Source organism: Nonomuraea sp. NPDC049725 (genome assembly GCF_040674795.1).
Taxonomy (GTDB): domain Bacteria; phylum Actinomycetota; class Actinomycetes; order Streptosporangiales; family Streptosporangiaceae; genus Nonomuraea; species Nonomuraea ceibae.
Map to the genome: position 1 here is coordinate 449,982 of NZ_JBFANJ010000005.1, position 55,416 is coordinate 505,397.

The 55,416-nt window shown below is 73.9% G+C and carries 53 protein-coding genes (2 of these 53 running past the window's edge); 23 read left to right on the top strand and 30 right to left on the bottom strand.

Features of this window, described 5'->3' with window-relative positions; translation table 11 throughout:
• On the bottom strand, positions 1–146 hold the 5' end (the start) of the coding sequence (locus AB0J53_RS16355) for a glutamine synthetase family protein (protein ID WP_219510805.1). 1,216 nt of this gene lie to the left of the window's left edge; 146 of the gene's 1,362 nt are visible here — the first part of the coding sequence; the start codon lies at positions 144–146; its stop codon lies beyond the left edge, outside the window.
• A 152-nt stretch (positions 147–298) separates the two neighbouring features.
• Here AB0J53_RS16355 and AB0J53_RS16360 point away from each other — a divergent pair, with 152 nt between their 5' ends.
• Together AB0J53_RS16360 and AB0J53_RS16365 are read left to right on the top strand one after the other, a co-directional pair.
• On the top strand, positions 299–844 hold the full coding sequence (locus AB0J53_RS16360) for a hypothetical protein (protein ID WP_219510807.1): 546 nt from the start codon (positions 299–301) through the stop codon (positions 842–844).
• Entirely contained in the window at positions 841–1,857 is a 1,017-nt protein-coding gene (locus AB0J53_RS16365) for a terpene synthase family protein (protein WP_364172643.1), read from the top strand. The genes AB0J53_RS16360 and AB0J53_RS16365 overlap by 4 nt, the downstream gene beginning before the upstream one ends.
• On the opposite strand, the gene AB0J53_RS16370 is transcribed toward AB0J53_RS16365, so the two are convergent.
• Positions 1,848–2,819, bottom strand: a complete 972-nt coding sequence (locus tag AB0J53_RS16370) for a DUF5937 family protein (protein ID WP_364172646.1) — start codon at positions 2,817–2,819, stop codon at positions 1,848–1,850. The genes AB0J53_RS16365 and AB0J53_RS16370 overlap by 10 nt on opposite strands.
• Before the next feature lie 59 nt (positions 2,820–2,878).
• Here AB0J53_RS16370 and AB0J53_RS16375 point away from each other — a divergent pair, with 59 nt between their 5' ends.
• From AB0J53_RS16375 to AB0J53_RS16385, 3 genes are read left to right on the top strand one after another with little or no spacing between them, the layout of a single operon-like run.
• Complete coding sequence (locus tag AB0J53_RS16375; protein ID WP_364172649.1) at positions 2,879–4,075, top strand: MFS transporter; 1,197 nt, start codon at positions 2,879–2,881, stop codon at positions 4,073–4,075.
• Between the two features lie 43 nt (positions 4,076–4,118).
• Positions 4,119–5,591, top strand: a complete 1,473-nt coding sequence (locus AB0J53_RS16380) for a BTAD domain-containing putative transcriptional regulator (RefSeq protein WP_219510817.1) — start codon at positions 4,119–4,121, stop codon at positions 5,589–5,591.
• 53 nt (positions 5,592–5,644) lie between these two features.
• Positions 5,645–7,417 carry an NAD+ synthase gene (locus AB0J53_RS16385; protein WP_364172653.1) on the top strand — a complete coding sequence of 591 codons (1,773 nt, stop codon included), beginning with the start codon at positions 5,645–5,647 and terminating at the stop codon, positions 7,415–7,417.
• A 27-nt stretch (positions 7,418–7,444) separates the two neighbouring features.
• Here the strand turns inward: AB0J53_RS16385 and AB0J53_RS16390 are convergent, their stop codons facing one another.
• The 3 genes from AB0J53_RS16390 to AB0J53_RS16400 all read right to left on the bottom strand — a co-directional run bounded on the left by AB0J53_RS16390 (position 7,445) and on the right by AB0J53_RS16400 (position 10,947).
• Positions 7,445–8,056, bottom strand: a complete 612-nt coding sequence (locus AB0J53_RS16390; RefSeq protein WP_357586423.1) for a TetR/AcrR family transcriptional regulator — start codon at positions 8,054–8,056, stop codon at positions 7,445–7,447.
• A 7-nt stretch (positions 8,057–8,063) separates the two neighbouring features.
• A complete protein-coding gene (locus tag AB0J53_RS16395) occupies positions 8,064–9,614 on the bottom strand; it encodes an MFS transporter (RefSeq protein ID WP_219510825.1) in 1,551 nt (516 codons plus the stop codon).
• 91 nt (positions 9,615–9,705) lie between these two features.
• On the bottom strand, positions 9,706–10,947 hold the full coding sequence (locus AB0J53_RS16400; protein ID WP_364172657.1) for an MFS transporter: 1,242 nt from the start codon (positions 10,945–10,947) through the stop codon (positions 9,706–9,708).
• A gap of 135 nt (positions 10,948–11,082) precedes the next feature.
• Between AB0J53_RS16400 and panB the strand changes: the two genes are divergently transcribed.
• The gene (panB, locus tag AB0J53_RS16405; RefSeq protein WP_219510829.1) at positions 11,083–11,910 is read left to right on the top strand and encodes a 3-methyl-2-oxobutanoate hydroxymethyltransferase; all 828 of its coding nucleotides are present in this window, start codon (positions 11,083–11,085) and stop codon (positions 11,908–11,910) included.
• An 84-nt stretch (positions 11,911–11,994) separates the two neighbouring features.
• On the opposite strand, the gene AB0J53_RS16410 is transcribed toward panB, so the two are convergent.
• From AB0J53_RS16410 to AB0J53_RS16420, 3 genes are read right to left on the bottom strand one after another with little or no spacing between them, the layout of a single operon-like run.
• The gene (locus tag AB0J53_RS16410; RefSeq protein ID WP_364172660.1) at positions 11,995–12,915 is read right to left on the bottom strand and encodes a threonine/serine dehydratase; all 921 of its coding nucleotides are present in this window, start codon (positions 12,913–12,915) and stop codon (positions 11,995–11,997) included.
• Entirely contained in the window at positions 12,915–13,211 is a 297-nt protein-coding gene (locus AB0J53_RS16415) for a metalloregulator ArsR/SmtB family transcription factor (RefSeq protein WP_308126043.1), read from the bottom strand. The genes AB0J53_RS16410 and AB0J53_RS16415 overlap by 1 nt, the downstream gene beginning before the upstream one ends.
• A 27-nt stretch (positions 13,212–13,238) precedes the next feature.
• Positions 13,239–14,411: an aminotransferase class I/II-fold pyridoxal phosphate-dependent enzyme gene (locus tag AB0J53_RS16420; RefSeq protein ID WP_364172663.1), complete on the bottom strand. Its 1,173-nt coding sequence runs from the start codon at positions 14,409–14,411 to the stop codon at positions 13,239–13,241.
• 60 nt (positions 14,412–14,471) lie between these two features.
• On the opposite strand from AB0J53_RS16420, the gene AB0J53_RS16425 reads away from it, so the two are divergent.
• The 6 genes from AB0J53_RS16425 to AB0J53_RS16450 are packed head-to-tail and all read left to right on the top strand — an operon-like array spanning position 14,472 to position 20,211.
• On the top strand, positions 14,472–15,980 hold the full coding sequence (locus AB0J53_RS16425) for a PLP-dependent aminotransferase family protein (RefSeq protein WP_364172666.1): 1,509 nt from the start codon (positions 14,472–14,474) through the stop codon (positions 15,978–15,980).
• 55 nt (positions 15,981–16,035) lie between these two features.
• On the top strand, positions 16,036–16,734 hold the full coding sequence (locus tag AB0J53_RS16430) for an alpha/beta hydrolase (RefSeq protein ID WP_364172669.1): 699 nt from the start codon (positions 16,036–16,038) through the stop codon (positions 16,732–16,734).
• Between the two features lie 45 nt (positions 16,735–16,779).
• Positions 16,780–17,667: an ABC transporter ATP-binding protein gene (locus tag AB0J53_RS16435; protein WP_364172672.1), complete on the top strand. Its 888-nt coding sequence runs from the start codon at positions 16,780–16,782 to the stop codon at positions 17,665–17,667.
• On the top strand, positions 17,664–18,374 hold the full coding sequence (locus AB0J53_RS16440) for an ABC transporter permease (RefSeq protein WP_364172675.1): 711 nt from the start codon (positions 17,664–17,666) through the stop codon (positions 18,372–18,374). Before AB0J53_RS16435 ends, AB0J53_RS16440 begins: the two co-directional genes overlap by 4 nt.
• Before the next feature lie 8 nt (positions 18,375–18,382).
• The gene (locus tag AB0J53_RS16445) at positions 18,383–19,609 is read left to right on the top strand and encodes a histidine kinase (protein ID WP_364172678.1); all 1,227 of its coding nucleotides are present in this window, start codon (positions 18,383–18,385) and stop codon (positions 19,607–19,609) included.
• Positions 19,606–20,211, top strand: a complete 606-nt coding sequence (locus AB0J53_RS16450) for a response regulator transcription factor (protein ID WP_219510847.1) — start codon at positions 19,606–19,608, stop codon at positions 20,209–20,211. The genes AB0J53_RS16445 and AB0J53_RS16450 overlap by 4 nt, the downstream gene beginning before the upstream one ends.
• A 6-nt stretch (positions 20,212–20,217) precedes the next feature.
• Here the strand turns inward: AB0J53_RS16450 and npdG are convergent, their stop codons facing one another.
• Together npdG and AB0J53_RS16460 are read right to left on the bottom strand one after the other, a co-directional pair.
• Positions 20,218–20,871, bottom strand: coding sequence for an NADPH-dependent F420 reductase (gene npdG, locus AB0J53_RS16455; protein ID WP_364172681.1), 654 nt, complete (start codon positions 20,869–20,871; stop codon positions 20,218–20,220).
• A gap of 96 nt (positions 20,872–20,967) precedes the next feature.
• On the bottom strand, positions 20,968–22,110 hold the full coding sequence (locus AB0J53_RS16460; protein ID WP_219510851.1) for a lipase family protein: 1,143 nt from the start codon (positions 22,108–22,110) through the stop codon (positions 20,968–20,970).
• 182 nt (positions 22,111–22,292) lie between these two features.
• On the opposite strand from AB0J53_RS16460, the gene AB0J53_RS16465 reads away from it, so the two are divergent.
• On the top strand, positions 22,293–22,871 hold the full coding sequence (locus AB0J53_RS16465) for a hypothetical protein (protein ID WP_364172685.1): 579 nt from the start codon (positions 22,293–22,295) through the stop codon (positions 22,869–22,871).
• 715 nt (positions 22,872–23,586) lie between these two features.
• On the opposite strand, the gene AB0J53_RS16470 is transcribed toward AB0J53_RS16465, so the two are convergent.
• The gene (locus AB0J53_RS16470; protein ID WP_219510854.1) at positions 23,587–24,537 is read right to left on the bottom strand and encodes a LysR family transcriptional regulator; all 951 of its coding nucleotides are present in this window, start codon (positions 24,535–24,537) and stop codon (positions 23,587–23,589) included.
• Between the two features lie 73 nt (positions 24,538–24,610).
• On the opposite strand from AB0J53_RS16470, the gene AB0J53_RS16475 reads away from it, so the two are divergent.
• Complete coding sequence (locus tag AB0J53_RS16475) at positions 24,611–24,889, top strand: hypothetical protein (protein WP_219510856.1); 279 nt, start codon at positions 24,611–24,613, stop codon at positions 24,887–24,889.
• Complete coding sequence (locus tag AB0J53_RS16480; protein ID WP_219510858.1) at positions 24,886–25,527, top strand: cyclase family protein; 642 nt, start codon at positions 24,886–24,888, stop codon at positions 25,525–25,527. Before AB0J53_RS16475 ends, AB0J53_RS16480 begins: the two co-directional genes overlap by 4 nt.
• On the opposite strand, the gene AB0J53_RS16485 is transcribed toward AB0J53_RS16480, so the two are convergent.
• A complete protein-coding gene (locus AB0J53_RS16485; RefSeq protein WP_219510860.1) occupies positions 25,524–25,700 on the bottom strand; it encodes a hypothetical protein in 177 nt (58 codons plus the stop codon). The two genes, AB0J53_RS16480 and AB0J53_RS16485, sit on opposite strands and share 4 nt — an antisense overlap.
• Before the next feature lie 32 nt (positions 25,701–25,732).
• Between AB0J53_RS16485 and map the strand changes: the two genes are divergently transcribed.
• The gene (gene map / locus AB0J53_RS16490; protein ID WP_219510862.1) at positions 25,733–26,581 is read left to right on the top strand and encodes a type I methionyl aminopeptidase; all 849 of its coding nucleotides are present in this window, start codon (positions 25,733–25,735) and stop codon (positions 26,579–26,581) included.
• On the opposite strand, the gene AB0J53_RS16495 is transcribed toward map, so the two are convergent.
• The 4 genes from AB0J53_RS16495 to AB0J53_RS16510 form a co-directional block, all read right to left on the bottom strand.
• Positions 26,568–26,957 carry an ATP-binding protein gene (locus AB0J53_RS16495; RefSeq protein ID WP_357586411.1) on the bottom strand — a complete coding sequence of 130 codons (390 nt, stop codon included), beginning with the start codon at positions 26,955–26,957 and terminating at the stop codon, positions 26,568–26,570. The two genes, map and AB0J53_RS16495, sit on opposite strands and share 14 nt — an antisense overlap.
• 152 nt (positions 26,958–27,109) lie before the next feature.
• Positions 27,110–29,095: a bifunctional copper resistance protein CopD/cytochrome c oxidase assembly protein gene (locus tag AB0J53_RS16500; RefSeq protein ID WP_364172691.1), complete on the bottom strand. Its 1,986-nt coding sequence runs from the start codon at positions 29,093–29,095 to the stop codon at positions 27,110–27,112.
• Positions 29,092–29,697: a copper resistance CopC family protein gene (locus tag AB0J53_RS16505; protein WP_364172694.1), complete on the bottom strand. Its 606-nt coding sequence runs from the start codon at positions 29,695–29,697 to the stop codon at positions 29,092–29,094. The genes AB0J53_RS16500 and AB0J53_RS16505 overlap by 4 nt, the downstream gene beginning before the upstream one ends.
• A gap of 47 nt (positions 29,698–29,744) precedes the next feature.
• Positions 29,745–31,070 carry a helix-turn-helix domain-containing protein gene (locus tag AB0J53_RS16510; protein WP_364172697.1) on the bottom strand — a complete coding sequence of 442 codons (1,326 nt, stop codon included), beginning with the start codon at positions 31,068–31,070 and terminating at the stop codon, positions 29,745–29,747.
• A 20-nt stretch (positions 31,071–31,090) separates the two neighbouring features.
• Between AB0J53_RS16510 and AB0J53_RS16515 the strand changes: the two genes are divergently transcribed.
• Positions 31,091–31,225 (top strand): hypothetical protein, encoded by a 135-nt coding sequence (locus AB0J53_RS16515; protein WP_281427312.1) that lies wholly within the window; start codon positions 31,091–31,093, stop codon positions 31,223–31,225.
• Positions 31,226–31,468: 243 nt separating this feature from the next.
• Entirely contained in the window at positions 31,469–34,411 is a 2,943-nt protein-coding gene (locus AB0J53_RS16520; protein ID WP_364172700.1) for a BTAD domain-containing putative transcriptional regulator, read from the top strand.
• Here AB0J53_RS16520 and AB0J53_RS16525 read toward each other — a convergent pair.
• Positions 34,398–36,191 (bottom strand): helix-turn-helix domain-containing protein, encoded by a 1,794-nt coding sequence (locus AB0J53_RS16525; RefSeq protein WP_364172703.1) that lies wholly within the window; start codon positions 36,189–36,191, stop codon positions 34,398–34,400. The genes AB0J53_RS16520 and AB0J53_RS16525 overlap by 14 nt on opposite strands.
• Before the next feature lie 110 nt (positions 36,192–36,301).
• Between AB0J53_RS16525 and AB0J53_RS16530 the strand changes: the two genes are divergently transcribed.
• From AB0J53_RS16530 to AB0J53_RS16540, 3 genes are read left to right on the top strand one after another with little or no spacing between them, the layout of a single operon-like run.
• Positions 36,302–38,476 carry a molybdopterin cofactor-binding domain-containing protein gene (locus tag AB0J53_RS16530; RefSeq protein ID WP_364172706.1) on the top strand — a complete coding sequence of 725 codons (2,175 nt, stop codon included), beginning with the start codon at positions 36,302–36,304 and terminating at the stop codon, positions 38,474–38,476.
• Positions 38,476–38,709, top strand: a complete 234-nt coding sequence (locus AB0J53_RS16535) for an EF-hand domain-containing protein (protein WP_219518917.1) — start codon at positions 38,476–38,478, stop codon at positions 38,707–38,709. Before AB0J53_RS16530 ends, AB0J53_RS16535 begins: the two co-directional genes overlap by 1 nt.
• A gap of 60 nt (positions 38,710–38,769) precedes the next feature.
• Entirely contained in the window at positions 38,770–40,149 is a 1,380-nt protein-coding gene (locus tag AB0J53_RS16540) for an NCS2 family permease (RefSeq protein WP_364172710.1), read from the top strand.
• Here AB0J53_RS16540 and AB0J53_RS16545 read toward each other — a convergent pair.
• From AB0J53_RS16545 to AB0J53_RS16575, 7 genes are all read right to left on the bottom strand, one after another.
• Positions 40,146–41,036 (bottom strand): excalibur calcium-binding domain-containing protein, encoded by an 891-nt coding sequence (locus tag AB0J53_RS16545; RefSeq protein WP_364172713.1) that lies wholly within the window; start codon positions 41,034–41,036, stop codon positions 40,146–40,148. The two genes, AB0J53_RS16540 and AB0J53_RS16545, sit on opposite strands and share 4 nt — an antisense overlap.
• 138 nt (positions 41,037–41,174) lie before the next feature.
• On the bottom strand, positions 41,175–42,524 hold the full coding sequence (locus AB0J53_RS16550) for a hypothetical protein (protein WP_364172716.1): 1,350 nt from the start codon (positions 42,522–42,524) through the stop codon (positions 41,175–41,177).
• On the bottom strand, positions 42,521–43,330 hold the full coding sequence (locus tag AB0J53_RS16555; protein ID WP_364172719.1) for an ABC transporter ATP-binding protein: 810 nt from the start codon (positions 43,328–43,330) through the stop codon (positions 42,521–42,523). The genes AB0J53_RS16550 and AB0J53_RS16555 overlap by 4 nt, the downstream gene beginning before the upstream one ends.
• Positions 43,331–43,350: 20 nt before the next feature.
• The gene (locus tag AB0J53_RS16560) at positions 43,351–44,157 is read right to left on the bottom strand and encodes a zf-HC2 domain-containing protein (RefSeq protein WP_364172722.1); all 807 of its coding nucleotides are present in this window, start codon (positions 44,155–44,157) and stop codon (positions 43,351–43,353) included.
• Complete coding sequence (locus tag AB0J53_RS16565) at positions 44,154–44,726, bottom strand: RNA polymerase sigma factor (protein ID WP_364172725.1); 573 nt, start codon at positions 44,724–44,726, stop codon at positions 44,154–44,156. Before AB0J53_RS16565 ends, AB0J53_RS16560 begins: the two co-directional genes overlap by 4 nt.
• Before the next feature lie 54 nt (positions 44,727–44,780).
• Positions 44,781–45,236 (bottom strand): SRPBCC family protein, encoded by a 456-nt coding sequence (locus AB0J53_RS16570; protein WP_364172728.1) that lies wholly within the window; start codon positions 45,234–45,236, stop codon positions 44,781–44,783.
• Between the two features lie 91 nt (positions 45,237–45,327).
• The gene (locus tag AB0J53_RS16575) at positions 45,328–46,041 is read right to left on the bottom strand and encodes a DUF3105 domain-containing protein (RefSeq protein WP_364172731.1); all 714 of its coding nucleotides are present in this window, start codon (positions 46,039–46,041) and stop codon (positions 45,328–45,330) included.
• Between the two features lie 120 nt (positions 46,042–46,161).
• Between AB0J53_RS16575 and AB0J53_RS16580 the strand changes: the two genes are divergently transcribed.
• Together AB0J53_RS16580 and AB0J53_RS16585 are read left to right on the top strand one after the other, a co-directional pair.
• Positions 46,162–46,791, top strand: coding sequence for a DUF305 domain-containing protein (locus AB0J53_RS16580; protein ID WP_364172734.1), 630 nt, complete (start codon positions 46,162–46,164; stop codon positions 46,789–46,791).
• A 4-nt stretch (positions 46,792–46,795) separates the two neighbouring features.
• On the top strand, positions 46,796–48,214 hold the full coding sequence (locus AB0J53_RS16585; protein WP_364172737.1) for an NAD(P)/FAD-dependent oxidoreductase: 1,419 nt from the start codon (positions 46,796–46,798) through the stop codon (positions 48,212–48,214).
• Here the strand turns inward: AB0J53_RS16585 and AB0J53_RS16590 are convergent.
• The 6 genes from AB0J53_RS16590 to AB0J53_RS16615 all read right to left on the bottom strand — a co-directional run.
• On the bottom strand, positions 48,211–49,263 hold the full coding sequence (locus tag AB0J53_RS16590; RefSeq protein WP_219501677.1) for a low specificity L-threonine aldolase: 1,053 nt from the start codon (positions 49,261–49,263) through the stop codon (positions 48,211–48,213). The two genes, AB0J53_RS16585 and AB0J53_RS16590, sit on opposite strands and share 4 nt — an antisense overlap.
• A complete protein-coding gene (locus AB0J53_RS16595) occupies positions 49,260–49,889 on the bottom strand; it encodes an SDR family NAD(P)-dependent oxidoreductase (protein WP_219501679.1) in 630 nt (209 codons plus the stop codon). Before AB0J53_RS16595 ends, AB0J53_RS16590 begins: the two co-directional genes overlap by 4 nt.
• Positions 49,886–51,949, bottom strand: a complete 2,064-nt coding sequence (locus AB0J53_RS16600) for a DUF6421 family protein (protein ID WP_364172740.1) — start codon at positions 51,947–51,949, stop codon at positions 49,886–49,888. Before AB0J53_RS16600 ends, AB0J53_RS16595 begins: the two co-directional genes overlap by 4 nt.
• 85 nt (positions 51,950–52,034) lie before the next feature.
• Positions 52,035–52,694 carry a response regulator transcription factor gene (locus tag AB0J53_RS16605; RefSeq protein WP_219501683.1) on the bottom strand — a complete coding sequence of 220 codons (660 nt, stop codon included), beginning with the start codon at positions 52,692–52,694 and terminating at the stop codon, positions 52,035–52,037.
• Between the two features lie 77 nt (positions 52,695–52,771).
• Positions 52,772–54,787 (bottom strand): protein kinase, encoded by a 2,016-nt coding sequence (locus tag AB0J53_RS16610; protein ID WP_364172745.1) that lies wholly within the window; start codon positions 54,785–54,787, stop codon positions 52,772–52,774.
• Positions 54,787–55,416, bottom strand: partial view of a zinc ribbon domain-containing protein gene (locus AB0J53_RS16615; RefSeq protein WP_364172748.1) — the final stretch only. Its footprint extends 855 nt past the window's final position; only the last 630 of its 1,485 coding nucleotides appear in the window; its start codon lies beyond the right edge, outside the window; it ends in the stop codon at positions 54,787–54,789. The genes AB0J53_RS16610 and AB0J53_RS16615 overlap by 1 nt, the downstream gene beginning before the upstream one ends.

Genomic DNA, 55,416 nt, shown 5'->3' on the forward strand with positions numbered 1-55,416 from the left:
ATGCCCTCGGCGAAGGCGCCCTCCAGCTCGGCGGGGGCGATCGCGACGGACTTGAGGAAGCCGAGCACGTCGGTGAACCAGAGCCGGATGAACCGGATGTCGCGTTCCTCAAGGGTGCGGAGCACGAACTCCTGCTGGCGGTCCACGGCGTCCCCTCGTCAGTGGCAGTACAGGTTTCATATCAGCATGCCGTGTCCGTGTTTCGCACAGGTTACGCGGGCCGCCGGTGCGAGCCTCGCTGACAAAGGGCCCGGCCGGACTTACTGTGATCACGCAGTCAGTCTCGGGGGAGGCATTGGTGGCTATCGACCTGCTCAATCACAAGCTCGATCGGGCCTTCGACCACATCGACGCCGGGGGCGCGGGCGTCGTGGCGCGTGAGGACCTGCTGGGGCTGGGCGCCCGCCTGCTGGTGGGTTTCGGGGAGTCCCCCACCTCGGTCACCGGCAGCAGCCTCGTCGACAGCTTCGACGGGATCTGGACGGCGCTGTCGGAGGCGCTCGGCCGCGACCGCGATCTGGGCCTGACGCGGGAGGACTTCCGCGTGGGCATGACTGCCGCGTTCGTCACCGGCGGCGGCTACGACGAGGTGTTCCGGCCGGCGGCGGTGGCGGTCGCCGAGCTGTGCGACATCGACGGCGACGGGCACGTGGGCCCGAAGGAGTTCCGCACGATGCTGGCCGCGTTCGGCACCGCCTACGACGACGTGGACGAGGCGTTCGAGCGGCTGGACCGCTCCGGCAGAGGGGCGCTCACCGTGGAGGAGCTGGTCCTGGCGGCTCGCGAGTACTACGTGAGCGAAGATCCGAACGCTGCGGGCAACTGGCTCTACGGACCGCTGTGAACGCCACCAGGGACACGACGGCCAACACGGCGGCGCACACGACGGTGCTGGCGTCGGTGCGGTCCGCGCTGCGGTCGGTGCTGCACTGGAAGCCGCTGCTGCCGCTGCCCCGCCGGGGCGGCTCGGCGGCGGTGGCGCTGCTGGCGCTGACCGAGCGGGTGCCGGCGATGGCGGCGCCGTGCCGCATGCATCCGGCGGTCTACGCGATCGAGGCGGCCGTCATCGACTGGGCGCGGCGCACCGGGCTGCACGCCGATCCGGGAGTGGGCTTCCACCGGATGGCGGGGCGGGCGTTCGCCGAGTTCGACGCGGCGGCGGCGGCGCTGTTCGCGCAGTGGCTGACGTGGCTGTTCCACCTGGACGACGAGCTGGACGAGGGGCAGTGCCGGCTGGAGGTGTTCCAGGGCATGCTGGAGGGCTCGACCGGGCATCCGCTGGAGGCCGCGTTCGCCGATCTGTGGCGGGTGACGAGCTCGCGGATGAGCGACCAGTGGCGGCGGCGGTTCGCGGTCAACCTGCAGCGCCAGCACTACGCCTGCCGGACAGAGGCGGCCAACCGGGCGTCGGGCGCGGCGCCGTCGCTGGCCGACTACCCGGCGCTGCGCCGGGGCACGGTCGGCCCCTACCTGTACGACCTGGTGGAGCCGTGCCTGCGGGTGGAGGTGCCGGCGTGGGTGCACCGGTCCGAGCCGTGGCAGGAGCTGGTGAACGCCTGCAGCGACGTCACCGCCTGGTGCAACGACGTGGCGTCGCGGCCCAAGGAGCGCGGCGACGCGCACAACCTGGTGGTGATCGCGGGGCGGGAGCTGGGCCTGGGAGAGCGTGAGGCGGTGGCCTGGGTGGTGGACCGGATCGCCGAGCGCTGCCGCGACATGCAGGAGGCGGCCAGGCGGCTGCCGCTGGACGACCTCGGACCGCGTACGGCCAGGGACGTGAGCAAGGTGGCGTGCGCCTATCTGGCGGCGCCGCGCGCGCACCTGGACTGGCTGATGGAGTCCACCCGCTACAGCTGAGCGCCGGTGGCGGCCAGCGCGTCGCCGGTGGGGGTGCGGCGGTAGACGACCTGCTTGCCGACGCGCATGCCGACGGCCAGGCCGCTGCCGCTGAGCACGCCGAGGTGCTGGCTGACGGCGCCGGGGGTGAGCGCCATGCGCCCGGCGAGCGCGGAGGTGGTGCTGGGCTCGTCCAGCGCGAGCAGGATCGCGGCCCGGCTGCGGCCGATGAGCGCGGCGAGCGCGCCGGGCGCGGGCGGCGGCCCGCTCTCCCACAGCGTGCCGACGCCGAGGACCGGGTAGACGAGCATCGACTGGTAGGGCGCGGACATGACGGCCACCGACGGCCAGTAGAAGGCGGTCGGCACCAGCACCAGGCCGTCGCCGTGCAGCCCGCCCGTGGCGCACCAGGGCCGGTCGACGAGCAGCCGCTCCCCCGTCCAGGTCACGGCGGGGCCGAGGCCGGCGAACAGCTCTCGGGCGCCGCCCTGGGCGAGCTGCCGCGACCGGCGCAGCACGTCGCGTTCCAGCAGGCCGTAGACGCGCGGCCAGAACTCGGCGAAGCACGTCTCCCAGTACGCCTCCAGCGCGGCGGCGACGCGTTCGACCCCGGCCGCCGGGTCGGCCAGGAACCGGTCGAGCACCGCCCGGTCGGTGCCCTGGACGCGGGCGGCCTCGGCGGCCGCGCGTTCGGGACGGGTGGCGCGTACGCGGGCGAGCTCGGCGGCGAAGTCGGGCAGCGGCGTGTCGGGCGGCGGGGTGAGGAAGTCGGCGAGGTAGCCGGAGGCGGGCACGAGCGCGAACAGCTCGGCCACGTCGAGGCCCGCCAGGCGGGGCCGCACGCACTTGATCCACGGCAGGTGGATGGACTGGCGGGCGGGGTCCTGGAGCGTGCGCAGGCTGGCCACGAGCTCCCACATCGGGGAGAACGCGAACCGGATGCGCGCCATGTCCTCGGGCTTGAGAGTCCAGGTCACCGACATGCCTTTAGTGTGCGCTAAATCGTTCGCCCCACCAAATCCCCCAATATCACTCTTAGCGGGTGAATAGCACGACTGTCGAGAAGCCGTCCTTCCTGCGTTCGCAGCTCGGCGGCCTGCCCCGCCCGTTCTGGGCCCTGTGGGGCGGCACCCTGGTGAACCGCCTCGGCACCATGGTGATGCCGTTCACCGGCGTCTACCTGACCCAGGCGCGCGGCCTGTCGCTGGCCGCCGCCGGGATGGTGATGGCGGTGTTCGGCGCCGGGTCGCTGGTGTCGCAGCTCCTGGCGGGGGTGCTCGCCGACCGGATCGGCCGCCGGGCGACGCTGGCGGGCGGCATGCTGGCCACCGCCGCGATGATGCTGGCACTCGGCTACAGCACGACGCTGCCCGCGATCCTGGCCTCGATGTTCGTGCTCGGCCTGGTCGTCGACGCCTACCGGCCGGCCTCCAACGCGCTGGTCGCCGACCTGGTCTCGCCGGTCGAGCGGCCGCGCGCGTACGGGCTGCTGTTCTGGGCGATCAACCTGGGCTACTCGGTCGGGATGACGGCGGGCGGGTGGCTGGCGCAGCTCGGGTTCCACTGGCTGTTCTGGGTGGACGCGGTGGGCTGCGTGGCGTTCGCGGTGCTGGTCTGGCGGGCGATCCCGGAGACGCGGCCGGCCGAGCGGGAGTCGTCGGGCGGGTTCGGGATGGTGCTGCGCGACCGGCTGATGGTCGCGTTCACGCTGGTGACGCTCGGCAACGCGCTGGTCTACGCGCAGACGTACACCACGCTGCCGATGGCCATGACCGAGCTGACCGGGCTCACCACCGGGCAGTTCGGGCTGGCCATGGCGCTCAACGGGGTGCTCATCGTGATCGTGCAGCCACTGGTGTCGGGCTGGCTGGGCCGGCTCGACCCGGCCAGGACGCTGGCGCTGGGGCTGGCGGTGATGGGCGTGGGGTTCGCGCTGACGTCGTTCGTCACGACCACGTTCTGGCTGGCGGTGACGATCGTGGTGTGGACGGCGGGCGAGATCGTGACGGCGGGCATCGCGGGCGCGATCGTGGCCCGGCTGGCCCCCGCCCACCTGCGCGGGCGCTACTCGGGGCTGTTCGGGTTCGCCTGGTCGGCTGCGGCCGTGCTGGCGCCGCTGCTGGGGAGCTGGCTGCTGGAGGCCGGCGGTCAGGCCGCGCTGTGGTTCACGGTCGGCGGCATCGGCCTGGTCTCGGCCGTCGCGATGCTGGCGCTCGGGCCCGCGATCCGCCGCCGCTGACCGCTGTACCGGGGCCGCCGGTGGCCCTACGCTTGCGCCTACCATGCTGACCTTTACCGCCTTGGGGCCGTTCCGGGCCTGGATCGGTCCCGACCCCCTCGACCTGGGCGGGCAGCGGCAGCGGGCGGTGCTCGCGCGCCTGCTCGTCGCCGGCGGCCGCGCCGTGCCCGTGAGCACGCTCATCGACGAGCTGTGGCCCGCCGGGCCGCCCGCGCAGGCGCTGTCGACCATCCAGGGCTACGTCTCCCGCCTGCGCCGCGCGCTCGAACCCGGCCGGGCTCCCCGGGAGGAGGCCGCCGTGCTGGTGTCGGCGCCGCCCGGCTACGCCCTGCGCGCCGGGCAGGACCAGGTCGACGCCTGGCGGTTCGAGGCGCTGGCCAGGACCGAGGGCACCGCCGCCGAGGTTTGGGCGGCCCTCGACACGGCGCTGGCGCTGTGGCGCGGGCCGGCGCTGGCCGAGTTCGGCGAGCTGCTGTGGGCGGTGACGGAGGCGGCCCGCCTGGAGGAGCTGCGGCTGACCGCCGTGGAGCGGCGCGCCGCCGCCGGGCTGGCGCTCGGCCGCGCCACCGCGCTGGTGCCCGACCTGGAGGCGCACGCCGCCGCCTGCCCGCTGCGCGAGGAGCCGTGGCGGCTGCTCGCGCTGGCCCTCTACCGCACCGGCCGCCAGGGCGACGCGCTGGCCGCGCTGCGCCGCGCCCGCGCGCTGTGGCGCGACGAGCTGGGCCTCGACCTCACGGCCGGGCTCAAGCGCCTGGAGGGCGACATCCTCGCCCAGCGCCTCGACGCCCCCGCCCCGCAGCCCGCCGCCTTCACGCCCCCCGCCGCCGCCTTACCCTCCGGGAGCGCCGGCCGGCCGTTGCGGGTGCTGGTGGCCGACGACCAGGCCCTCGTACGGACGGGCCTGCGGGTGATGCTGTCCGCCGAGCCCGGGCTGGAGTTCGCCGGCGAGGCCACCGACGGCGAGCGGGCGATCGCCGCGGTCCGCGAGGCCGCCCCGGACGTGGTGCTGCTCGACATCCAGATGCCGCACCTCGACGGCCTGGCCGCGGCCCGCCGCATCCTCGCCGACCCGGACCCGCCCAAGGTCATCATGATGACCACGTTCGGCAGCGACGAGAACCTCTACGCCGCGCTGCGCGCCGGGGTGAGCGGCTTCGTCCTGAAGACCTCGCCGCCCGAGCAGCTCGTGGCGGCGATCCGCGCCGCGTCGGCGGGCGACGCGCTCATCGACCCGGCGGTCACGACGCGGCTCATCGCGGGCTTCGCCGGCCGCGCCGACCCGGGCTCGCCGCCCGCGCTGGCTGGGCTGTCCGACTCCCGGCTCGACGTGCTGCGACTGGTGGCGCGCGGCCTGACGAACGCGCAGATCGCGCAGACGCTCGCGCTGCCCGAGGAGGAGGCCGCGGCGTCGGTGCGGGCGCTGCTGGCGCATCTGGGGCTGTCACAGCGGGCGCAGCTCGTGGTGGCCGCCTACGAGTCGGGCCTGGTGACTCCCGGCACGACCGTCCCGCGTTGACCGACTTCTCGTCGCTTGGACGATAAAAACCGGGCCGTACTAGGCTGGTGCCCGTGGCACAACTGCGCATTGCCTTGGCACAGACCAACCCGACCGTCGGCGATCTGGCGGGCAACGCCGACAAGCTCGTCGCGTGGACCCGCGACGCCGCCGACCGCGGTGCTCACCTGGCCGTGTTCACCGAGATGTTCCTCACCGGCTATCCCGCCGAGGACCTGGTGCTGCGGACGTCCTTCGTGGACGCGAGCATCGCCGCCCTCGAAGCGGTGGCGGTCAGGCTGGCCGAGGAGGGGCTGGGCGAACTGCCGGTGGTCGTCGGCTACGTCGACCGCGCCGGCCTGGAGCCCCGGCTCGGCCGTCCGAAGGGCGCCCCGCTCGACGCGGCCGCCCTGCTCCACCGGGGCCGCGTCGTCACCCGCACGGCCAAGCACCACCTGCCCAACTACGGCGTGTTCGACGAATACCGCTACTTCGTGCGCGGCGACCGGCTGCCGATCTTCCGGCTGCACGGGGTCGACGTGGCGATCGCGGTGTGCGAGGACCTGTGGCAGGAGGGCGGCCCGGTCGCCGTCGTGGGCCAAGCGGGCGCGGGCCTGCTCGTCGTGCCCAACGCCTCGCCGTACGAGAAGGAGAAGGACGACGTACGCCTGGAGCTGTGCGCCCGCAGGGCGCGCGAGGCCGGGTGCGCGCTCGTCTACGTCAACCAGGTCGGCGGCCAGGACGAGCTGGTCTTCGACGGCGACTCGCTGGTGGTCGGCGACGCGGGCGAGCTGGTGGCGCGGGCCGCCCAGTTCCGCGAGGAGCTGCTGATCGCCGACCTCGACCTGCCGGTCTCCTCGGCCGAGCCGGGCACGTTCCCGTACGACGCGGGCGACGGCACGGCGATCACCGTGGAGCGGCTGGTGCTCTCCCAGGACCCGGTCGAGCCGTACGAGCCCGAGCCCCCGTCGATCGCCGAGCCGCTCGGCACGCACGCCGAGGTCTATTCGGCGCTGGTGCTCGCGGTGCGCGACTACGTGGCCAAGAACGGCTTCCGTTCGGTCATCCTGGGCCTGTCCGGCGGCATCGACTCGGCGCTGACCGCGACGATCGCCGCCGACGCGATCGGCCCCGACCGGGTCAACGTGGTGCTCATGCCCTCGCGCTACTCCTCCGAGCACTCGCTGGCCGACGCCGAGGAGCTGGTGCGGCGGCAGGGGCTGCGCTCGCAGGTGGTGCCCATCGCCGAGATCGTCAACTCCTTCGAGAAGGAGATCGACCTGTCCGGCCTGGCCGCCGAGAACCTCCAGGCCAGGGTGCGCGGCATGATCCTCATGGGCCTGTCGAACGAGCACGGCCACCTGGTGCTGACCACCGGCAACAAGAGCGAGCTGGCGACCGGCTACTCGACCCTCTACGGCGATTCGGCCGGCGGGTTCGCGCCGATCAAGGACGTGCCGAAGCTGATGGTGTGGGAGCTGGCCCGCTGGCGCAACGAGCACACCGACCCGGGCTTCCTGCTGGAGGCGGAGCGGCCCGTGCCGGAGAACTCCATCACCAAGGAGCCCAGCGCCGAGCTGCGGCCCGACCAGCGCGACACCGACTCGCTGCCGCCCTACGAGGTGCTGGACCGGCTGCTGGACGACTACGTGGAGAAGGACCTGGGCTCGCGCGAGCTCATCGCCGCCGGGCACGACCCGGCGCTGGTGGAGCGGGTGATCCGGCTGGTGGACCTGGCCGAGTACAAGCGGCGGCAGTATCCGCCCGGCCCCAAGATCACGCCGAAGAACTTCGGCCGCGACCGCAGGCTGCCCATCACCAACCGGTGGCGCGAGGCCGCGCCCTGACGGGCCGGCCCCGGCCGCCGCGAGGGCTCAGGGCCGGGGCAGCAGGCCGGCGAGGACCCGGTCGACGACCCGCTCGGCCAGGTCGGCCGGCAGGTCGCCGGCGGGGCCCCACTTGGTGTACCAGACCATGGCGCCCGACAGCAGCGCCATGCCGACCTCCACGTCGAGGTCCGGGTCCAGCTCGCCGGTGGCGACGCCGCGCGCCAGCACGTCCTCCATGGCCCGCCGGCGCGGCTCGACCGCCCGCTTGAAGAAGCGCTCGGTCAGGCGCGGGTGCCGGTCGGCCTCGCCCATCACGACGTTCATGATGCAGCGGGAGCGCGTCGAGCGGCCGCCCTCCAGCCGGATCACGTCGACCAGCGCGATCAGGTCGTCGCGCACCGACAGACCGGCCAGCGGCGGCAGCGGCGCCTTCAGCGTGGCGAGGGCGTCGACGACCAGGTCCTCCTTGTTGGACCACCGCCGGTAGATCGTCGTCTTGCCGACACCTGCCCGCGCGGCGATCGCCTCGATGGACAGCTCGGAGATCCCCATACCGTCGGCTATCAGGTCGAGGGTCGCCTCGACGATCGCCTTCTCGGCCTTCTCGCTGCGTGGGCGGCCCGCTGGGCGGGTCGTCACCGGTTCCCGGATGGTCATCGAGGCCTCACACTACCGCTGGTTCCTTCTGCTCCGCCTGCTGCGCCGGCCGGGGCTTTCCCGGCATCCAGCGTGCCACGACGGCGATGCCCACCAGGCCGATGGCCGCCGACACCCACGCCGTGGTGTGCATGCCGTGGACGAAGGCGTCGAAAGCGGGCTGCAGCAGGGCCTGGCCGCGCTCGCCGAGCGACCGGGCGACCTCGACGGTCGCCATGACCGACTCGCCGCCGGCGTGCTGGACGTCGGCGGGCAGCCCGGCCAGCGCGGGCGCGATCTCGCCCCGGTAGCTGGAGGACAGGACGGAGCCGAGCACGGCCACGCCGAGCGCGCCCGCGACCTGCCGGACGGTGTTGCTCATGGCCGAGCCGACGCCGGCCTTCTCCCGGGGCAGCGACTCCATGATCGCGGTGGTGGCGGGCGGCATGACGTTGGCCATCGCCGCGCCCTGCACGAAGAACACCGCCTCGATGAGCACGATCGGCGTGTTCTGGTCGAAGAAGGCGTAGGAGGCCAGCGCCAGCGTGACCACGGTCAGGCTGACCGTCGCCGAGAGCTTGGCCCCGAACCGCTGGGTGATCCGCTGGCTGAGCGGCGCGAAGATGAGCTGCGCCGCGGCGAACGGGATCATCAGCGCCCCCGCCTGCACCGGGCTGTAGTCCAGCACGATCTGCAGGTAGAAGGTCAGGAAGAACATCCCGCCCATCATCGCGAAGAAGACGATGCCCATCATGCCGATGGCCGAGCTGAACCGGACGTTGCCGAAGCTGCGCACGTCGAAGACCGGGTTGTCGATGCGCCGCTCCCACCAGACGAACACGGCGAGCACCGCCAGGCCGGCCAGGGTGGGCACGAGAACCTCGGCGGAGGCGATCGTGGCCAGCTCGCCGCCCCGGATGATGCCGTAGACGACGGCCACCAGGCCGACGATCGACAGCAGCACGCCGACCGGGTCGAGCCTGGACGGCTTGGGGTCACGCGACTCGGGCACGACGGTGGCGATCAGCACGAGGCTGATGAGCACGATCGGCACGTTGATCAGGAAGACCGAGCCCCACCAGAAGTGCTCGATGAGCAGCCCGCCGGTGATCGGGCCGACCGCCACGGCGAGGCCGACGCCGCCGGCCCAGAAGCCGATGGCCTTGCCGCGCTCGCCGGGCGGGAAGACGTTGGAGATGATGGCCAGCGTGGCGGGCATGATGGCCGCGCCGCCGATGCCCATCGCCGCCCTGGCCATGATGAGCTGCGTGGGGTCCTGGGCGTAGGCGCTGGCCAGGGACGACAGGCCGAACAGCACCATGCCGACGAACAGCATGCGCTTGCGCCCGGTGCGGTCACCGATCACGCCGAAGGTGAACAGGAGCCCGGCGAACACCAGCGTGTAGGAGTTGATCGCCCATTCCAGCTCGCTCTGCGTCGCCCCCAGCCCCGCCACCGGGTCGGCGATGGTCTTCATCGCCACGTTGAGGATCGTGTTGTCGATCACGACCGCCAGCAGGCTGAACACCAGCACGCCGAGGATGGCCCAGCGGCGTGGGTGCCCTGTGTTCTCGTCCATCAAAGGGAAGCCTTAATTTCGATACGGCAATGTTTCGCTACGCCACCGTATCGCAAGGCATTCCGATACGCAACGGTATCGTTTCGTTAACTCAGGCGGACACCTCGTCCGGCACCGTCTCCGGGGCCTCGTCCCGGCGCTCCGCCGCGGTGCCGCCCCCACCGCCGCGGCTCGCGCCGCCTCGCCAGAACGGCAGCGCCACCAGCACCATCAGCACCGCGGCCAGCCCCGCCACCGCGAACGCCCAGGCCGAGCCGTGCGCGTCGATGACCGCGCCCGCGATGGGCGCAGACGCCGCGCCGCCGATGAGCAGGGCGGTGCCGTGCAGCCCCATCGCCTCGCCCCTGGCCGCCGCCGGCACCCAGCGGGTCATGGTCTCGACCGTGGACGACAGCGACGGCGCGCAGAGCAGACCGGCGGGCAGCAGCGCCAGCACCAGCCACCACCAGCCGCCCGAGACCAGCCCCACTGGGACGGTCAGCAGCCCCATGCCGCCGATGAGCACCAGCGGCGAGAACCCGCGCGACAGCCCGCCGTAGACGAACCCGCCGATCAGCGAGTAGAGGCACCAGATGCCGACCGCCAGCCCGATCCACTCGGTCTGGCCCGCGCCCTCGATGCTGCCGACCAGGGCCAGCTCGCTGGCGGTGAGCACGAACGTGGCGGCGGCCGTGGTGCCGAGCAGCGCGGCCAGCCGGGGCGTGAGCCACTGGCGGCGCGGCACCTTGACGACCGCCTCCGCCAGCTCCGCCTCCGACCTGACCGGCGGGTTGAGCACGATCAGCGCCAGCCCCGAGCCCGTCAGGCCCACGGCGATGACGGCCAGCGTCGGCCCGCTGCCGAACGCGGTCATGCCGAACACCGCCAGCGCGGGCCCGGCCATGTAGGACAGCTCGACGAACATCGAGTCGAGCGAGAAGGCCACCCGGCGCTGGTCCAGCGGCACCATGGCGGCCATGCACTGCCGGATCACGCTGAACACCGGCAGCCCCAGCAGCCCGGCCAGGGCCGCCGCGGGGATCAGCGCCGGATAGGGCAGCGAGGGCGCCGCCGCCCAGAACGCGGCCTGCGCGGCCGTGGTGACGATCAGCACGGGACGCAGCCCGTACTTGTCGACGAACCTTCCCGACAGCGGCGAGCCGAGGGCCATGCCCACGGTGCTCGCCATCGTGACCACGCCGGCCTGGGTGTAGCCGAGCCCGAGGCCCTTGACGACATGCAGCGTCAGGGCCATGCCCGTCGCCGTCGAGGGCACCCTGGCCAGCAGGCCGACCAGGAGCAGAACGCCCACACCGGGCAGCCGGAACAGGCGCCGGTAAGGTTCGATAGCCATGGTGATTGCTTACCTCCCGAGCCATTGTGTCAAGGAGCACCGACACTTTCGCCACCGGTTTGTTCCGCGTGACATCATCGGGAGGAGTCCGGGGACGCCACCGGGGCGCCTCGAGACGTTTCTGGAGGCTGACCCATGTCTTCACCGTCCCTCTACGGCGGCGTCACCGGCCGCCGTGTCACCGTCCGCGACCTCGCCGCCGCCAAGCAGCGCGGAGAGCGGTGGCCCATGGTCACCGCCTACGACGCGATGACCGCCCGCGTGTTCGACCGCGCGGGCATCCCCGTCCTGCTCGTGGGCGACTCGGCCGCGATGGTCGTGTACGGGCACGACTCGACCCTGCCGGTCACCGTCGACGAGCTGCTGCCGCTGACCGCGGCCGTGGTGCGCGGCTCGTCCCGCGCGCTCGTCGTGGCCGACCTGCCGTTCGGCTCCTACCAGTCCTCGCCCGCGCAGGCGCTGGAGACGGCGGCCCGCTTCATGAAGGAGGCGGGCGCGCACGCCGTCAAGCTGGAGGGCGGCCGCCGCGTGCTGCCCCAGGTCGAGGCACTGACCGGGGCCGGCGTGCCGGTCATGGCGCACCTCGGGCTGACGCCGCAGTCGGTCGGCACGCTCGGCGGCTACCGGGTCCAGGGGCGCGGCCAGGCCGGCGACGAGCTGATGGCCGACGCCAAGGACCTGGCCAGGGCCGGGGCGTTCGCGCTCGTGCTGGAGTGCGTGCCCGCCGACCTGGCCGAACGGGTGACCACGTCGCTGGCGATCCCCGTGATCGGCATCGGCGCGGGCCCCGCCACGGACGCCCAGGTGCTCGTCTGGCAGGACCTCATGGGGCTGACGCCCGAGCCGGCGCGGTTCGTCAAGCGCTACGCCGACCTGGACGCCGACCTGGAACGGGCGGTGCGGGAGTTCGCCGGCGACGTCGCCTCCGGCGCCTTCCCCGCCGCCGAGCACACCTACCGCTAGCGCCCCTTCCCGGCCGTCGTCCCTGGAGGGACGCGCGCGTTCGCACGGCACCGCCGGGACGGGGTCACGCCCGTCCCGGCCTGCTCAGAGGGTGGCCGGGTCGGTGTTGGAGCCGCACACCAGCACCGCGACCCGCTCGCCCGGCGCGGGCTCGTACGCGCCCGACAGCAGGGCGGCGTACGCGGTGGCGCCCGCGTGCTCGGCGACCACGCGGTGCTCGGCCCACAGCGTGTGGCGGGCCGCCACGATGGCCTCGTCGCTGACGAGCACGCTCCGCGCGCCCGCCCCGGCCAGGATGCCGTAGGCGAGCTCGCCCAGGCGGCTGGCGCCCAGCGCGTCGGCCGCCACCCCGCTCACCTCGACCGGGACCGGCCGCCCGGCTGCCAGCGCGGCGTGGAAGGTGGGGATGCGCTCGGGCTCCACGGCCACGATCCGCGGCCCCTCACCACCCGCCGCGCCGGCGCCGACGGTTATGCCGGCGGCGAAGCCGCCGCCGCCCACCGCCACCAGGACAGTGTCGACGCCGCCGGTCTGGGCCATGAGCTCCAGCCCGGCGGTGCCCTGCCCGGCGACGACCTCGGGCTGGTCGTAGGCGTGCACGGGCAGCGCGCCCGTCTCGGCGGCGCGCTTGGCGGCGGCCTCGGCCGCCTCCGCGTAGATGGCGCCGGTCTGCGTGATCTCCGCGCCGAGCGCGCGCAGCCCGGCGACCTTGACCGCGCTCGTCACCTCCGGCACGAAGATCTCCGCCCGGACGCCGAGCGCGCGGGCGGCGTGGGCGACGGCGAGCCCGTGGTTGCCGCCGCTGGCCGCGATCACGCCGCTGTCCGGCACCTCCCCGGCCGACAGCAGCCGGTTGAACGCGCCCCGCACCTTGAACGACCCAGAGTGCTGGAGCAGCTCCAGCTTGAGGATCAGGCCGGGCGACACCTCGAGGACCGGGGTGCGCAGCACGTGCCCGCCGATGCGCCCGGCGGCGGCCACCACGTCCTCGTACGACACCGGCATCACAGTTCCTCCACGATCGTCCGTTTGAGCTGTGCCATCCGCTCCTCGTCGCGCCGGTAGAACACCCACTGCCCGATGCGCCTGCCGCGGATGAGCCCGGCACGCTCCAGGATCTTCAGGTGCCCGGTGGCGCTCGGCTGGGTCATGTCCAGCTTGTTCGCGATGAACTGCGCGCACACCCCGTCGTCCACGAGGTCGCCGTGGACCTGGGGCGGGAAGTGCGCGACCGGGTCCTTGAGCCAGCTCAGGATGAGCAGCCTCGGTTCGCTGGCGAGCGCGCGCAGATCGGACAGCACTTAGGCATTTTCCTAAATGCCTAAGCGTTATGTCAAAGCCTGCTCGATGTCGGCCCAGAGGTCCTCCGGGTGCTCGATGCCGACGGCGATCCGTACCGTGCCCTCGCCGATCCCGTGGCGTGCCAGTTCCTCGGCGGGCAGCGCGCGGTGGGAGGTGGTGGCCGGGTGCAGGACGAGCGTCTCGACGCCGCCCAGCGACGGGGCCAGCAGCGCGAGCCGAACCGAGCGCATGAACCACTCCCCCGCGGCCCGCCCGCCGGTCAGGTCGAAGGCCAGCACGCCGCCGAAGTCGGGCAGCAGCTTGCCCGCCAGCTCGTACGACGGGTGCGAGGGCAGGCCGGGCCAGTGCACGGCGGCCACGGCGGGGTGCTCGGCGAGCCGGGTCGCCAGCAGGCGGGTGTTGGCGCAGTGCCGTTCCATCCGCAGGGCGAGCGTCTGCAGGCCGCGCAGCGTCAGCCAGGCCGCGAACGGGTCGGCCGACGCGCCGAGCTCGATGGCGAAGTGCCACGTCTTCCGGTGCAGGGCGTCGTCGGCGAACACCGCGAGGCCGCCGACGACGTCGGTGTGCCCGGACAGGTATTTCGTCGTGGAGTGCAGGACGATGTCGGCGCCGTGCTCGATCGGACGGCACAGCATGGGCGTGGCGAAGGTGTTGTCCACGGCGACCGGGACGCCGAGCTCGCGGGCCGCCACGCACATGCCGGGCAGGTCGGCGACGCGGCCCATCGGGTTGGCGATCGTCTCCAGGTAGACGAGCCTGGTCTCGGGCCGCACCGCCGCGCGCAGGGCGTCGGGGTCGTTCTCGGGGACGAAGCCGACCTCGACCCCGAACCTGGCCGCCAGCTCGTTGATCATCGCCGCGGTGCCGCCGTACAGGGCCCGCTGGGCGATCAGGTGGTCGCCGGGCTTGAGCAGGCCGAGCAGGACGGTGCTGATCGCGCCCATGCCGGAGCCGGTGGCGATCGCGGCGGCGCCGCCCTCCAGGTCGGCGACCGCCTCCTCCAGGGAGCGGACGGTCGGGTTGCCGTAGCGGCCGTAGACGAACGAGCCGTCGGGGCGGCTCATCGCGTCGGCCATGACCGCGGGGTCGTCGAAGACGAATCCGGACGTCTGGTACAGGGGGACGGCGATCGGGCGGCTGCCCTCGACCGGGGGCTGGGGCAGGTGGACCGCTCGGGTTTCGGGGCGGTATGCGCTCATAACTGTAAGCGTCTCCGGAAATATCGCAGTAAGTCAGGGCCAATCTGACAAAATTGGTTCATGAATGGGGCCAATCTCGATGATCTCGTCGACCTGCTGGGCCGGTGGGCGTCCGGGCGCGGGCCGCTCTACCTGCTGCTGGCCGCCCGGCTGCGGGCCCTCGTCGACGACGGCGTGCTGGCCCCGGGCGAGACGCTGCCGCCCGACCGGGCGCTGGCCGCGCGGCTCGCGGTGGGCCGGGGCACCGTGGTGGCCGCCTACGACCTGCTCCAGCAGGAGGGCCGGGTGGTGCGCCGGCAGGGCAGCGGCACCCGGGTCGCCCCGATGGACCTGTCCGCCGCCCGCTCGCTGGACGGCGTGCCGGCCAACCCGCTGCTCATGCACATCCTGCATCCGCCGGACGGCGTGGCGCTGCTGACCTGCGCCGCCCCCGACGAGCCGCCGCCCGAGCTGGCCGAGGCGTACGCGGAGGCCGCCGCCGCCCTGTCCGGCGTGCGCGACCTGGGCTACCAGCCCGCCGGGAACGCGACGCTGCGCCAGGCCGTGGCCGACTACTACACCGGCCGGGGGCTGCCCACCACCCCGCACGAGATCGTCGTGACGAACGGCGCGCAGCAGGCGCTCACCCTGCTCGCCGGGCTGCTGCTGACGCCGGGCGACACGGTCCTGACGGGCTCGCCGACGTACCCGGGCGCGCTGGAGGTCTTCCGCCACGCCGCCGCCGTCGTCCGCCCGGCCCGCCTCGACCCCGCCCTCGACCCCGCCCTCGATCCCGCCCGCCCGGATCCTGGCGCGGCCTCCGTGCCGGACGTGGCCGCCGCGATGAGGGACCGGCCCGCCCTGGTGTACGCGGTGCCGACGGCGAGCAACCCGACCGGTTCGGTGATGCCCGCCGGGGCGCGGCGGCGGCTCGCCGAGCTGGCCGCCCGGCACGACGTGCCGCTGATCGACGACGAGGTGTGCGCGGAGCTCTGCTTCACCGGCGAGACCCCGCCGCCCCTCGCCGCGTACTCCCCGGGCTCCCCCGGCTCGCGCGGCGAGCAGGTGATCACGATCGCGTCGCTGTCGAAGGTGGTGTGGGGCGGGCTGCGGATCGGCTGGATCCGCGCCCCCGCCGCGCTGGCGTCGCGGCTGTCGCGGCTGCGCGCCGTGCACGACCTCGGCGGCGAGGTGATGGGCCAGCTCGCCGCCGCCGCGCTGCTGCGCCGCCTCGACGGCATCCGGCGGGCGCGCGTGACGGAGCTGCGCGCCCGCCACGACCACCTCCGCGCCGAGCTGCGCGCCCTGTTGCCGTCGTGGTCGTTCGAGCCCGCCGCGGGCGGCCAGACGATCTGGGTACGGCTGCCGCGCGGCGACGCCGACTCCTTCGCCCAGGTCGCGCTCAGGCACGGGGTCGCGGTGCCGCCGGGCCGCTCCTTCGACCCGCTCGGCGGCCACCCCCGTCACCTGCGGCTGCACTTCCTGTTCCCGGAGGAGGAGCTGTCCCGGGCGGTGCGCGCGCTGGCCGCCGCCTGGGACGCCTACGACGGCACGGCCAGACCTGCCGCCCGGCAGCCGCTCGTCGTCTGATCGCCGGTAGCTGACACGCCGCCGCCGGGCGGGCCGGGTGCGGCAAGGTGAGCACATGACGTTCGTGCTCGTACACAGCCCCAGCGTGGGACCGTCCACCTGGGCCCCCGTGGCGGCGGCGCTGGAGCGCCGGGGCCACGCCGCCGTCGTGCCCGACCTGACCGGGGTGGCGGCCGGCCCCGCGCCCTACTGGCCGCGCGTCGTCGCCGCCGTGCGCGACGCGGTCCAGGAGGCCGCGCCCGGCGGCGGGCCGCTCGTGCTGGCCGCGCACAGCAACGCCGGCCTGTTCGTGCCGGTGATCAAGGAGGGGCTGGGCGAGCGGGTGGTGGCGTGCGTGTTCGCCGACGCCCACCTGCCGCCGCCGCGCGGCCTGGTACGCCCCGGGCAGGACGACTTCCTGCCGTTCCTGCGCGAGCTGGCCGGCGACGACGGGCTGCTGCCGCGCTGGACCGACTGGTGGGACGAGCAGGACGTCGCCCCCATGTTCCCGCCCGACGCGGCGGCGCGGGCCCGGGTGGAGGCCGAGCAGCCGCGCCTCCCGCTCGCCTTCTACACCGACCCCGTCCCGGTGCCCGCCGGGTGGGACGCCGTCCGCTGCTCCTGCCTCTGGTACGGGCCGCCGTACGACACCGTGGCCGACGACGCGCGCCGGCGCGGCTGGCCGGTGCTGCACGCGCCCGGCCTGCACCTGCACCAGCTCGTCGACCCCGAGGGGGTGACCGCCGCCCTGCTGAAGCTCTCGCGCAGGTCGTGAATTCCTCACTGCCGCCGCGGCTCCGGCTCCGGAAGAGTCGTCCGCATGACAGCGATTCAGGTGCGGGGGCTCGGCAAGAGCTACGGCGGCTTCCCGGCCGTGCGTGACGTCTCGTTCGAGGTGCCCCAGGGGGAGATCTTCGCGCTGCTCGGCAGGAACGGCTCCGGCAAGACCACGACCGTCGAGCTGCTGACCGGGCTGCGCCGGCCCGACGCCGGGACGGTGCGGGTGCACGGCCTCGACCCGGTGGCCGACCGGGCAGCCGTGCGGCAGCGCACGGGCGTCATGCTCCAGGAGGCGGGGTTCTTCCCCGACCTGACGGTGGCGCAGACCGTCGACACGTGGCGCGGCTTCACCGCCGCGCCCCGGCCCTGCGGGGAGGCGCTGGAGCTGGCGGGGCTGTCGGCCAAGGCGGGCACGCGGGTGCGGCAGCTGTCGGGCGGCGAGAAGCGGCGGCTCGACCTGGCGCTCGCCCTGCTCGGCCGCCCCGACGTGCTCTTCCTCGACGAGCCGACCACCGGCATGGACCCCGAGGGCCGCCGCGACACCTGGCAGGTGATCCGCGAGCTCGCCGGGCGCGGCACCACCGTCCTGCTGACCACCCACTACCTGGAGGAGGCGCAGCGGCTCGCCTCGTCCCTGGCCGTCATGGACGCGGGCCGGATCGTCGCCTCGGGCGGCATGGCCGAGACGCTGGCCGCGCGGGGCGGCCGGGTCGCGTTCCGGCTGCCCGCCGGGGTGGACCCGGAGAGCCTGCCGCTGCCCGTCACCCTCGAAGGCGACCTGGCCGTGTGCCGCGCCGACGACCCCGACCTGGCTGCGCAGACGCTGCTGACGTGGGCCGCCGGGCGCGGCCTGCGGCTGGCGGGCCTGGAGGTCCGCGCCGCCACCCTCGAAGACCTCTTCCTCGACCTGCCCGGGAGCGTTCGATGACCCTCGCCGCCGCCTACAACCTCGGCACCCGGCTGTTCTGGCGGGACAAGGCCATGCTCTTCGCCTCCGTCGTCACGCCCGTCGGGCTGGCCGTCGGCATGCCGGTGCTCATGCGCAACGTGACCTCCGAGGGCGTGACCGCCGCCACCGAGATCTTCCAGGGCACGCTGGCGATCCTGCTGTCGATCACCACGTTCATGAACATCGCCGTCGCCCTCACCGGCCGGCGCGACCAGCTCGTGCTCAAGCGGCTGCGCACCAGCAGGCTGACCGACGCGCAGATCCTGGCCGGGCAGATCGCCAGCACGGTCACGCAGACCGTGGCGCTCGTCGCGCTGTCCACGGTCGCGGTGCGGGTGCTGGCCGACGTGCCGTTCCCGCCCGACCCCGTGCTGTACGCGGCCGCCGTGGTGCTCGGGTCGGCCGTGATGGCCGTGCTCGGCGCCGCCTACACCGCCGCGATCCCCCGTGCCGAGCTGGCCGCCGCGTACACCATGCCGGTGTTCCTGCTCGCCGCGGTGGGCGCGGGCGCGATGCCGATCCCGCTGCCGGGCTGGGCCGACACGCTGCTCGGGCTGCTGCCGACGAGCGCCGTGGTCGACGCCGTCGCCCGGGGAGACGTGCTGGCGCCCGCGCTCAACCTGGCCGCCTGGGGGGCCGCCGGGCTGGTCGCGCTGCGGTGGTTCAGGTGGGAGCCTCGGCGATAATCGTGGCCGTGACGTCCTCCCCGGCCTCCTCCGCCGTCTCCTCCGCGTCCTCCGCGTCCTCCGCACGGCGGCTGGCGAGCGGCCTGCTGATCGCCGTGTCCGTGGCCTACTCGATCATCGGGCTGCTCTACTTCCTCACCGGCACCCTGGCGAACGGGCTCGTGGCCAGCGCCGCGATGGCGGGCGTCGTCGGGCTGAACCACGTCAACATACGGGCCGCCCTGCGCGGCGGGCGGCCGCCGCTGTTCCCGCTCACCGTGCTGCTGCAGGCCGTGGTCACCTACGTGCCCGACTACCTGCTGCCCGCGGGCTACTCGGCGGTGGCCGCGCCGATGCTCGCCGGCGCCGCGCTGGTGTTCCTGCCGCTGGGCTGGGGCGCCGCGGCGGTCGGCCTCATGATGGCCTACATGTGGACCGGGCTCTTCCAGGTTCTTCCGCCCGTCGTCATGCTCTTCTACCTGATGACCGTCCCCATCACCGGCGCGCTCAGCTACGCCCTCGTCCGGTTCGTCCGGGTGTCGGCCGACCTGGAGGAGGCCAGGGCCGAGCTGGCCGAGGCGGCCGTGCTCAAGGAACGGCTGCGCATCTCCCGCGACCTGCACGACGGGCTGGGCCACAGCCTCACCGCGATCGCGCTCAAGGGCGACCTGGCCGCGCGCCTGATCCCCCGCGACCCTTCCGCCGCCCACGGCGAGGTCGCCGCGCTCGTCAAGGTGGCCAGGGAGGCGGCCCAGGACGTCCGCCAGGTGGCGCGCGGCTACCGCAGGCTGTCGCTCACCGGCGAGGTCGACCGCGCCGTGGCGCTGCTGGAGTCGTCCGGCGTGAGCTGCCAGGCGCACCTGGCCGACGCGCCGCTGCCCCGGCACGCCGACGAGGCGCTCGCCTGGGCCGTCCGCGAGGCCGCCACGAACGTCCTGCGCCACACCCGCGCCACCACCTGCACGATCACCACCTCCGCCCACGCCGGCCGGCTCCGCCTGGAAGTGGCCAACGACGGCGTCACCCCGCCCGCCACCATGTCCGGCACCCTGCCCGCCGCCCTGTCCGGCACCCTGCCCGCCGCCCTGTCCGGCAGGTACGCGCATCCGGCCCCCGGCGACGCGGCCGTCACGGAGCCGACCGCCGGGGGCGGGCTCGTCGGGCTGGCGGAGCGGGTGGAGCAGGCGGGCGGCACGTTGCACGCGGCGCGGTCGGGCCCCGACGGGTTCCTGCTGGCGCTGGAGGTGCCGGCGTGATCCGGGTGCTGCTGGCCGAGGACATGCACATGATCCGCGCCGCCCTCACGGCGCTGCTGCGGCTGGAGCCGGACCTCGAGGTGGCCGCCGAGGTCACGCGCGGCGACGAGATCGTGCCCGCCGCCCTGCGCACGCGCCCCGACGTGGCGATCGTCGACATCGACCTGCCGGGCGTCGACGGCATCACCGCCGCCGCCGAGCTGCGCGAACGCCTCCCGTCGTGCCGGATCCTGGTGCTGACCGCGCTGGGCCAGCCGGGCCAGGTGCGGCGCGCGCTGGCCGCCGGCATCGAGGCGTTCCTGGTCAAGGACGCGCCCGGCGACCGGCTGGCCGACGCCGTCAGGCGCACCGCCGCCGGGCTGCGCGTGCTGGACGCGGAGCTGGTGTCGTCGGCGATGGAGTACGGCGAGAGCCCGCTCACGCCGCGCGAGGCGACGGTGCTGAAGGAGGCGGCCAGGGGCGCCCCCGCCGAGGAGATCGCCGCCCGCCTGCACCTGTCGCCGGGCACCGTGCGCAACTACCTGACGGGCGCGATCACGAAGACCGGCGCCCGCAACAAGATCGACGCCATCCGCATCGCCGAGGACGCCGGCTGGCTGTGACGGCCGTCAGATGTCGGTGATCCGCACGCCGGCGTGCGCCTTGTAGCGGCGGTTCACCGAGATGAGGTTGGCGGTCAGCGCCTCGACCTGGTGGGCGTTGCGCAGCCGCCCGCCGTAGACGCCGCGCACCCCCGGGATGACCCCGGCCAGGGCCTGCACGGTGTCGGTGGCCTCCCGGTCGTCGCCGAGCACCAGCACGTCGAGGTCCACCTCGTCCACCGCCGGGTCCAGGAGCACGACGGCCGACACGTGGTGGAACGCGGCCACCACCCGGCTGCCGGGCAGCACCGCCGCCGCCTGCTGGGCCGCGCTGCCCTCGGCCACGGGCAGCGCGTAGGCGCCCTGCTTGTCGAACCCGAGCGGGTTCACGCAGTCCACGACGATCTTCCCGGCCAGCTCGGCGGTCAGCGATTCGAGCAGCGCCTTGTGCCCGTCGTACGGGACGGCCACGATCACGATGTCGGCGCCGGCGGCCACGTCGGCGTTGGCGCCGCCGGTCGCGCCGGAGCCGATGGACTCGGCCGCCTCCTGCGCCCGTTCGGCGCTGCGCGACCCGATCGCCACCTGGAGTCCGGCCAGCGCGAACCGGCGCGCCAGCCCCTTCCCCTGGTCACCGGTGCCGCCGAGAATGCCGATGGAAAGCCCGCTCACGTCAGTCATAGGCTCGATCATGCCAGCCCGGCAGGTCACCGCGTCCCTCCGGGGCCGCCACTGCCCAGGGGCCCGGCCGGGAAGCCGGGCCCGGTGGGGTGGCGGTCAGCAGTTGCCCGACGCGGGCAGCCCGTACAGGCGCAGGGCCAGCCACTCGATCGCCAGCGGCCCGCCCTGGACGGCGCCGAGCACGTGGCTGGAGGCCGACAGCGACGCCCAGCGGACGTTCGCGCCGGCGGCGCAGTACTCGTCGCGCAGGGTCGCGCCGACCGCGTGCGGGATCGTCTCGTCGCCGCGCGCGTGATAGAGGAACAGCGGCACCCTCGGCGTGGCCGAGCCGAGCCGGTTCTCGGCGAGGCGGGCCAGCCACTTGGGCTGGTTCAGCAGGTCGACGGGGCTCAGGTCGGCGAAGCTCAGCCCGGCGAGCTCGTCGAGGTCGCCCACGCAGTCGTCGGCGGCGTCGGCCAGCAGCGCGCGGCCCCGCTCGTTGAGGTCGGCCTCCAGGTCGAGCTCCGGGTAGGCGGCGTCGAGCCCGACGCCGGCCGCCGCGGCCAGGCCGAAGTCGGCGGTGCCGTCGAGGTGGTCGGCCACTGCGTGCAGGTCGGCGGGCACGCCGCCCGCGGCGACGCCCTTGAGCCGCAGCTCCGGCGCGTACGAGGCGTGCAGCTCGGCGGCCCAGCCGGCCGTGGCGCCGCCCTGCGAGTAGCCCATGACCGCCACCGGCGCGCGGTCGGACAGCCCCGCGCCGGGCACGCGCGTCGCGGCCCTGATCGCGTCGAGCACGGCGTGGCCCTGGGAGACGCCCGCCATGTACGTGTGCTGGCCCGGCGTGCCGAGCCCCTCGTAGTCGGTCACCGCGACCGCGAAGCCCTTGAGCAGGAGCAGGCTGACGAACGCCAGCTCGGCCTCGGTGCCCTGCCGCATGGCGGCCGACGGCGCGCACTGGTCGCCCAGCCCGTGGGTGCCGGGCGCGTAGCCGACGATGGGCCGCCTGCCCAGCGGGTAGCCGGCCTTGGGCACCAGGAGCGTGCCGGAGACGGCGTTGGGCTGACCGGTCGCGGAGGTGGAGCGGTAGACGACGTGCCAGGCGTTGACCGGCACCTTCAGGAGTTCGCCGGGCAGCAGGTAGACGGTGGTCGGCTCGGCGGAGACGACGTCCCCCGCCGACTCCGCCCGGGCCGGGGCGGCGACGAGGGACATGATCAGTAACAGGGCGATGGACATGCTGACGCGGACACGTAATCTCATGTGCCGCCCCTCCTCAGGGTGGGATCGCTCACGGGACGGCGGCGCCGCGAGCCGATCGTTACCCGGGAGTAACCACCTGTCAAGGCCCGAAATGACACCATCTGTCAGAAGATTTGCGACGCCCGAACGGCACATCCGGGAGAACGGTCACCGAAACGGCACCAGTCATGCACCATGGGTGGATGGACTCAGGATCGGTCAGCCTCCTGCGCGAGCTCCTCGCCGATACCGGCTGGGTGGAACGCACCCGCGAGCTGGGCCGCGCCCTCCGGACCACCCGCACACCCGGCGGCCTGCTGCTCGTCGGCACCCCCGACGACGAACCCTGGCACCTGACCGCCCACCTCGCCGACGAAGCCCGCCTGTCCGACCTGCCCCAGCTCACCCCCACGCTGGTGCGCTGGTCCCCGCCCCCCGGCGCCCCGGCCCACCTCAGCGTCACCCTCGACCGCATCCAGCAGGCGGCCCGGGGCGAGACGCTGTTCGTCGTCGCCGGGCAGCAGGCGCCCGTCCCGCTCCTCGAACGCGTCGACGACGCCCGCCGCACCGGGGCCACCATCCTCGCCCTCGAGTCCGGCGACCCCGAACTGTCGAGCCTCGCCCACGACTCGCTCGCCGTCCCCGCCCGCGGGCCCGTCACCTTCGACGGCGCCCAGCACCTCGTCAGCACCGCCGCCGGCGAGATCCCCCAACGCCCCGGCCTCCGCGACCGCCTCGCCCGCCTCCTCACCCGAGTGAGCGGCCCCCACATCCCCGACTAGGGGTGCTCACGCCCCTCCGACCGCCCGCCCCTTCGGTGGTGGCCGTCCCTTCGGGGTGCCGGGCCGGGGTGCCGGGCCCTTCGGGGGTGGCCGGCCTTCCCGTGGACGGCCGGGCCCTCCAGGGGGGCCGCCCCGGAGGCAGCCAGGCGTCCGCACTGAGGCGCGCGTACGTGCTGAGGGCCGCCCCCTTCCCGGCGCCGGGGCCCTTCGGTGGTGGCCGTCCCTTCGGGGGCGCCGGGCCCTCCGGCGGTGGCCTGCCCTTCGGGGTGCCGGGCCCTTCGGTGGTGGCCGACCTTCCCGTGGACAGCCGGGCCCTTCAGGGTGACCGCCTCAGAGGCAGCCAGGCGTCCGCACTGAGGCGCGCGTACGTGCTGAGGGCCGCCCCCCTTCCCGGCGCCGGGTCGGCGAGGGGGTGGACGGCGGAGTCCGGCGCCCGCGTACGGCGACCCGCACGGGCGCCCGCGTACGGCGACCAGCCCGTACGGGGCGGACCAGCCCCAGGACGCGGCCGGTCCGTCGGGGGCGAGCCGCCGGGGCCAGCCGACGTGGGCGGGCCGTGGGGGCGGGCCGTGGGGGATCTGGACCTTCAAGGGGCCTGGGCCCTCAGCAGCCAGGCAGCGGGCGAGGGCCGGCGGGCGAGGGCCGGCGGACGGGCCTTCCGGGTCACCTGAGCGCCTCAGGGGGGCCGGGGCCGATGGGCAACAGCGCAGGCGGGTCAGGGGTTCTGCGGTTGGGGGAGGTGGGTGCGGAGGGTGGGGTCGAGGGCGGCGGTTGCGGTGGCGATGGCGGAGATGACGACCGCCTGGACGGGGTCGGGTTCGCCGGAGCGGGTGCGGCTGACGCGGGTGACGGCGTCGATGCGGCGGGAGCCGACGTCGCGGATGTCGGTCACCCGTACCTGGCCTTCGGGGACGTCGAGGAGGGCGAGGGTGGGGACGATGGCGACGCCGTGCCCGGCGGCGACGAGGGCGAGGGCGGGGCCGAACTCGGTGATGACGTGGAGCTTGCGCGGTTCGAAGCCGTGCAGGCCGGCGAGGCGGTCGAGGGCCTGGCCGCTGGCCTGGCCGGGTTCGCCGGTGATCCAGGGGACGTCGGCGAGGTCGGCGACGTCGCGGGGCGGGTCGGTCCAGGAGGCGGGGACGACGATGCGGTATTCGTCGACGTAGAGGGCGCGGGTGGACAGGGACGGCTGGGCGAGCACGGGCAGGCTCATGTCCTGCTCGGTGATGAGGACGTCGACGACGCCGTGCCTGAGTTCCTGGAGGGCGGGCTGGCCGTACACCTCGTGGATGGAGGGGACGATGCGGGGGTGGCGGTCGGCGAGATCGCGCAGGGCGGGGACGAGCACGTGCGTGATCACGGTGGGGAAGGCGGCGATGCGGACGGGTCCGGCGAGGCGGTCGGTGAAGCGGGTGAGCTCGCGCCGGGCCTCGGCGAGCTCGTCCTCGACGCGTTCGGCGTATCCGGCGAGGACGCGCCCGGCGGGGGTGAGGGAGACGCGGCGCTGGGAGCGGTCGATGAGGGGGAGGCCGACTTCGCGTTCGAGCTGGGCGAGTTGCTGGGAGATCGCCGAGGGGGTGAGGTACAGCGCCTCGGCGGCCCGCATGACGCCGCCCCGGCGGGCGACCTCGTGGAGAATCCGCAGCCGTCGAGGGTCGATCTCCATAAAGGACAGCTTACGACATCATTTAGGATCTTTTATTTGCGCTTTAACCCCATAAATCCGGACAATGGCGCGCATGGATCTGCTCCTCGACGTCGTGGGCTGGATCGGCGCGGCGCTGCTGCTGACCGGCTACTACCTGGTCTCCTCGTCCCGCCTGAACGGGGACGCGGTCCCGTACCAGCTCATCAACCTGGCCGGATCCATCGGCCTGATGGTCAACAGCGCCTACTACGCCGCCTGGCCGTCGGCGGGGCTCAACCTCGTGTGGGCGGCCATCGGCATCGTCGCCCTCGTCAAGCTGGCCCGCCTCGCCGCCGCCAGGACCCCGTCGGAAGCCCAGGAGCAAGGATGATCGTCGAACTGAGCCACCGCATCACCCCCGGCCTGGTGACCTACCCCGGCATCCCCGGCCCCGAGCTGGGCGTGCACCTGTCGCGGGAGGACTCCAGGAAGGTGTACGCGCCGGGCACCGAGTTCCACATGGGCACGGTCACGCTCGTCGGCAACACGGGCACGTACGTCGACACGCCCTTCCACCGCTACGCCGACGGCCCCGACCTGGCCGCGGTCCCGCTCGACAAGCTGGCCGACCTGCCTGGCCTGGTGGTGCGCGCGGGCCAGGAGCGCGAGGTGACGGTCGGCGAGGACCTGGACGTACGGGGCCGCGCGGTGCTGATCCACACCGGCTGGGACCGCCACTTCGGCACCGCCGCCTACACCCACGGCCACCCCTACCTGGCGCCGGAGTCGGCGCGCAGCCTGGCCGAGCGCGGCGCGGCGCTGGTCGGCATCGACTCGCTCAACATCGACGACACCCCGCCGCACGGCGAACGGCCCGCGCACACGATCCTGCTGGCGGCGGGCATCCCCGTGGTGGAGCACCTGACGGGCCTGGGCGGGCTGCCCGCCGAGGGCTTCAGGTTTCACGCCGCCCCGCCGATGATCGCGGGCCTGGGCACCTTCCCCGTACGGGCCTACGCGGTGGTCTAGTCGTCGGCCTCGTCGGCCTCGTCCCAGGTCTTGTTGCGCTCGGCGGCACGCTGCAGGGCGCCGGCCGCCTCCTGCTCGCTCTCGTAGGGGCCGAGCCGGTCCTTGTTGGGGCAGCCCTGGTCAGGCTCGACGCGCATGTGCTTGAGGCAGAACCACCACTGGCCATCGCTCACGTGACCAATTCTGCCCCGTAGACTCGGTTTTCATGACGACTCTGCTCCAGCCCGGCCGAATTTCGCCCATGCGAAAGGTCCCCGCCCACATCGAGCGGCCGGAGTACGTCGGCAAGAAGCGCCCCAAGACCGGCGAGCCCGACGTGAAGACCCCCGAGATGATCGAGCGGATGCGCGTGGCGGGCCGGATCGCCGGTCAGGCCCTCGAAGAGGTCGGCCGGCACGTCCGGCCGGGCGTCACCACCGACGAGCTCGACCGCATCGGCCACGACTTCCTCGTCTCCCACGGCGCCTACCCGAGCACGCTCGGCTACAAGGGCTACCCCAAGTCGCTGTGCACCTCGATCAACGAGGTGATCTGCCACGGCATCCCCGACGACACCGTGCTGCGTGACGGCGACATCGTCAACGTCGACATCACCGCCTACATCGGCGGCGTGCACGGCGACACCGACGCGACGTTCCTGGTGGGCGAGGTCGACGAGGAGTCGCGCCTGCTGGTCGAGCGCACCCGCGAGGCGATGATGCGGGCGATCAAGGCGGTGGCGCCCGGCCGCCAGCTCAACGTCGTGGGCCGGGTCATCGAGGCGTACGCCAAGCGGTTCGGCTACGGCGTGGTGCGTGACTTCACCGGCCACGGCATCGGCACCACGTTCCACTCGGGCCTGATGGTGCCGCACTACGACGACCCGTCGCTGCGGGTGGAGCTGGTGCCGGGCATGACGTTCACGATCGAGCCGATGCTGACACTGGGCACGATCGAGTACGACATCTGGCCCGACAAGTGGACGGCCGTGACCAAGGACGGCAAGCGCACCGCCCAGTTCGAGCACACGATCGTGGTGACCGACACCGGCAGCGAGATCCTCACTCTCGCCTAGGCACGACCCCTGACACGGTGGTGCCCTCGCCCTCCACGCTGCGGACGGTGAGGGTGCCGCCGATCTCCGCGAACGCGGCCCGCATGCGGGCGATGCCGCGCCCGGACCGGCCGGGCGCGAAGCCGCGGCCGTGGTCGCTGACCGTCATGCGCAGCCCCCCGCTGCTGACGGTCACGGCGACCGACACGACGGAGGCGCCGCTGTGGCGCTCGGCGTTGGCCAGGGCCTCACGCATCGCCGTGAGCACGCCTTCGGCGATGGGCGCGGGCACGTCCTCGGCGGGCAGCGCCCACGTCTCGACGGTGACACCGGTGCGCCGCGACCAGTCCGCGAGGTAGCTTTCGAGCGCCTCCGCCAGGCTCTCTCCCCCGCGCATGCGCGTCTCTTCCGTCAACCGACTTCCGCCTTCCTCAGCGCCCCGAACGGGCGCGGCCCGCCTGCGGCCTGGCGGATCGCGCACACCTTCCCCCTTGCCGAAAAGGCTACCCGCCGGGGCCGGAGGGTGGGGGGCAGGAGGGCGCGCGGCGGCTATTCGGTCTTGTCGAGGCGGTTGAGCTTGGCCAGGTAGTCGTTGTAGGAGTTGAGCTCGGGGTCGCCGCCCTCGGCACGGTCGGCCTTGCGGTCGTCGCGGCGGGCCTTGCGGTCCTCGCTCTGATACCACTGCACGGCGATGGCCAGCAGCACGATCAGCGTGGGGATCTCGCCGAAGCCCCAGGCGATGGCGCCGCCGTTCTGCTGTTCCTGCAGCAGGGGGCCGCCCCAGGAGCGGTCGAGCTGCTCGTACCAGCCGGAGGCGATGACCGAGCCGGTCATCATCAGCGCGATGCCGAAGAACGCGTGGAAGGGCATGGTGACGAACAGCAGCAGCAGCCGTCCGACGTGCGGGAGCTGGTGGGGGCCGGGGTCGACGCCGATGACGACCCAGAAGAACAGGCTGCCGCTGATGAGGAAGTGCAGCGTCATCGCGATGTGCCCGAGGTGCTCCTGCATGGCCGCCTCGAACAGCGGCGTGAAGTAGAGCGCGTAGGTCGACGCGATGAAGATCGCGGTCGCGATGGCGGGGTGGGCGGCGACGCGGACGAACCTGCTGTGCAGGATCGCCAGCAGCCATTCGCGGGGGCCCCGGTCGCCCCGGACGGCGGCCGGCTTGAGGGCGCGCAGCGCGAGCGTGACGGGCCCGCCGAGGACCAGGAAGATCGGCACGATCATGGCCAGCGTCATGTGCTCGATCATGTGCACGTCGAACATGACCTTGGAGTAGCGGGCCAGGCCGGTCTGCGTGGCGATGACGAGCACCACGACGCCGATGAACCAGGACGCCGTGCGGCCCCACGACCAGGTGTCGCCGCGCCGCCGCAGCCTGACCACGCCCGCCCCGTACAGTCCGGCCAGCAGGGCGGCGACGGTGGCGAAGAACAGGTCGAACCACCACAGCGAGGCGATGTTGGCCAGCGAGATCGGCGGCGGGACCGGGTAGCCGAGCAGGTCGAAGGCGCGGTCGGCGGGCAGGCTGACGGGCGGCGGCGGGGTGCGCGCGAGCGCGACGGCCAGGCCGATGGTGGCGAGCATGAGCATCAGCTCGCCGACGGCCAGGCGGGTGAAGGCGCGCGGCGCGCCGGCCTCCAGGGCGACGAGCGTGCGCTGCCGGTGCCACCAGCCGACGTAGCCGAGCAGGACGAACGCGACGGTCTTGGCGACGAGGAGGATGCCGTAGCTGGACGTCCACAGGTCGGAGACGGCGGTGAGCCGGGCGAGCACGCTGAAGACGCCGGACAGGCCGACGCCGACGAAGAGCCACACGGCCAGCCGGGAGAAGCGCTCGGCGGCGATGCCGAGCTGCGGCTGCTTGCGCACCGCGTGCAGGGCAAGCACGCCCAGCCCGCCCACCCACAGCGCCAGCGTCAGCAGGTGCAGCGACAGGCCGATGGTGGCCAGGCCGTGGTTGGGCGAGGACGAGGAGTGGCCGGTGAGCGCCGGCGGCAGCATCGTGACCAGCGAGAACACCAGCAGCGCGCCCGCCGCCCCGGCGGTGATGGCGCCGCGCGAGAACAGCGCGATCGACACCCCGAACAGGATCACCAGCGTCAGCGAGATGCCGGGGCTCTCCTGGGTGGCGTAGCCGACGAGGAAGTCGCGGTTGAGGATCTCCGGCACGGGCTTGGCCCACACGTCGGAGACGCTGAAGACCATGGTGAGGAACGCGGCCCCGGCCCAGGTCAGGGCGGTCCAGGAGGCCGCGCGCAGGTAGTCGAGCGCGCTCGTGCCGAGCAGGCCCTTGCCGGACTTGCCGTTGGGCAGCAGGACCGCCGCCGCCAGCAGGAGCCCGACGGTGGTCACGCCGGCGACGTCCATGAACAGCTTGGACACCGGCAGGCCCCACCGGGTGAGCACCCCCGAGGAGGGGACGCCGAGGATGATGCGGGGGAAGGCCGCGCCTCCGGCGACCATGGCGACCACGAGGGCGGCCAGCGCCGCCCCGGCCGCCGCAAGCGCGAGACGCGCGGCCCTGGTCACGGCTTCTTCTTCCGTGCGCTGAGCAGGAAGCCGATGCCGATGCCGACGAGCGCGCCGACGACGACGATCAGCCAGACGGGGAACGTGCCGGAGCTCTCCTCGGCCGCCGCCTGGTCGGCGGCGGGCGCCGCGCTGGACGGCGCGGCGGATGGCGCGGCGGACGCCGCCGTGCTCGCCTCGGCGGTCGCCTCAGCGGTGGCCTCAGCACTGCTCTCGGCGCTCGCCTCCGGGGACGGGGACGCGCCCTTGACCGTGAACGGGATCTCCCCCTCGATCGGGTGCCCGTCGGAGGAGACGACGCGGTAGGCGATCGTGTACTTGCCGTCGGGGAGCTCGCCCTTGAGCCGCTGCTTCACGACCGGCCCGTCGGACTCGGGGTCGCCGGCCTGGTGCTGGGCGTCACCGGGCCCGCGCACGATCACGAACGGCATCCGCACCTTGTTGGAGAACTCGAGCGTGACCTCGTCCACGGACTTGACCGTGGCGCCCTTGGCGGGGTCACTGCTCTTGAGCGTGTCGTGCGCCTGCGCGGGGGCGGCGGTGGCGAGCACGAACAGGGCGGCGAGAATCGCGGTGAGGGCCGCGAGCGGGGATTTCTTCATGGCATCCCCAAGGCTACCGACGCCGCCGCCCGGTCCGGACTCCGCCGTTACAATCCCGCGCAGGCGAGCGCACGGCGGTAGAGGTCGGCGCTGCCCTCGGCGTCGCCGAGGACCTCCATCGTCTCGGCGGCCGCGTACCAGGTGCGGGCGGCGCGGCGGGAGTCGGGCAGCGGCTCCAGCCAGTCGCGCACCCCGCGCAGCTCGGCCTCGGCCTCGGCCTGCCTGCCGAGCGCGCCCTTGGCGCGGCTGAGCAGCAGGTGCGCCTCGGCCTCCAGGGCCCTGGAGTTGCCCGCCATCAGCGCCTGACCGGCCTCGCCGTGGACGATCGCCTGCTCGTGGTCGCCGGCGATGAGGGCGGCGCGGGCCAGCTCGACCTCGCTGTTGGCGCGGTCGGTGGTGCTGGCCGAGGTCTGGGCGAGCTCCTGGCGGGCGCGCAGCAGCGCCTGGCGCGCCTCCTCGACGGCGGTGGGGCGCAGCCGCAGCAGCATGCTCGCGTACGCCATGCGGATGCGGGCGCTGTTGCGCGGCTGGCCGTTCTCCGTCTGGACGGCGAGCGCGCGCTCGGCCAGGCTCAGCGACTCCTCGCCGTGGCCCGTGCTCTCGGCGACCAGCGCGGCGTTCCAGTAGGCGGCGACGGTGGCCCTGGGGGTGTTGAGCATGTCGGCGGCGTTGAGCAGCTCGCCGGCGAACTGGCGGGCGCGCAGCAGGTCGCCGCTGTCGAGGTAGGCGGCCAGCAGCGTCGCGCCGAACTCGACGAGCGCGTCGGACCAGGCCGGCCGGGCCGGGCCGCCGAGGATGTCCTCGCCGACCTTGACCGCCTCGCTGAGCCGGTCGCTGACGCGGTAGGCGCGGCACAGGGCGATGGCGACCTCGATGCGGCGCTCCGGGCTGAGCTCCTCGGCCTGCAGGCGGCGGAGGATGGAGATCGCCTCGGCAAGGTCACCGCACGCCTCGACGGCGAGCGCCAGGCCGTATTCGGTGTCTTGACGCAGCGCCGTCAGACCTGTCAGGTTATTGTTCTCCAGCAGCTCGGCGAAGCGCGTGCGAGCCTCGCGAACCTCTCCGTTCTCGAGGGCGAGCCTCGCGTAACCGAGTGCGAGTTCGATATCTTCCATCTGCTCGGCAGTCACGCCATTGAGCAGATAGGAGAGCGAACAGTCCAGCTTCTGAGCGAGCAGCTCCAGCACCGAAGGGGTGGGAGTACGTTTGCCGCTCTCGATCAAGGAAACGTAGCTGTCCGACAATTCAGGGTGCGCGAGCTGTGCCTGCGACATGCCGCGCTGTCGCCGGACCGTCTTGATACGGAGTCCGACCAGGTCTGATGTGGTCACAGCCGCTGCTCCCTGAGATGATGATGTCCAAGCAACGCACACCGCCCGAGGGAGAACCCCCCATGCGCACACGTCTTGCCCTGACCGCACTTACCGCCATCTTCACGGCCGTTGTGGCCGTTGGCAGCAATGGTACGACCGTGGTGGCCGAAACGTCTCCTGCCATCGCGCATTTCGAGGTCTCGCCCTGCTGCTGACCCCCGAGGGCTCCCGCTCTCACGAGTCTACGCAACGGCCCGGGAGATGCCGCCTTCCGCACAAGGAGGCGTCTTCCGGGCCCGCGAACAGCACCGGGAGGCCGTCCGGACACCTCGGACGCCCCCGCATCACGCACAGCCCCCTCAAGCTAGACGATAGTTCTACATTTCTTCTACAGAGCTTCTAGTCGCCCCTTCCAGGACGATCCGGATCACGCAGCGTCGCACGCGGGGAGATCGCTCATGGCCGAGCACGTCCGCATCCGGCTCCTCGGTCCGGTCGCGGCGTTACGCGGCGCCGCCGCCGTCGACCCCGGCTCACCGCGCCAGCGCGCCGTCCTCGCCGTCCTCGCCTCCCACCCCGGGCAGATCGTGCCGATCCCCCGCCTCGTCGAGAGCCTGTGGGGCGAGCACCCTCCGCGCAGCGCCGAGCAGAGCGTCTACACGTACGTGGCCGGGCTCAGGCGCGCCCTGGAGCCGTCCAGGAAGCAGCACCGCCACTCCGAGCTGCTGGTCGGCGGCGGTGGCGGCTACCGGCTGGAGGTCGAGGCGCGCCACGTCGACGCCGTCGCCTTCGCCGGCCACGTCGAGTCGGCCCGCCTGGCGATGCGCCGCGACGGCGCCGCCGAGGCGCTGACCAGCCTGGAGGAGGCGCTGTCGCTGTGGCACGGCGACCCGCTGACGGGCGTGCCCGGCCCCTTCGCCGACGCCGAGCGCGCCCGGCTGGCCGAGCTGCGCCTGACCGCCGCCGAACGGCACGCCGAAGCCCTGCTCGGGCTCGGCCGCCCGCACGACGCGCTCCCGCCCCTGCGCGACCTGACCCGCCGCCACCCGATCCGCGAACGGCTGCGCGAGCTGCTCGTCCTGGCCCTGCTGCGCAGCGGCAACCGGGCCGAGGCGCTGGAGGTCTACAACGAGGGCGGCCGCATCCTGCGCGAGGAGCTGGGCGTCGACCCGGGCGCCGCCCTGCGCGCCGCCTACGAGCTGGCCCTGCGCGAGCCCGGCCCGGCCCCCGCAGCGCCCCCGCCCGGCCGGTCCCGCTCCCCCGAGGCCGCCCCCGCGGCGGGACGCATGCCGATGGTGCCCCGGGAGCTGCCGCGCGATCTGGGCGGGTTCGTGGGCCGACGGCTGGAGATCATCCGTATCCAGACGCACCTGGCCCCCTGGGACGGCTCCGCGCCCAGCCCCCTGGTCGTCATCTCCGGCCCGCCCGGCGTGGGCAAGTCCGCGCTGGCCGCCCGGGTCGCCGCGATGGTGAAGGACCGCTTCCCCGACGGGCAGCTGTACGTGAACCTGCGCGGCGCCACGACCGGGATGCCGGGGCTGGAGCCGCTGGAGGTGCTGGGCCGGTTCCTGCGGGCGCTCGGCGCCGCCGGCGACGCCGTGCCCGCCGACGTGGACGAGGCCGCCGCGGCCTGGCGCAGCCGGATGGCCGGCCGGCGCATGCTGGTCCTGCTGGACGACGCCGCCGGGCTGCCGCAGATCCAGCCGCTGCTGTCGGCGCCGCGCGGCACCGCGATCCTCGTGACGAGCCGCGAGAGCCTGGCCGCGGGCGACGACTCCGTGCAGATCCACCTGCCCCGGATGGCCGGCCCCGAGGCCGCCGCCGTGCTGTCCACGCTGGCCGGCGCGCAGCGGATCACCGCCGACCCCGAGCAGACGGCCCGGCTCGTACGCTTCTGCGACGGGCTGCCGCTGGCCCTGCGGATCGCCGGCGCCCGCCTGGCCGACCGGCCCGACTGGAGCGTGGCCGCGCTCAACGCCCGGCTCGGCGACGAGCGCAGGCGGCTGCACGAGCTGGAGGCCGGCGAGCTCGCCGTACGCTCCAGCCTGGCCGCGAGCTGGAACGCGCTGGCCCGCAGCGCCCGGCCGCTCGACCGGCTGGCCGCCCGCACGCTCGCCCTGATCGGTCTGCCGCACGTGCACGACATCACCGCCGAGGCCGCCGCCGCCCTGCTCGGCACCGGCGCCCTGGACGCCGAACGCGCGCTGGAACGGCTGGTCGACGCCCACCTCCTCGACCAGTCCGGCTCCGACCCGGCCGCGCCGCCCCGCTACCAGCTCCACGACCTCGTCCGCATCTTCGCCGCCGAGCTGACCTGCGGCCCCGCCGGGCCCGCCGACACCCACGCTGCGCCCGGGCGGCTGTCACCCGGCGAGGCGGCCGCCGCGCTGGCCCGCGTGCTGGGCCACTGGATCGCCTCGGCCCGCCTGGCCAGCACCACCATGGACCCGCACCGCGTCCAGCCCGACGGGCCCGAGCTCGACCCCGTCGACGCGACCCCGCACCACGTGGGCGACGCCGACGAGGCCCGCGACTGGCTCGCCCGCGAGGAGCCCAACCTCGTCGCCGCCGCGGCCCAGGCCATGGCGTGCCCCGACGAGCGGCTCGCCAGGCTCGGCGTGGCCCTCGTCTTCTCCCTCCAGTGGTACCTGCACGGCGCGCACGACTCGGCCAACCTCATCGCGCTCAACCGCGAGGCGCTGCGGGTCAGCCGGCGGCTCGGCGACCGGCTGAGCACCTACCACGCGCTCGGCCACCTCGCCGGCGGGCTCAGCTTCCAGCGCCGCACCGCCGAGGCCGTCGAACACCTGCGCGCCCAGCTCGTCCTCGCCCGCGAGCTGGGCGACCGCTTCAGCGAGCAGCGGACGCTCGGCAACCTCGCCAACACCTTCCTGGTACGGCGCGCGTACCGCGAATGCCTGAGCCACGCCCGCGCCCAGCTCGCCCTGGCCAGGGAGATCGGCTCCCAGGTGGGCGAGCGGTACGCGCTCATCATGCTCGGCACCGCCCGCCACGGCCTCGGCCGCTCCGCCGAGGCCCGCCAGGCCCTGACCGAGGCGCTGGCCAGTGCGCGGCGGGTCGGCGACATCAGCCACGAGGGGCTCGTCCAGACGGTGCTCGGCGAGATCTTCCTCGACGAGGGCGAACCGGCGGCGGCGCTGGAGCCGCTGCGGCAGGCACTCGGGCTGCGCCGGGCGAGCTGGTTCCGGATCGGCCAGCTCCGCTGCCTCGTCCGCCTGTCGCAGGCGCACCGGGCGCTCGGCGCACCCCGGGCGGCGCTGCCGTACGTCACCGACGCGCTGCCCCTGGCCGTGGAGCTGGGCAACCCCGAGTGGCTGGTCATCACCGAGGAGGAGCACGCCGCCGTCCACGCGCTCCTCGGCGCGGTCACCCCGCCCTGAGCGCCAGGAAGAAGTCGACCCGGTCGGCCATCGTCGACAGGTCCCTGCCCGTCAGGTCCTCCACCCGCTTCACCCGGTAGCGGACCGTGTTGACGTGCACGTGCATCCGCGCGGCACAGGCGTTCCACGAACCGGCGCAGTCCAGGAACGCGCGCAGCGTCGCCACCAGCTCCGACTGGTGCCGGGCGTCGTACTCCAGCACCGGGCCCAGCAGGCGGGCGGCGAACGAGCTCCGCACCTCCCCCGGCACCGTCGCCAGGAGCAGCGCGTGCGTGTAGATCTCGTCGCTGGTGACCACGCCGCCGCCGCGCGCCGCCGCCAGCCGCCTGGCGTGCCCCGCCTCCTCGACACCGCCCCTGAGCGCCGCCGCCCCCGTCAGCTCCCCGCTCACCCCGGCGCACACCCGCACCCCGGGCAGCGCCCCCAGCACCTCCGCCCCGGCCCGCAACCGCGCCGCCACCTCCCCGGCGCTCCGCCCCCGCAACGGCACCACGGCCACGGCCCCCTCCTCCCCCGCGACCGCCACCACCTCCCACCCCAGCAACCCCTCCAACACCGCCACCTCAACCCCGAACCCGCCCTCCCCATAAGGAGCACGAGCAGCCGAACCGGCACTCGCAACGGAAGCCCCTCTGGAGGGCGCACCAACCCGGCCAGCCACCGCCCCAGGGGGCGCGCCACCAGCGCCGGGGGCGCCCCCGGCGGGCGGTGCGGCCCCGGCGGGAGCGGCCACCCCTACGGGAGCGGCACCGCCACGGGTGCCAACCCCCTCCCCGGAAGGCGCGCCACCGGCGGGGAGCGCGCCGCCACCGGTGGAGGGGGCGGCATCGGTAGGGGTGGTTGTCGGCCTGGGGGCCGTTGTCGGTCTGGGGGTGGTGCCGGTTCTGGGGGGCGCGCCGTCGGTGGGCGGGGCGGGGTGGGTGGTGGTGGAGACGATCGTGTAGGGCTCGGCGGGGTCGAGGGCGCAGGTGCGGAGGCGGGCGGTGAGGTCGGCGGGGTCGGCGCCCGTGAGGGCGGCGGTGACGAGCTGGGCGGCGAGCCGGCGTTCGACGCGGCGCCCTTCCTCCATGCGGGCCCGCTCCAGCGCCACGAAGGCGGCCAGTTCGTAGCCGAGGTCGGCCCGGTCGAGCAGGTCGCCGTCGCAGGCGAGGGCCCAGGCGGCGGCGCGGGGCCCGCGTCCGGCGGCGAAGAGCGTGTGCCCGCCGGCCAGGCAGGGCAGGCGGGGCGCGGTGAGGAAGGCGCGCGCGAGCCGTACGGGGTCGTCGGGGGCGCCGGCGATGACCTGGCCGGTGGCGGAGACGACGGCGCCGGTGACGCCGAGTTCGGCGGCGGTGAGGGCGAACAGTTCGGGCAGCCCGGCGCCTTCGGCGACGGCGGCGACGAGCCGCCGGTGGCGGCCGAGGGCGTCGCGGGCGTCGCCTGAGAGGCGGGGGGCGACGAGCTCGGCGAGGGTGCGGAAGGAGGTCTCGGTGGGCACGTCGAGCAGCGGCAGCCCGGCTTCGCGGCAGGCGTCGACGAGGTCGGCGGGGACGTGCCCGAGCCGGGCCTGGCCGGCGCCGAGCGCGGCGACCCCGGCGTCGGCGAGGGCGGTGACGAAGGGGCGGGAGTCGGCTGCGGTGTGCCACCACATGAGGCCGGTGAGCACGAGTTCGCCGCCGGACAGGTAGCGGCCGGGCTCGGGCAGGTCGGTGATGTGGACAGTGCCGAACTCGCGCCCGGCGTCGCCGGTGAGCAGCGTCAGCCGCAGCTCCTCCATGGCCAGCAGATCGCATATCCGCACTTGGAGGAATATACAAGGCGGCCGGTGAACCGCTTACCGTGATTTCACTCCGCGCGCATTCCGGGGCCGGTCGGCCGGTGCTCTACTCGAAGGATGACGGAGCTCGGACGATGACGGAGACGGCACGGGCGTCGCGGCACGGCGTGGGCGAGAGCGCGCGGCGGCCCGACGCGGCGCTGAAGGTGCGGGGCGAGTTCGCGTACGCGTCGGACCTGTGGCTGGAGGGCATGGTGTGGGGCGCGACGCTGCGCAGCCCGCATCCGTCGGCGTGGATCCGGTCGATCGACGTGGGCCCGGCGCTGGCGATCCCGGGCGTGCGGGCGGTGCTGACGCACGAGGACGTGCCGGGTGAGAAGTTCTACGGCCTGGAGCGCAGGGACCAGCCGGTGCTCGCCATCGACCAGGTGCGTTATCAGGGCGAGCCGGTGGCGCTGGTGGCCGCCGACCATCCGGAGACGGCGCGGCGGGCGGTGGCGGCGATCCGGGTGGACTACGAGCCGCGCGCGGCGGTGACGGATCCGCGTGAGTCGCGGGAGTTCGTCAGGAGCCAGCCGGTGGTGAAGGGCGACACGTTCGAGGCGGAGGTCGTGGTCACCGGCGAGTACGAGGTGGGCATGCAGGACCAGGCGTTCCTTGGCCCGGAGTCGGGGCTGGCGGTGCCCGCGGACGACGGCGGCGTGGACCTGTTCATCGCCACGCAGTGGCTGCACGTGGACCGCGACCAGCTCGCGCCCTGCCTGGGGCTGCCGCCGGAGAAGGTGCGGCTGACGCTGTCGGGGGTGGGTGGCGCGTTCGGGGCCAGGGAGGACCTGTCGATGCAGGTCCACGCGTGCATGCTGGCGCTGCGGCTGGACCGGCCGGTCAAGATCGTGTACGGGCGGGAGGAGTCGTTCTTCGGGCACGTGCACCGGCATCCGGCGCGGATGCGCTACGAGCACGGCGCCACGCGCGACGGCCGGCTCGTCTACGTCAAGGCCGACATCCTGCTCGACGGCGGCGCCTACTGCTCCTCCTCCCCCGCGGTCGTGGGCAACGCGGCGTCGCTGGGGGCGGGCCCGTACGAGGTGCCGAACGTGCGGGTGCGGGCGACCGGCGTCTACACGAACAACCCGCCGTGCGGGGCGATGCGCGGGTTCGGCGCGGTGCAGGCGTGTTACGCGTACGAGTCGCAGATGGACCGGCTGGCGGAGGCGTGCGGGCTGTCGCCGGTGGAGATCCGGGTGCGCAACGCCGTCTCGCAGGGGTCGGCGCTGATCACCGGTCAGGTGATCGACTCGCCGGCGCCGCTGGCGGAGATGCTGCGCGAGCTCGAACGCTTCCCGCTCCCGCCGCCCGCCGGGAGCGACCTGCGCGGGCTGCCGGGCGGGGTGTCGCAGACCACGCACGGGGAGTCGGTGCGGCGCGGCGTCGGCTACGGGGTGGGCATCAAGAACATCTGCTTCTCGGAGGGCTTCGACGACTTCTCCACGGCGCGGGTGCGGGCGGAGCTGGTCGGCGGGGAGCCGCACGTCACCGTGCACACGGCCGCCGCCGAGGTGGGGCAGGGGCTGGTGACGATCCAGGCGCAGATCGCCCGGACGGAGCTAGGCGTGGACGACGTGACGGTGGCGACGGCCGACACGTCGGTGGCCTCGGCGGGCTCGTCGTCGGCGTCGCGGCAGTCGTACGTGACGGGCGGGGCGGTGCGGGAGGCGTGCCGGGCGGTGCGGGAGCGGTTCGGCGGGCTGCCGGCGCGGGAGGCGCTGGCGCTGTTCGGGCCGATCGAGGAGACGCGCGAGTACCGGCACCGGCCGACGTACCCGCTGGACCCGGCGACGGGGCAGGGCGACTCCCACACGCAGCTCGCGCTGTGCGTGCACCGGGCGGTGGTGGACGTGGACGTGGAGCTGGGCCTGGTCAAGGTGGTGGAGCTGGCGGCGGTGCAGGACGTGGGCCGGATCCTGAACCCGCAGGCGCTGGAGGGCCAGATCCACGGCGGTTCGGCGCAGGGGCTGGGGCTGGCGCTGATGGAGGAGATCCGGGTGCGTGACGGCGTGGTGCTGAACCCGTCGTTCACCGACTATCTGATCCCCACCATTCTCGACATGCCACCCATGACGATGAAAATCCTGGAAAATCCGGACCCGGCCGCGCCGTACGGATTGCGCGGCGCAGGCGAGCCTCCGACGCTCTCCTCCACCCCGGCGATCGCGTCGGCGGTGCGCGCGGCGACCGGGCTCCGGTTGACGCGCGTTCCGATCAGACCCGAAGATATCGCCTTGGTTCAAGACGGGGAGGGATCCTGATGACGGACGCGCGTGAAGCGGCCAAGGCGGAGTTCACACGGTTCGACGCCGACGGCGACGGCCTGCTGACGGCCGAGGAGATCCGGAAGGCCAACGACGCCCTGGGCGGGCTCGGCGCCTCCGAGGCGGAGATCGAGGCGTTCATCGCCTCGGCCGACCGCGACGGCGACGGCCGGATCGGGCTGGAGGAGTTCGCCGGCCTGGTCGGCGGCGGGCGGCACGAGCAGGCGTGATCACGTCCCCCGCCGGGTAGGCCACCCGGCACTCCCCCTTGATCGCGAAGGGGGTTGGCGGTGCTCGACAGGTTCTTCGAGCTGTCCGGGCGGGGGACCACCGTCGGCCGTGAGGTGCGTGGCGGCGTCACGACCTTCATGGCGATGGCGTACATCATCCTGCTCAACCCGATCATCCTGGCGGGCGCGCAGGACGTCACCGGCGCGAAGCTGACGATCGCGCAGCTCACGACCTCGACGGCGCTCGCGGCGGCCATCTCGACGCTGCTCATGGCGGTGGTCGGCAACGCGCCGTTCGGCCTGGCGGCCGGGCTGGGGCTGAACGCGGTGGTCGCCTACCAGGCGGCGCCCTTCATGACGTGGGCGCAGGCGATGGGCCTGGTCGTGCTCGAAGGCTTCGTCATCATCCTGCTGGCCGTCACCGGGCTGCGCACCCTGATCATGAACGCGATCCCGCTCGCGCTCAAGCACGCCATCAGCGTCGGCATCGGGCTGTTCATCGCGCTGATCGGGCTGGTCGACGCCGGGTTCGTCGCGGCGGGCAGCGGCACGCCGGTGCAGCTCGGCGCCACCGGCCACCTGACGGGCTGGCCGGTCGCGGTGTTCTGCTTCGGCCTGCTGCTGATGATCGTGCTGTACGTGCGCCGCACGCCCGCGGCCATCCTGATCAGCATCGCGGTGACGGCGGCCCTGGCCGTGCTGGTCAACTCGGTGGCCGAGATCGAGCCGGGCGCGTGGGGCGTGGTGACGCCGCACCTGCCCGAGCGGCTGGTCGCGGCGCCCGACTTCGGGCTGGTGGGGCAGTTCGACCTGTTCGGCGGGTTCGCCAGGGCGGGCGTGGTGACGGCGACCGTGGTGCTGTTCACGCTGGTGCTGTCCGGGTTCTTCGACGCGATGGGCACGATCATCGGCGTCAGCGACGAGGCCGGGATGGTGGACCAGGTCGGGCGGGTGCCCCGGCTGGGCCGCATCCTCACCGTCGACGGCGTCGCCGGCGTGGTCGGCGGCGTGTCGAGCTCGTCGGCGAACACGGTGTTCGTCGAGTCGGCCGCCGGTGTCGGCGAGGGCGCCAGGACCGGCCTGGCCAGCGTCTTCACCGGGGCGCTGCTGGCGCTGACGCTGCTGTTCACGCCGCTGGCCGCCGTGGTGCCCGCCGCCGCTGCCGCCCCGGCGCTGGTGCTGGTCGGGGCGCTGATGATGACGCAGAGCCGGAACGTGCCGTGGCAGGACCTGGAGCTGGCGGTGCCGGCGTTCCTGACGATCGCGCTGATGCCGTTCACGTACTCGATCACCAACGGGGTGGGGGCCGGGGTGATCTCGTACACGCTGATCAAGGCGGCTCGGGGCAAGTTCGGCGAGATCCCGTGGCTGCTGTGGATCGTGTCGCTGGTGTTCCTGGCCTACTTCGGGATCAACGGGCTGGAGGAGCTGTTCGGTTAGCGGATGTCGCCGGAGTTGCAGGCGATGCCGTTGCCGTCGACGTCGGTGTACCACTCGTACTCGGCGCGGAAGCCCTTGCTGTAGGGGCCGTAGCCGCGCGCGACGGCCTCCTTGCAGCTGTCGAACTTGGGGTCGAGGGCGCCGTCGGCGGCCGGGTTGCCGGTGTTGGGCTGGCCGGTGTTCGGTTGACCCGTGTCCGGCTGGCCCGTGTCCGGCTGGCCCGTGGTGGGCTGGCCGGTGTCCGGCTGGCCTGTGTTGGGCTGGCCGGTGTCCGGCGGCGTGGTGGCCGGAGGCGCGGTGGCCGGGGGCGCCGTGGAGCCCGCCAGGCGGGCCGCCAGGGTCTCGGCCTCCGCCTTGGCGAAGCCGACGATGCTCAGGCTGTCGCCGTCCATCGCCTGCGTGACGATCGGCGCGGCGACCACCGTCCGCGGCACCAGCACGACCGCCACCTGCCGCTGGTCGGTGACCTGCTCGTCGATGAGGTCGACGAGCTTCTGCTTGAACGCCGGCGCGACGGCGATGCGGACCGAGTAGGTGCCGTCGGGCTCACGGATGGCCTCGATCTCCTGCACGGCGTTGACCGTGACCCCGTCCTCCAGCAGGTAGCACGTGGTCTGCGTGTCGTCGAGCGCGGCCTCCTCACCCGGGCAGGGGGCGGCCTTGGTCTCGCGCACCGGGGCGAAGTGGATGGGCGTCGGCAGCCGCTGCGGCGAGGCGCCGCCGAGGAACGGGCTGTCGGGGCTGCGGGTCATCAGGACGGCGATGGTGCCCAGCACGCCCGCGATCAGCACGACCAGGACGAGCGAGACCGTCAGCACGACGGTGGTGAGCCTGCTGGCCCGCGGCGGCCCCGGATCGGCGGGTGGTGGCTCTTCCGGCTTGTCCAACGTTGACGACCCCATCCTGACGTCCGTGCTGCCGGTGAGCTTATCGAGGACGACCGGATGCCGGGTAATCAGCCGAATATTTCTCGCATGTCCGTCCACACCGGGCAAACGGCCGCCCGGCCGCTACGGGCGGGGCCATCACCGGCGGCCGTCCGTCAGGATGGCGAGCAGGTCGCCGTCGCAGGAGAGCGCGGCCTCGCGCAGGGCAGCGACGCGGGCGCCCTGCTCCCGTTCCGGCACGGCGCGCAGTTCCGGCCACGCCTGCTCGACGAGCGCGTTGAGCTCCTGGAAGACCGGATCGGCCGTGGGGGCGGCGACGTCGCCCATGAGCCAGCCCGCCGCCATCCTCCGCGCGGCCTCCTCGCGCAGCCGGCCGTCGAAGTCGTCGCCCCTCAGGCTGTGGCAGGACGGGGTCCCGGCCCCCGCGAGCAGGTGGCGCGTCAGCTTCTCCCCGGTGCTCCGCGCGTCGCGAACGTCGAAGTCCACGTACACGATCCCGGCGTCCCTGGCGGGCGGGTGGTGGACCGCGTCGCGCTCGGCGGACTCGCGCACCTGGCGGGGCGGGCCGGGCAGCCGGGCGAGCAGCCGCAGCGCCTCCTCCCCCGGCCCGGCGACCACGGGCAGGAGGTCCTCGTGCGCCCTCGTCACGCAGACCCGGCCGGAGCACACGGGCTCGGCGGCCGCGTTGACGACGTAAACCGGCTCGGAGCCGGACGGCAGCAGCGGCAGCGCGACAGCCGCGCCGAGCACAGCCGGGAGCAGGGCGGCCGGCCGTGCCCACGGCCGCGTGGCCGCGAGCAGCCCGAACCCGGTGGCGGCGACCCCGAGCAGCCACACCGCCTGCCCCAGGCTGACCCACCCGGACAGGTCGTGGACGAGGCTGCGCGCGTTGTCCAGCGCCGGCGCCAGATACGCGGCCTTGGGCACGACCTCCTCCTGCCACAGGCCCACCACGGGGAACATGGCCAGGAGCGTCGCGATCGCCAGCGCCGGCGGCGTCAGCACGGACGGCAGCGCCCGTGCGACGCCCAGGCCGAGCCAGCCCGCCGCCACGAGCGACAGCGCCCCCACCGCCACGACGGGCGCCCAGCCCAGGTGGAAGACCCCGCCTCCGGCCGCCACCTGCACGGCCCCGACGCCGTACAGCAGCAGGTACGCCGCCACCAGCGCGATCGCCAGCGCCCCGGCGGTCGCGGCGGCGCGCTGCCAGGCGGGCCTGGGCGTGGCCGCCAGCAGCTCACCGGTGCCCGCCCGGCGGTCGCGCAACCCCTGCAGCGCCCCCGCCCCGACGACCAGCGGGAGCAGGAAGAGCAGCAGGTGACGCTCCCACAGCGCGGCCGCGCTCCACTGCGCCGTCCACCTCTCCCCGTACGCCGTCCACGGGCCGGTGAGCCCGAACAGGAAGGCGAGGGCCGCCAGCAGGAACACCGTTCCCGCCCACACCGCGATGGAGCGCCGCAGCTCGATGCGGAGGATCCGGCCGCTCACCACGCGCCCCGATCGTCGCCGGGGGCCGCCAGCAGCGCCGAGTAGCCGCGCTCGATCGGGCTGTCGCCGACGTCACCGGGCCCGCCGGCGGCGGCGAGCCGGTCCGGCGTCCCCTGGAACACCAGCCGCCCCCGCGCCATCAGCACGACGTCCGAGCACGCGGCGGCGACGTCCTCGACCAGATGCGTGGAGACCACCACGCAGCTGTCGGCGCCGAGCACCTGCAGCAGCTCGCGCAGGCGCAGCCGCTGCGCCGGGTCGAGGCCGACGGTCGGCTCGTCCAGCAGCAGGACGCGCGGGTCGTTGACGATCGCCTGGGCGATCCCGGCCCGCCGCACCATGCCGCCCGACAGCGTCCGCATCCGGTCGTCGGCGCGGTCGGCCAGGCCCACCCGCTCGATCGCCCGCTGCACCGCGCCGGGCACCTCCCGCTTCGGCATCTCCTTCAGCCAGGCCATGTACTCGACGAACTCCCGTACGGTGAACCGCTTGTAGTAGCCGAACTCCTGCGGCAGATAGCCGATGGCGCGCCGCAGCTCCCGCCTGCCCGCCTGGGCGGAGGCGTCGGCGCCCAGCAGCGTCAGCTTCCCGCCTGCCGGGCGCAGCACCGTGGCCAGGGCCCGGATGAGAGTCGTCTTGCCGGCGCCGTTCGGGCCGAGCAGGCCGTGCACGCCCGTGCCCAACGCCAGGTCGAGGCCGTCGACGGCCATCGTGCGCCGGCCCACCCGCACCCTCAGCCCGTCCGCCTGGATCTCCCAGGCGTACGTGGCCGGCGCGATCTCCGCCGCGCCCACCGCGCGTGTCATGAAAGTGTCCTTCCGCTCGTTCATCGATGTGCGTCCAGCAGGGAGTAGGCGCTTCCGCGCGCCAGCACCCCGGCGATCCCCAGCGCGGCGAGCGCGCCCCACACGGGCACGCTGCCGGGCTCCAGGGCGAAGGAGAGGCGGCTGAGCAGCGTCGTCGGCGCGACGATCACCACGGCCCACACGCCCGCCAGGACGGCGGCGGCGCGGACCATCCCGACGAGCCCGCCGAGCAGGAGCGTCCCGGCGGTGAACGCCAGGCACGGCAGCAGCCACAGCGCCACCATGACGCCGCTCGCCCAGCCGGCGGCGGCCAGCACGGGCAGCACCACGGCGAGCACCGCCGCGGTGCGCCGCGCCAGCAGCCCCAGCCCGGCCCTCGGCGTCGCCGCCACCACCTCGTACGCCGGATCGATGGCGCGTCCCCACGCGACGGCCACCCCCGCCACGGGCAGCACCGGCGCGACCAGCAGCACCAGGGACACGCCGCCGGGGGCCGACCGTTCGAGCGCCACGCCCAGCGCCGTCACCAGCACCGTCATCAGCACCCACGGCGCGGTCACCGGAGAGGCCCAGCGGGCCCACACCGGTCCGCGCCGCCGGGGCGCCGGGGCGACGCGTCCCAGCCGGGGCCGCAGCTCGTCCCACACGCCGCCGACCAGCGCCGCCACCTCCGGCGCCGCCGCCCGCGCCAGCCGCTCGCGGCACGGCGCGCACGCCTCCAGGTGCGCCTCCAGCGCCCACAGCTCGTCACCCGCGAGCGTGCCGCCGCGCGCGTAGCCGGTGATCTGCCGGTCGGACGCGTGCGCGCCGTCCCAGGATCCGCTCATGACAGCGCCTCCCGTACGATCTCCCGCAGGTTCTGCCGCATGGCGATCCGCGCGCGCCTGGCGCGGGTCTTGATGGTGCCCTCGGGCACGCCGAGCAGCACGGCGGTCTCGCGGACCGACAGGCCGTCCAGGACCATCGCCTGCAGCACCTGCCGCAGCTCCGGGGCGAGCAGGCGCAGCGCGTCGCCGACGTCGCCGCCGACGGCCGAGGCCAGCGCCTCCTCCTCCGCCGCCGGAGCCGTCCCGGTCAGCGCCGCCGCCGGGGGCGGCTCGGCGTGGTGCGCCCGCCGCCGGAACGCGTCCACCAGCCGGCGGGCGGCGATCGTCCACAGCCAGCCCACGGCCGTGCCGTCGGCCGCCACGCCCGCGAACGCGCCCGCCGCCCGCCACACCGCCAGGTACGTCTCCTGCATCACCTCGGCGACGATCTGCTCGTCGGCGCAGCGGCGGCGCAGCCGCGTCGCGATCCACGGCGCGGTGCGCCGGTAGAGCTCCTCGAACGCCGCCTGGTCACCCTTGGCGACGCGCCGGACGAGCTGTTCCTCGTCCGGTGTCTTCCTCGACCTCACACTTCACAGACGCCACACCCTGCCCGCCCGGTTCTCGCCGGCCGGTGACATGGCTCACATCCGCTCGGCGACGTCCTTGAGGTGGCGGTTGCGCAGGACGATCAGCTCCTCCATGTGACGCCGCAGCACCAGCGCCTCGGCGACCCGCCCCAGCGGCCCCAGCGGCGCGGCGAAGTCGATCACGTCCCGCATGAGGGTGCCGCCCTCGCCGTCGCCCTCGAAGTGGTGCGCGTGCCACCAGCGCCGGAACGGGCCCGCCACCTGCTCGTCGACGAAGTACGCGGGCGGGTCGCAGGCGCTGATCAGCGACGTCATCCGCCAGCGGAGGCCGAAGTGGCGCGCCTGCCAGGTGACGCGGTCGCCGGCCGCGAGCTGCCCGGACGTGACGCCGCCGACCGCCCGCTCCCCCGAGCGGGCCATCGAGGCGGTGTGCAGCTCGACGGAGAGCGACACGTCGAAGACGCGCCGGGGCGGGGCGAGGACGCGCGTGCTCACCTCGAAGCGGGGCATGCCGCGAACCCTAGCGGGCGGCACGCGAACGGCCCGCGCCCCCCGGAGGGAACGCGGGCCGCCGGTGTCGATGGCGTGCTGCCCGAGGGCCTTACTGGGAGGCCGCAGGGCTGGCCGAGGGGCTGGCGCTGTCGTGCGGCGCCTGCGTCTGCTGCTGCGGCTCCGGCGGGAGCGGCGCCTCGTCGGCGGTCGTCTCGACCGCCTGGGGGCCGCCGCAGGTCGCGCCGGGCTCAGGGGTGTCGGGGCCGTTCTGGTACTTCTTGATGAACGCGCCCAGCTTCGGGTCGCCCGGGTCGGTCAGCTTGAGCTGGTGCCCCCAGGAGGAGACCACGATCGGCGACGGCAGGTTGGGGAACGGGCTGACCAGCATGTAGTCCTGCTGCCCCGTCGAACCGGCGACGTCCTTCAGCTGGTCGATCTGCGCCTTGGGCAGGTCGGGCCGGTAGGTGATCCAGATGGCGCCGTGCTCCAGCGAGTGGACGGCGTGCTCGGAGTGGATCGGCTTGTCGTAGACCCGGCACAGCTGCCAGTAGTTGTTGTGCTCGCCGCCGACCGGCGGGGTCTCCTTGTACGAGACCGTGCTCCACACGTGCTGACCGGCCTCGTACTTGACGCTGGCGACCCCGTCGAGCGAGGTCTCCTGTGCGCGTTTGACCAGGTAGAAGCCGACCACGCCGATGAGCAGCACGATGACGAGGCCGCCCGCGCCCCACATCAGAAAGGCTGCACGGCGCTCCTTGCGCTTCTGCGCGGCCCGCATCTGCTGCAGATGCTCGCGCCGGGCCTGCGCCTTCTCCTTCGTCATCGTTCCTCCATCGGCGTACCAACTTGGGTCACCCTATGCCCTCCGGGCGTATGCGGAGAATAAGCGGCGTATAAGCATGCGATCACAACCGCTCGCGCAGGTGGGTAACCTGGTCATGCCATGGAGAAGCCCGCCGGAAAGCCGCTGTTCGCCGTCCTCGCCGTCCTCGTCGTCGTGGTCGCGGCGGCCTTTCTCGTGTTCGGGGGCCGGGGCACGCCGGGTGAGACGTCGGCGGAGGCCGGCTTCGCCCGCGACATGGCCACGCATCACGCGCAGGCGGTCGACATGTCGTTCACGATCCGCGACAAGAGCGAGTCCAGCGAGATCCGTAACCTGGCCTTCGACATCATCAACACGCAGGCCAACCAGCGCGGCATGTTCCTGGGCTGGTTGCAGCAGTGGGAGCTGACGCAGGCGACGGACCTGCGGCCGATGGCGTGGATGAGCGGTCACGGTCACGGCGCGCAGCAGCCTCAGGGTGGCGCGATGCCGGGCATGGCGTCGCGGGCGGAGCTCGACAAGCTCGGCGAGCTTCAGGGCACGGAGGCGGAGGTGCTGTTCCTCCAGCTGATGATCCGCCACCACGAGGGCGGGGTGCAGATGGCGGAGGGCCTGCTCAAGCTGTCCGACCGGGCCGAGGTGACCGGCATGGCCCGCAAGATCGTCGAGGGGCAGTCGGGCGAGATCGACCTGATGACGAAGCTCCTCGCGCTCCGGGGCGCGCAGCCGTTCCCGACGATCCTGAAATGAGCTGATGGGCGCCGACGCGGTCGTGGTCGGATCGGGCCCCAACGGGCTCGTGGCGGCCGTGACGCTGGCCTCGGCCGGGCGGCGGGTGCTGCTGCTGGAGGCCGCCCGGGAGTTCGGGGGCGCGCTGCGGTCGGCGGAGCTGACGACGCCGGGCCGGGTGAACGACCTCGGCGCCACCGTGATGGCGATGGCGCTGGCCTCCCCCGCGATGCGCGGCCTCACGCTGGACGGGGTGGAGTTCGCCCATCCGCCGGTGGTGGCGGCCCATCCGCTGGACGACGGCCCGGCGGTGCTCGTCCACCGTGACGTGGACCGCACCGCCGAGGGCCTGGGGCGTGACGCGGGCGTGTGGCGGGCGATCGTGGGGGCGGCGGTGCGGGCCGGGTTCCCGCTCACCGACCTGCTGCTGAAGCCGCTGGGCCCGTGGGAGCCGCGGCCCGCCGCGTTCGCGGCGGCGGCCCGGTTCGGGGTGGCGGCCGCGCTGCCGGCGACGACGCTGGCGCGGCGGGCGTTCCGCACGGCGCGCGGGCGGGCGCTGCTGGCGGGCATGGCGGCGCACTCGATGCTGGACCTGCGCGCGCCCCTCACAGCCGGCTACGGGCTGACGCTGGCCGTGCTCGCCCATCTGGTGGGCTGGCCGCTGGTGGCGGGCGGTTCGCAGCGGCTGGCCGACGCGCTGGTCGCCCGGCTGCGGGAGCTCGGCGGCGAGGCGGTGGCCGGCCACCGGGTGCGCTCGCTGCGTGAGCTCGACGCGCCGACGGTGGTGCTGGACGTGTCGCCGCGCGAGTTCGCGGCGCTGGCGGAGGAGCCGGGCCGCCACGGCCCGCTGCCCGCCCGCTACCGGGAGCGGCTGCTGCGCTTCCACCACGGGCCCGGCGCGTTCAAGGTCGACTGGGCGCTCGACGGGCCGGTGCCGTGGCGCGACCCGGCGGTGGCGGGCGCGGGCACCGTCCACCTGGGCGGCACGCTGGAGGAGATCGCGCTCGGCGAGGCGGAGACGGCCGCCGGCCGCCTCTCGCCGCGCCCGTACGTGCTGCTGGTGCAGCCCTACGCGGCCGACCCCGGCCGGGGCGGGCACACGCTGTGGGCCTACTGCCACGTCCCGAACGGCTCCCGCGCCGACCTGAGCCGGGCGATCGAGGCGCAGATCGAGCGGTACGCGCCCGGCTTCCGCGACCGGGTGCTGGCCCGCCACGTCATGGGCCCGGCCGCGCTGGAGTCGGCCGACCGCAACCTGGTCGGCGGCGACATCGGCGGCGGGCTGGCGAGCCTCGGCCAGTTCGTGCGGCGGCCGGTGTGGTCGCCGGCGCCGTGGCGCACCCCGTTGCCGGGCGTGTTCCTGTGCTCGGCCTCGACGCCGCCGGGGCCGGGCGTGCACGGCATGGGCGGCTGGCAGGCCGCCCGCCTGGCCCTCGGGCGCTAACCGGCCGCCAGCTCCTCGGCGATCGCCGCGGCGAACGCGTCGACGTCCTCCTCGGTGGTGTCGAACGCGCACATCCAGCGCACCTCGCCGGTCGCCTCGTTCCAGGTGTAGAAGCGGAAGCGCTTCTGCAGCCGGGCCGTGACGTCCGCCGGCAGCACCGCGAAGACGGCGTTGGCCTCGACGGGCCGGGGCACCTCGACGCCGGGCAGCTCGCGCACGGCCTCGGCCAGCCGCCTGCCCATGGCGTTGGCCTGCCGGGCGTTGCGCAGCCACAGGTCGCCCGAGAGCAGCGCCTCGAACTGCGCCGACACGAACCGCATCTTCGACGACAGCTGCATGAACGTCTTGCGCAGGTAGTCGATGCCCGTGGCCGCCTCGGGATTGAGCACCACGACGGCCTCGCCGTACAGCAGCCCGATCTTCGTGCCTCCGAAGGAGAGCACGTCGACGCCCGCGTCGGTGGTGAGCGCCCGCAGGGGCACGTCGAGCGCGGCGGCGGCGTTGGTGAGGCGGGAGCCGTCGAGGTGGACGAGCATGCCGAGCTCGTGCGCGTGGTCGCAGATCGCGGCGATCTCGGCGGGGGTGTAGACGGTGCCCAGCTCGGTGGTGTTGGAGATGGAGACGACCTTCGGCTGGGCGCGGTGCACGTCGCCGAAGCCCCACGCCTGGCGGTCGATCAGCTCGGGGGTGAGCTTGCCGTCGGGCGTGGGCACCGTGAGCAGCTTGATGCCGCCGGTCACCTCGGGGGCGCCGCCCTCGTCGGTGTTGATGTGGGCGGTCTCGGCGCAGACGACCGCCTCCCAGTGCGCGGTCATCGCGCGCAGGGAGACGACGTTGGCGGCGGTGCCGTTGAACACCGGCCATGCCCGCGCCCCCTCGCCGAAGTGGCGGCGGAAGACGTCCTGGAGCGCCTCGGTGTAGACGTCCTCGCCGTAGGCGATCTGGTGGCCGCCGTTGGCCTCGGCGATGGCCTGGAGGATCTCGGGATGGACCCCGGCGTAGTTGTCGCTGGCGAACGCCTTGAGCCGGGGGTCGTGCCGGGGAGTCACGTAGTGAGGTCCAATCGGGTGGCGTTGATCTGGTCGGCCGGCTGGTCGTAGAGGCCGCCGATGGCTTCGGCCAGGTCGCGCACGTCGGTGAAGCCGGGGAACCTCGCCTCCGGCTTGGCGGCCCGCATGGCGTCGTTGACCAGGGCTTTCACGACCAGGATAGTGGCCGCGGAGCCGGTGCCCCGCAGCGCGTCGGCCAGGGAGAGCGTCCACGCCTCGGCGGCGGCCTTGGCGGCGGCGTAGGCGGCGCCGCCGGCCTCGGGCTTGCCGGCGGCCTTGGCCGAGACGATCACGAACCGGCCGTTGCCGCTCTTGCGCAGCAGCGGCTCGAAGGCCAGCGACACGTGCTGCAGGGTGCGGATGAGCAGGTCGTGCAGGGTGTCCCAGTCGGCGAGGTCGGTGCGGTCGAACGAGGGCGAGCCGCGCCACCCGCCGACGAGGTGGACGACGCCGTCGACGCGGCCGTGCTCGGCGTCGATCCGCGCGGCCAGCTCCTGGACGGCGGCGCGGTCGAGGAGGTCGACGTCGTCCTTGTCGACGCCGATCACGGTGTGGCCGTGCTTGGTGAAGTGCTCGGTCACCGCGGCGCCGGTGGGACCGGCCGCGCCCGTCACAAGAATGATCATGCCCGGATCCCCTTCGTCGACTCGACCACGTCGGTCAGCTTACGGCGCAGCGCCTCGTAGAACATGCTGAGGGGGAACTCGTCCGGCAGCACCGCGTCCACCTTGGCCTTCTGCTCCTCGGGCAGCGCGGCGACGCCCTTGGCCCACACGGAGGCGGGGTCGGGGGCCACGTAGGCGCTGACCAGCTCGTGCGCGGCCAGCCAGTGGGCCAGCTTGGAGCGGTCGATGCTGTCGCGGTAGAGCTTCTCCACCTCGCCGCGCAGGTCGGCGACGCCGTCGGCGACGCGCTCCCAGTCGATGGACAGCCGGTTGTCGGTCCAGCGCACGATGTCGTTGCGGTGCAGGTAGGCGAACAGGAGCTGGCCGCCGAGCCCGTCGTAGTTGCGCACCCGCGCCCCGGTGATCGGGAAGCGGAACAGCCGGTCGAACAGGATCGCGTGCTGGACGTACCGGGCGTGCGGCACCCCGCGCCGCTCCAGCTCCACGGCCTCGCCGAACGCGGTCAGGTCGCAGCGCAGCTCCTCCAGCGAGTACAGCCAGTACGGCATCCGCTGCTTGATCATGAACGGGTCGAACGGCAGGTCGCCGTGGCTGTGCGTGCGGTCGTGCACCAGGTCCCACAGCACGAACGTGTCCTGGGCGAGCTGCTGCGACTCCAGCAGGCGGGCGGCGTCCGGCGGCAGGTCGAGCTTGAGCGTCTCGGTCGCGGCCTTGGACACGCGGCGGAACCGGGCGGCCTCGCGGTCGGCGAAGATGCCGCCCCAGGTGAAGCGGGCGGGCGCCTGCCGGACGGCGACGGTCTCGGGGAACAGTACGGCCGAGTGCGTGTCGTAGCCGGAGGTGAAGTCCTCGAACGCGATCGGCACGAACATCGGGTTGTCGTAGCCGCCCGCCTCCAGCTCGGCCAGCCAGTCCGGCCAGATGGTGCGGATCCAGACGGCTTCCAGGTTGCGGTCCGGGTTGCCGTTCTGCGTGTACATGGGGAAGACGACGAGGTGCTCCAGGCCGTCCACGCGCTGCGTGTCGGGGTGGAACAGCTCCAGCGAGCGCAGGAAGTCCGGGACGCCGAGGTCCTGCTCGGACCACTGGGCGAGGTCGTCGCGGACGGCCTGGAGGTAGGCGGCGTCATGCGGGAAGCTCGGGGCGATGTCGCCGATGGCGGCGGAGATCTCCGCGACCAGCTCCTTGGCTCGGCCCTTCTCCTCCGGCACCGAGCCGTCCTTGACCTGGAGCGGGCGCAGCTCCTCGACGGCGGCCTTGATCCGGGCGAACAGCGCCGCCTTGACCTCGTCGCGCTCCCCCGCCCCGGCCCCGGCGCCGGGCACCCGGGCGGCCCAGGTGACCACGTTCCCCCACAGCCTGCGGTGGTCGTAGTCGTCGATCGAGTCGTCGCCGAACAGGTCGGAGTCGGCGAACACCACGACCCGGCCGCGCCCGTACGTGAGCGCGACGGCGAGCGGCGCGCCCGCCGGGGCGGCGTCGGCCGAGGTGGCGAACAGGACGGTGGCCTCGTCCCCGGCCGCGAGCACGCCGGAGCGGTAGAAGCAGGCCCGCTTCACGCCGGCCAGCAGGCCGTCACCGGTGGCGCGCTCGCCGAGCACCCAGGTGGCCACCTCGCGGTGGGCGTTTTTGGGGTCGCGCACGGTGGTGTGGCCCACGCTCACGCCGAACCGGGCCAGCAGCTCGGCCAGGTTGTTGCCGTACTTGTCCTGCTCCTCCTCGGCCAGCACGACCAGGCCGCCGCCGCCGGAGACGAACGCCTCGACGGCGTCCAGCTCGTCCGCGGTGAACACCGGGCTGCCCTGGCCGGTGGTGCGCTCCCAGCGCTCGCCGGACGGGTGCGCGATGACCAGGACGTCCTGGTCCTGGAGCGTTCCCGCGTCGAGGGCGCCGGCGGTGTGGGCCGTCACCGTGTGGCCCAGGTGGCGCAGCAGCCCGGCGGCGCGCGCGTAACTGTTGTCGTCGGGGTGGGCGGGGTTGATGGCCTCGGCGACATCACGCCGGATGGTCCACGACTCGCTGTGGGCCTCGTCGAACAGCACTCGGGGGAACGCTCGCATGAAAATCTCCTGTTGCTACCGCCTTATGACGAAAAATATACACATACGTCCCCAGTGCCTCGCAAAAGCCTTCCGCATGTTGAGATCAGTTCGCGTCCCCCGGACGCACCACGCCCGACTCGTAGGCGAACACCACCGCCTGCGCCCGGTCCCGCAGGCCCAGCTTCATCAGCACCCGCGCCACGTGCGTCTTCACCGTGGCCTCCCCCACGTACAGCTCCCGGGCGATCTCCGCGTTCGTCAGCCCGCGCGCCAGCAGCCGCAGCACCTCCAGCTCGCGCGGCGTCAGATCCGCCAGCCGCGGCGACGGCACCGGCTCGGCGCGGCCCGCGAACGAGGCGATCACCCGGCTCGTCACCGCCGGATCCAGCAGCGCGTCACCCGCGTGCACGATGCGGATCGCCTCGATGAGCTGCTCCGGCGGCGACACCTTCAGCAGGAACCCGCTCGTGCCCGCGCGCAGCGCCGCCCACAGGTTCTCGTCCGTGTCGAACGTCGTCAGCGTGATCACCTTCGGCGGCGACGGCGTGTCCAGCAGCTGCCGGGCGGCGCTCAGGCCGTCCAGGCGCGGCATGGAGATGTCCATCAGCACGATGTCCGGCCGCGTCCGCCTGGCCACGGCGATCGCGTCACGCCCGTCGGCCGCCTCCCCCACGACCTCCATGCCGGGATCGCTCTCCACGACCATGCGCAGCCCGGCCCTGACCATTGCCTGGTCGTCCACGATGACGATTCGAATGCCCACAGCTGTCGAAGGTAGACGCCGGAAGGGCCGTTGAACACCCAGGTCAAGCCGTACGCAAGTCAGTTCCAAGCCACTGGTCAGGAGACGACCACGCTCTGCCTCACCCGGACCTGCGTGGCGTCGTCACAGCTGTTGCGGGCGCAGAAGTACAGCATGAGGATCGGCTTGGGGCGGTGGTCGATGACGTAGCCGACGAAGCCCAGCGCGTTGCCGGTGTTGCGGTCGCGCAGCGAGCCGTCGTAGCGGGTGGCGTCGCGGTTGCCCGCCCGGTCCGGCACCGGGGCGCTCACCTCGATCTCGCCCGGCAGCAGGCCCTCCAGCATCGCCTTCATCTCGTCCCGTCCCGCCCCGGCCGCCAGCGTGTCCGACACCTGCACGTACACGCCCACGGCGTTCTCCGGGTCGCCCGTGATGACGCCGTTGACGGCCGCCCAGTCGGCGTTCGCGCCCGAGACGAACATCGCCTCGAACTCCGCCGCCCGCGGCGACGCCAGCGCGAACAGGTCGGCGTGCGTGCGCGCGGTCCACCCCTCCGGGTGCTCGAACGTCAGCGGCGCCGCGCGGGTGTCCTGGAACCGCACCCACGACTCGCCCCGCTGGCTCACCACCAGCATCACCACCAGGGCCAGCGCCGCCACCGCCGCCACCAGCCCGGCCACCACGATCGGCAACCTCCCACCCCGCCCCCGGGACCCGCCGAGCCCGTCCCCGGCCCCTCCGTCAGGCCCGTCCGGGCGAGACCCACCGGAGTCGCGGCCCAGAGCCGCCTCCCCACCACGAGAACGGGCCGAGCCGGGACCATACCCCGCGTCCCCCTCCGGTCGAGGCTCACCGGGGACGTGGCCCGGGCGCGCCTCCGCACCGGACGGGCGGGACGAGCCGGAGCCGTACCCCGGCCCTCCCTCCGCCCCGTCCGGGCCAGGCCCGCCGGGGACGTGGCCGGGGGGCGCGTCCCCGCTGTGGGCGCGTCCCGCATCGCGGGCTGCTCCCTCACCCCAGGGAGGCCCGCCGCCGGGCGCTCCGGCCTCCCTCCGGGGCGGGCCGCCGCGGGCGGCACCGTCGCCCCGGGGAGGCCCGCCACGCTGCGCCGCGCCGTCGCCCCGAGGAGGCCCGCCACCCTGCGCCGCGTCCTCGCCCCAGGGAAGCCCGCCACCCTGGGCCGCGCCGTCGACCCAAGGGGGCCCGCCCGGGGCGGCGCCCGGAGTCCGGGGAGGGCCGCTGCCGGGGAGCGGGCGGCCTTCGGCGTTGGGGGCGGGGCTGTCGATGGCGGTGCGGAGGGCGTCGACGAAGGCGGTGCACGACGGGTAGCGCTGCTCGGGCGACTTGGCCAGCGCCCGGCTCATCACCGCGTCCACGGCGGGCGGCAGGCCGGGCCGGAGCGTCGTCAGCGGGGCGGGCTGCTCGGCCAGGTGCGCCCACAGCAGCGCGATGTCGTTGTCCCGCTGGAACGGCAGCCGCCCCGACAGCCCCTCGTACACGACGCACGCCAGCGCGTACTGGTCGGCGCTGCCGTCGATGTGCTCCTTGTTGATCTGCTCCGGCGACATGTAGCGCGGCGTGCCGATGAACTGGTCGGTCTGCGTCAGCCCGGAGATGGACGTGCGGTGCTTGGTGATGCCGAAGTCGGTCAGGTAGACGTGCTCCCCCGCGAGCAGGATGTTGGCCGGTTTGACGTCGCGGTGGATGAGGTCGTGCGCGTGGGCGGCGTCGAGGGCGGCGGCCACCTGGGCGAAGATCCGGTTGGCCCGGCCGAGCGGCAGCGGCCCGCGGTCGTGGATGAGCCGCCGCAGGTCGAGCCCGTCGACGTAGCGCATGGCGATGTAGAGGACGCCGTCGGCGTCGGCGTTGGCCTCGTAGATGGGGATGATGTTGGGGTGTTCGATGCTGGCGACGGTCCTGGACTCCAGGATGAACCGCTGCCGGAACCGGTCGTCCACGCTCAGCACCGGGTTGAGGATCTTGAGCGCGACGCGGCGGCTGAGCCGGGGGTCCAGGGCCAGGTAGACGACGGCCATGCCGCCTTTGCCGACGATGTCCTCGATGTAGTAGCCGGCCACCTCCTGGCCGATGAGTGCTCTGTCGTTCACGGGCATCACGTCTCGGCGGGGTGGCCGCAGTAGCCGCAGAAGCGGTGGGCGGGGCCGAGCCGCATCCCGCAGGCGGTGCAGAACACGACCGGCGGCTCGCCCGCGGTGATCACCGGCTGGTGCTGCGGGATCGCCTGCAACGGCGCCGACCGGCGCACCACGACGGTCTGGTCGGCGCCCTCGTCGAGCGGCTGCGGCATCGCGCCCGCCGGGGCCGGGGGCGGGGCCGGTGGCGACGGCGACATGTCGGGTGTACGCCTGCGCCGCCACAGCAGGAACGCCCCGGTGCCCGCGGCGACGAACAGCACGGCCGCCGCCACGATGAACGGCCACAGCGGCGTGCCGCCGGAGGCGGGCGTGACGCCGGCCCGCCGGGTGCCCGCGTCCTCCGGGCCGCCCCGCTTGGCCAGGGAGATCTTCAGCAGCTCGGCGGCGACGACGTTGCCGGGGTACAGCTCCAGCACGCGCTGGAAGCCGGGGGCCGCCTCGGTGTAGTACGCGGTGTGGTAGCGGGTCAGCGCGCCCTCGAACGCCGAGTCGATCGCCCCCCGGCGGGGCGCGATGCCGGCCTTGGTCAGCGCGGCGGTGATCTCGCGGACGCCGATCATCTTGGCTTCCTTGCCGCCGCCGATCAG

Excerpts from the sequence above, each read along its gene's own strand:
- AB0J53_RS16370 (WP_364172646.1), bottom strand. The coding sequence starts at position 2,819 with ATGTCGGTGACCTGGACTCTCAAGCCCGAGGACATGGCGCGCATCCGG.
- AB0J53_RS16380 (WP_219510817.1), top strand. The coding sequence starts at position 4,119 with ATGCTGACCTTTACCGCCTTGGGGCCGTTCCGGGCCTGGATCGGTCCC.
- AB0J53_RS16390 (WP_357586423.1), bottom strand. The coding sequence starts at position 8,056 with ATGACCATCCGGGAACCGGTGACGACCCGCCCAGCGGGCCGCCCACGC.
- AB0J53_RS16395 (WP_219510825.1), bottom strand. The coding sequence starts at position 9,614 with ATGGACGAGAACACAGGGCACCCACGCCGCTGGGCCATCCTCGGCGTG.
- AB0J53_RS16400 (WP_364172657.1), bottom strand. The coding sequence starts at position 10,947 with ATGGCTATCGAACCTTACCGGCGCCTGTTCCGGCTGCCCGGTGTGGGC.
- panB (WP_219510829.1), top strand. The coding sequence starts at position 11,083 with ATGTCTTCACCGTCCCTCTACGGCGGCGTCACCGGCCGCCGTGTCACC.
- AB0J53_RS16410 (WP_364172660.1), bottom strand. The coding sequence starts at position 12,915 with ATGCCGGTGTCGTACGAGGACGTGGTGGCCGCCGCCGGGCGCATCGGC.
- AB0J53_RS16420 (WP_364172663.1), bottom strand. The coding sequence starts at position 14,411 with ATGAGCGCATACCGCCCCGAAACCCGAGCGGTCCACCTGCCCCAGCCC.
- AB0J53_RS16425 (WP_364172666.1), top strand. The coding sequence starts at position 14,472 with ATGAATGGGGCCAATCTCGATGATCTCGTCGACCTGCTGGGCCGGTGG.
- AB0J53_RS16430 (WP_364172669.1), top strand. The coding sequence starts at position 16,036 with ATGACGTTCGTGCTCGTACACAGCCCCAGCGTGGGACCGTCCACCTGG.
- AB0J53_RS16435 (WP_364172672.1), top strand. The coding sequence starts at position 16,780 with ATGACAGCGATTCAGGTGCGGGGGCTCGGCAAGAGCTACGGCGGCTTC.
- AB0J53_RS16440 (WP_364172675.1), top strand. The coding sequence starts at position 17,664 with ATGACCCTCGCCGCCGCCTACAACCTCGGCACCCGGCTGTTCTGGCGG.
- npdG (WP_364172681.1), bottom strand. The coding sequence starts at position 20,871 with ATGACTGACGTGAGCGGGCTTTCCATCGGCATTCTCGGCGGCACCGGT.
- AB0J53_RS16460 (WP_219510851.1), bottom strand. The coding sequence starts at position 22,110 with ATGAGATTACGTGTCCGCGTCAGCATGTCCATCGCCCTGTTACTGATC.
- AB0J53_RS16465 (WP_364172685.1), top strand. The coding sequence starts at position 22,293 with ATGGACTCAGGATCGGTCAGCCTCCTGCGCGAGCTCCTCGCCGATACC.
- AB0J53_RS16470 (WP_219510854.1), bottom strand. The coding sequence starts at position 24,537 with ATGGAGATCGACCCTCGACGGCTGCGGATTCTCCACGAGGTCGCCCGC.
- AB0J53_RS16475 (WP_219510856.1), top strand. The coding sequence starts at position 24,611 with ATGGATCTGCTCCTCGACGTCGTGGGCTGGATCGGCGCGGCGCTGCTG.
- AB0J53_RS16480 (WP_219510858.1), top strand. The coding sequence starts at position 24,886 with ATGATCGTCGAACTGAGCCACCGCATCACCCCCGGCCTGGTGACCTAC.
- map (WP_219510862.1), top strand. The coding sequence starts at position 25,733 with ATGACGACTCTGCTCCAGCCCGGCCGAATTTCGCCCATGCGAAAGGTC.
- AB0J53_RS16495 (WP_357586411.1), bottom strand. The coding sequence starts at position 26,957 with ATGCGCGGGGGAGAGAGCCTGGCGGAGGCGCTCGAAAGCTACCTCGCG.
- AB0J53_RS16505 (WP_364172694.1), bottom strand. The coding sequence starts at position 29,697 with ATGAAGAAATCCCCGCTCGCGGCCCTCACCGCGATTCTCGCCGCCCTG.
- AB0J53_RS16515 (WP_281427312.1), top strand. The coding sequence starts at position 31,091 with ATGCGCACACGTCTTGCCCTGACCGCACTTACCGCCATCTTCACGGCC.
- AB0J53_RS16520 (WP_364172700.1), top strand. The coding sequence starts at position 31,469 with ATGGCCGAGCACGTCCGCATCCGGCTCCTCGGTCCGGTCGCGGCGTTA.
- AB0J53_RS16530 (WP_364172706.1), top strand. The coding sequence starts at position 36,302 with ATGACGGAGACGGCACGGGCGTCGCGGCACGGCGTGGGCGAGAGCGCG.
- AB0J53_RS16535 (WP_219518917.1), top strand. The coding sequence starts at position 38,476 with ATGACGGACGCGCGTGAAGCGGCCAAGGCGGAGTTCACACGGTTCGAC.
- AB0J53_RS16555 (WP_364172719.1), bottom strand. The coding sequence starts at position 43,330 with ATGACACGCGCGGTGGGCGCGGCGGAGATCGCGCCGGCCACGTACGCC.
- AB0J53_RS16560 (WP_364172722.1), bottom strand. The coding sequence starts at position 44,157 with ATGAGCGGATCCTGGGACGGCGCGCACGCGTCCGACCGGCAGATCACC.
- AB0J53_RS16570 (WP_364172728.1), bottom strand. The coding sequence starts at position 45,236 with ATGCCCCGCTTCGAGGTGAGCACGCGCGTCCTCGCCCCGCCCCGGCGC.
- AB0J53_RS16575 (WP_364172731.1), bottom strand. The coding sequence starts at position 46,041 with ATGACGAAGGAGAAGGCGCAGGCCCGGCGCGAGCATCTGCAGCAGATG.
- AB0J53_RS16580 (WP_364172734.1), top strand. The coding sequence starts at position 46,162 with ATGGAGAAGCCCGCCGGAAAGCCGCTGTTCGCCGTCCTCGCCGTCCTC.
- AB0J53_RS16585 (WP_364172737.1), top strand. The coding sequence starts at position 46,796 with ATGGGCGCCGACGCGGTCGTGGTCGGATCGGGCCCCAACGGGCTCGTG.
- AB0J53_RS16595 (WP_219501679.1), bottom strand. The coding sequence starts at position 49,889 with ATGATCATTCTTGTGACGGGCGCGGCCGGTCCCACCGGCGCCGCGGTG.
- AB0J53_RS16600 (WP_364172740.1), bottom strand. The coding sequence starts at position 51,949 with ATGCGAGCGTTCCCCCGAGTGCTGTTCGACGAGGCCCACAGCGAGTCG.
- AB0J53_RS16610 (WP_364172745.1), bottom strand. The coding sequence starts at position 54,787 with ATGCCCGTGAACGACAGAGCACTCATCGGCCAGGAGGTGGCCGGCTAC.